General features: G+C 55.9%; 52 protein-coding genes and 1 riboswitch (1 of these 53 cut by a window edge). Of the genes, 39 read left to right on the top strand and 13 right to left on the bottom strand.

The window, feature by feature from the left end:
* The 3 genes from sdhA to AC50YL_RS14100 form a co-directional block, all read left to right on the top strand.
* Nucleotides 1–150 carry the 3' portion of a succinate dehydrogenase flavoprotein subunit gene (gene sdhA / locus AC50YL_RS14110; RefSeq protein ID WP_494832844.1) on the top strand. It extends 1,599 nt beyond the left edge of the window, so 150 of the gene's 1,749 nt are visible here — the last part of the coding sequence; the start codon falls outside the window, past its left edge; it ends in the stop codon at nucleotides 148–150.
* Nucleotides 151–164: 14 nt separating this feature from the next.
* Nucleotides 165–929, top strand: a complete 765-nt coding sequence (sdhB, locus tag AC50YL_RS14105; RefSeq protein WP_494832843.1) for a succinate dehydrogenase iron-sulfur subunit — start codon at nucleotides 165–167, stop codon at nucleotides 927–929.
* Nucleotides 930–1,689: 760 nt separating this feature from the next.
* Complete coding sequence (locus AC50YL_RS14100) at nucleotides 1,690–2,058, top strand: DoxX family protein (RefSeq protein ID WP_494832842.1); 369 nt, start codon at nucleotides 1,690–1,692, stop codon at nucleotides 2,056–2,058.
* A gap of 166 nt (nucleotides 2,059–2,224) precedes the next feature.
* On the opposite strand, the gene AC50YL_RS14095 is transcribed toward AC50YL_RS14100, so the two are convergent.
* Nucleotides 2,225–2,533 carry a winged helix-turn-helix transcriptional regulator gene (locus tag AC50YL_RS14095; RefSeq protein WP_328804003.1) on the bottom strand — a complete coding sequence of 103 codons (309 nt, stop codon included), beginning with the start codon at nucleotides 2,531–2,533 and terminating at the stop codon, nucleotides 2,225–2,227.
* 271 nt (nucleotides 2,534–2,804) lie between these two features.
* On the opposite strand from AC50YL_RS14095, the gene AC50YL_RS14090 reads away from it, so the two are divergent.
* Nucleotides 2,805–3,671, top strand: coding sequence for a DUF695 domain-containing protein (locus tag AC50YL_RS14090; protein WP_494832840.1), 867 nt, complete (start codon nucleotides 2,805–2,807; stop codon nucleotides 3,669–3,671).
* On the opposite strand, the gene AC50YL_RS14085 is transcribed toward AC50YL_RS14090, so the two are convergent.
* The 3 genes from AC50YL_RS14085 to AC50YL_RS14075 all read right to left on the bottom strand — a co-directional run bounded on the left by AC50YL_RS14085 (nucleotide 3,636) and on the right by AC50YL_RS14075 (nucleotide 6,435).
* Nucleotides 3,636–4,547, bottom strand: a complete 912-nt coding sequence (locus tag AC50YL_RS14085; protein WP_494832839.1) for an EamA family transporter — start codon at nucleotides 4,545–4,547, stop codon at nucleotides 3,636–3,638. The genes AC50YL_RS14090 and AC50YL_RS14085 overlap by 36 nt on opposite strands.
* A 164-nt stretch (nucleotides 4,548–4,711) precedes the next feature.
* On the bottom strand, nucleotides 4,712–5,521 hold the full coding sequence (locus AC50YL_RS14080) for a histidinol-phosphatase (RefSeq protein ID WP_494832837.1): 810 nt from the start codon (nucleotides 5,519–5,521) through the stop codon (nucleotides 4,712–4,714).
* An 11-nt stretch (nucleotides 5,522–5,532) separates the two neighbouring features.
* Complete coding sequence (locus AC50YL_RS14075) at nucleotides 5,533–6,435, bottom strand: LysR family transcriptional regulator (RefSeq protein WP_494832835.1); 903 nt, start codon at nucleotides 6,433–6,435, stop codon at nucleotides 5,533–5,535.
* A 185-nt stretch (nucleotides 6,436–6,620) separates the two neighbouring features.
* Here AC50YL_RS14075 and AC50YL_RS14070 point away from each other — a divergent pair, with 185 nt between their 5' ends.
* On the top strand, nucleotides 6,621–7,892 hold the full coding sequence (locus AC50YL_RS14070) for an MFS transporter (RefSeq protein ID WP_494832834.1): 1,272 nt from the start codon (nucleotides 6,621–6,623) through the stop codon (nucleotides 7,890–7,892).
* A 62-nt stretch (nucleotides 7,893–7,954) separates the two neighbouring features.
* Entirely contained in the window at nucleotides 7,955–8,608 is a 654-nt protein-coding gene (locus tag AC50YL_RS14065) for a metal-dependent hydrolase (RefSeq protein ID WP_494832832.1), read from the top strand.
* Between the two features lie 65 nt (nucleotides 8,609–8,673).
* On the opposite strand, the gene corA is transcribed toward AC50YL_RS14065, so the two are convergent.
* Nucleotides 8,674–9,609 (bottom strand): magnesium/cobalt transporter CorA, encoded by a 936-nt coding sequence (gene corA, locus AC50YL_RS14060; protein WP_494832830.1) that lies wholly within the window; start codon nucleotides 9,607–9,609, stop codon nucleotides 8,674–8,676.
* 504 nt (nucleotides 9,610–10,113) lie between these two features.
* Nucleotides 10,114–10,220, top strand: a riboswitch (SAM riboswitch).
* A gap of 90 nt (nucleotides 10,221–10,310) precedes the next feature.
* On the opposite strand from corA, the gene metA reads away from it, so the two are divergent.
* From metA to mqnC, 4 genes are all read left to right on the top strand, one after another.
* Nucleotides 10,311–11,228: a homoserine O-acetyltransferase MetA gene (gene metA, locus AC50YL_RS14055; RefSeq protein ID WP_494832828.1), complete on the top strand. Its 918-nt coding sequence runs from the start codon at nucleotides 10,311–10,313 to the stop codon at nucleotides 11,226–11,228.
* Between the two features lie 45 nt (nucleotides 11,229–11,273).
* Nucleotides 11,274–12,434, top strand: a complete 1,161-nt coding sequence (locus AC50YL_RS14050) for a PLP-dependent transferase (RefSeq protein WP_494832826.1) — start codon at nucleotides 11,274–11,276, stop codon at nucleotides 12,432–12,434.
* A 3-nt stretch (nucleotides 12,435–12,437) separates the two neighbouring features.
* The gene (locus AC50YL_RS14045) at nucleotides 12,438–13,622 is read left to right on the top strand and encodes a trans-sulfuration enzyme family protein (RefSeq protein WP_494832824.1); all 1,185 of its coding nucleotides are present in this window, start codon (nucleotides 12,438–12,440) and stop codon (nucleotides 13,620–13,622) included.
* Between the two features lie 172 nt (nucleotides 13,623–13,794).
* On the top strand, nucleotides 13,795–14,928 hold the full coding sequence (mqnC, locus tag AC50YL_RS14040; RefSeq protein WP_161744966.1) for a cyclic dehypoxanthinyl futalosine synthase: 1,134 nt from the start codon (nucleotides 13,795–13,797) through the stop codon (nucleotides 14,926–14,928).
* 158 nt (nucleotides 14,929–15,086) lie between these two features.
* On the opposite strand, the gene AC50YL_RS14035 is transcribed toward mqnC, so the two are convergent.
* Nucleotides 15,087–16,202 carry a GGDEF domain-containing protein gene (locus tag AC50YL_RS14035; RefSeq protein ID WP_494832822.1) on the bottom strand — a complete coding sequence of 372 codons (1,116 nt, stop codon included), beginning with the start codon at nucleotides 16,200–16,202 and terminating at the stop codon, nucleotides 15,087–15,089.
* Between the two features lie 557 nt (nucleotides 16,203–16,759).
* Between AC50YL_RS14035 and AC50YL_RS14030 the strand changes: the two genes are divergently transcribed.
* From AC50YL_RS14030 to AC50YL_RS14000, 7 genes are all read left to right on the top strand, one after another.
* The gene (locus AC50YL_RS14030) at nucleotides 16,760–17,749 is read left to right on the top strand and encodes a putative sporulation protein YtxC (protein ID WP_494832820.1); all 990 of its coding nucleotides are present in this window, start codon (nucleotides 16,760–16,762) and stop codon (nucleotides 17,747–17,749) included.
* A 393-nt stretch (nucleotides 17,750–18,142) separates the two neighbouring features.
* Entirely contained in the window at nucleotides 18,143–20,080 is a 1,938-nt protein-coding gene (gene thrS, locus AC50YL_RS14025; protein WP_494832818.1) for a threonine--tRNA ligase, read from the top strand.
* 110 nt (nucleotides 20,081–20,190) lie between these two features.
* A complete protein-coding gene (locus AC50YL_RS14020) occupies nucleotides 20,191–20,775 on the top strand; it encodes a 3D domain-containing protein (RefSeq protein ID WP_494833408.1) in 585 nt (194 codons plus the stop codon).
* Nucleotides 20,776–20,887: 112 nt separating this feature from the next.
* Nucleotides 20,888–21,406 (top strand): RNA polymerase sigma factor, encoded by a 519-nt coding sequence (locus AC50YL_RS14015; RefSeq protein ID WP_494832817.1) that lies wholly within the window; start codon nucleotides 20,888–20,890, stop codon nucleotides 21,404–21,406.
* Nucleotides 21,407–21,494: 88 nt separating this feature from the next.
* Nucleotides 21,495–21,623: a hypothetical protein gene (locus AC50YL_RS14010; protein ID WP_494832815.1), complete on the top strand. Its 129-nt coding sequence runs from the start codon at nucleotides 21,495–21,497 to the stop codon at nucleotides 21,621–21,623.
* Between the two features lie 120 nt (nucleotides 21,624–21,743).
* Entirely contained in the window at nucleotides 21,744–23,132 is a 1,389-nt protein-coding gene (locus AC50YL_RS14005; protein WP_494832813.1) for a methyl-accepting chemotaxis protein, read from the top strand.
* A 99-nt stretch (nucleotides 23,133–23,231) separates the two neighbouring features.
* Nucleotides 23,232–23,609, top strand: a complete 378-nt coding sequence (locus tag AC50YL_RS14000; RefSeq protein ID WP_494832811.1) for a hypothetical protein — start codon at nucleotides 23,232–23,234, stop codon at nucleotides 23,607–23,609.
* A 127-nt stretch (nucleotides 23,610–23,736) separates the two neighbouring features.
* Here the strand turns inward: AC50YL_RS14000 and AC50YL_RS13995 are convergent, their stop codons facing one another.
* Nucleotides 23,737–25,032, bottom strand: a complete 1,296-nt coding sequence (locus tag AC50YL_RS13995; protein ID WP_494832810.1) for an ammonium transporter — start codon at nucleotides 25,030–25,032, stop codon at nucleotides 23,737–23,739.
* A gap of 263 nt (nucleotides 25,033–25,295) precedes the next feature.
* Here AC50YL_RS13995 and liaF point away from each other — a divergent pair, with 263 nt between their 5' ends.
* The 12 genes from liaF (at nucleotide 25,296) to serC (ending at nucleotide 38,603) form a co-directional block, all read left to right on the top strand.
* Nucleotides 25,296–26,489: a cell wall-active antibiotics response protein LiaF gene (liaF, locus tag AC50YL_RS13990; RefSeq protein WP_494832808.1), complete on the top strand. Its 1,194-nt coding sequence runs from the start codon at nucleotides 25,296–25,298 to the stop codon at nucleotides 26,487–26,489.
* A 7-nt stretch (nucleotides 26,490–26,496) separates the two neighbouring features.
* A complete protein-coding gene (locus AC50YL_RS13985; protein ID WP_494832806.1) occupies nucleotides 26,497–27,543 on the top strand; it encodes a sensor histidine kinase in 1,047 nt (348 codons plus the stop codon).
* Nucleotides 27,530–28,195 (top strand): response regulator, encoded by a 666-nt coding sequence (locus tag AC50YL_RS13980; protein WP_494832804.1) that lies wholly within the window; start codon nucleotides 27,530–27,532, stop codon nucleotides 28,193–28,195. The genes AC50YL_RS13985 and AC50YL_RS13980 overlap by 14 nt, the downstream gene beginning before the upstream one ends.
* A 58-nt stretch (nucleotides 28,196–28,253) precedes the next feature.
* Nucleotides 28,254–28,667 carry a YugN family protein gene (locus AC50YL_RS13975; protein ID WP_494832802.1) on the top strand — a complete coding sequence of 138 codons (414 nt, stop codon included), beginning with the start codon at nucleotides 28,254–28,256 and terminating at the stop codon, nucleotides 28,665–28,667.
* A 169-nt stretch (nucleotides 28,668–28,836) separates the two neighbouring features.
* Complete coding sequence (locus AC50YL_RS13970; protein WP_494832800.1) at nucleotides 28,837–30,492, top strand: S1C family serine protease; 1,656 nt, start codon at nucleotides 28,837–28,839, stop codon at nucleotides 30,490–30,492.
* Between the two features lie 217 nt (nucleotides 30,493–30,709).
* Nucleotides 30,710–31,402, top strand: a complete 693-nt coding sequence (locus tag AC50YL_RS13965; RefSeq protein ID WP_494832798.1) for a response regulator transcription factor — start codon at nucleotides 30,710–30,712, stop codon at nucleotides 31,400–31,402.
* A 6-nt stretch (nucleotides 31,403–31,408) separates the two neighbouring features.
* The gene (locus AC50YL_RS13960; protein WP_494832796.1) at nucleotides 31,409–32,875 is read left to right on the top strand and encodes a sensor histidine kinase; all 1,467 of its coding nucleotides are present in this window, start codon (nucleotides 31,409–31,411) and stop codon (nucleotides 32,873–32,875) included.
* Between the two features lie 66 nt (nucleotides 32,876–32,941).
* Nucleotides 32,942–33,892, top strand: a complete 951-nt coding sequence (locus AC50YL_RS13955; RefSeq protein ID WP_494832794.1) for a 4-hydroxy-3-methylbut-2-enyl diphosphate reductase — start codon at nucleotides 32,942–32,944, stop codon at nucleotides 33,890–33,892.
* Nucleotides 33,893–33,909: 17 nt separating this feature from the next.
* A complete protein-coding gene (locus tag AC50YL_RS13950) occupies nucleotides 33,910–34,419 on the top strand; it encodes a DUF2062 domain-containing protein (protein WP_494832792.1) in 510 nt (169 codons plus the stop codon).
* A 135-nt stretch (nucleotides 34,420–34,554) separates the two neighbouring features.
* Nucleotides 34,555–35,616 (top strand): 3-deoxy-7-phosphoheptulonate synthase, encoded by a 1,062-nt coding sequence (gene aroF / locus AC50YL_RS13945; protein WP_494832790.1) that lies wholly within the window; start codon nucleotides 34,555–34,557, stop codon nucleotides 35,614–35,616.
* Nucleotides 35,617–35,885: 269 nt separating this feature from the next.
* Nucleotides 35,886–37,310: a type I glutamate--ammonia ligase gene (gene glnA / locus AC50YL_RS13940; RefSeq protein WP_494832788.1), complete on the top strand. Its 1,425-nt coding sequence runs from the start codon at nucleotides 35,886–35,888 to the stop codon at nucleotides 37,308–37,310.
* 204 nt (nucleotides 37,311–37,514) lie between these two features.
* A complete protein-coding gene (serC, locus tag AC50YL_RS13935; protein ID WP_494833407.1) occupies nucleotides 37,515–38,603 on the top strand; it encodes a 3-phosphoserine/phosphohydroxythreonine transaminase in 1,089 nt (362 codons plus the stop codon).
* Nucleotides 38,604–38,846: 243 nt separating this feature from the next.
* Here serC and AC50YL_RS13930 read toward each other — a convergent pair whose 3' ends face one another.
* A complete protein-coding gene (locus AC50YL_RS13930) occupies nucleotides 38,847–39,575 on the bottom strand; it encodes a response regulator transcription factor (RefSeq protein ID WP_161744934.1) in 729 nt (242 codons plus the stop codon).
* A 112-nt stretch (nucleotides 39,576–39,687) separates the two neighbouring features.
* Here AC50YL_RS13930 and trmL point away from each other — a divergent pair, with 112 nt between their 5' ends.
* From trmL to AC50YL_RS13915, 3 genes are all read left to right on the top strand, one after another.
* Nucleotides 39,688–40,152, top strand: coding sequence for a tRNA (uridine(34)/cytosine(34)/5-carboxymethylaminomethyluridine(34)-2'-O)-methyltransferase TrmL (gene trmL, locus AC50YL_RS13925; protein WP_494832785.1), 465 nt, complete (start codon nucleotides 39,688–39,690; stop codon nucleotides 40,150–40,152).
* 148 nt (nucleotides 40,153–40,300) lie between these two features.
* Nucleotides 40,301–40,549, top strand: coding sequence for an AbrB/MazE/SpoVT family DNA-binding domain-containing protein (locus AC50YL_RS13920; RefSeq protein WP_161744932.1), 249 nt, complete (start codon nucleotides 40,301–40,303; stop codon nucleotides 40,547–40,549).
* Between the two features lie 465 nt (nucleotides 40,550–41,014).
* Entirely contained in the window at nucleotides 41,015–42,211 is a 1,197-nt protein-coding gene (locus AC50YL_RS13915) for an aminotransferase-like domain-containing protein (protein ID WP_494832783.1), read from the top strand.
* Nucleotides 42,212–42,344: 133 nt separating this feature from the next.
* On the opposite strand, the gene AC50YL_RS13910 is transcribed toward AC50YL_RS13915, so the two are convergent.
* Nucleotides 42,345–42,665 carry a Rieske (2Fe-2S) protein gene (locus AC50YL_RS13910; RefSeq protein ID WP_494832781.1) on the bottom strand — a complete coding sequence of 107 codons (321 nt, stop codon included), beginning with the start codon at nucleotides 42,663–42,665 and terminating at the stop codon, nucleotides 42,345–42,347.
* 4 nt (nucleotides 42,666–42,669) lie between these two features.
* Nucleotides 42,670–43,431: a DUF2161 family putative PD-(D/E)XK-type phosphodiesterase gene (locus tag AC50YL_RS13905; protein ID WP_494832779.1), complete on the bottom strand. Its 762-nt coding sequence runs from the start codon at nucleotides 43,429–43,431 to the stop codon at nucleotides 42,670–42,672.
* A gap of 453 nt (nucleotides 43,432–43,884) precedes the next feature.
* Here AC50YL_RS13905 and AC50YL_RS13900 point away from each other — a divergent pair, with 453 nt between their 5' ends.
* From AC50YL_RS13900 to AC50YL_RS13880, 5 genes are all read left to right on the top strand, one after another.
* Nucleotides 43,885–45,780 carry a PrkA family serine protein kinase gene (locus AC50YL_RS13900; protein WP_161744928.1) on the top strand — a complete coding sequence of 632 codons (1,896 nt, stop codon included), beginning with the start codon at nucleotides 43,885–43,887 and terminating at the stop codon, nucleotides 45,778–45,780.
* A gap of 156 nt (nucleotides 45,781–45,936) precedes the next feature.
* Nucleotides 45,937–46,314 (top strand): LytTR family transcriptional regulator DNA-binding domain-containing protein, encoded by a 378-nt coding sequence (locus tag AC50YL_RS13895; protein WP_494832776.1) that lies wholly within the window; start codon nucleotides 45,937–45,939, stop codon nucleotides 46,312–46,314.
* Nucleotides 46,315–46,512: 198 nt separating this feature from the next.
* Nucleotides 46,513–47,973, top strand: a complete 1,461-nt coding sequence (locus AC50YL_RS13890) for a circularly permuted type 2 ATP-grasp protein (RefSeq protein WP_494832774.1) — start codon at nucleotides 46,513–46,515, stop codon at nucleotides 47,971–47,973.
* 25 nt (nucleotides 47,974–47,998) lie between these two features.
* Nucleotides 47,999–48,997: an alpha-E domain-containing protein gene (locus AC50YL_RS13885; protein ID WP_494832772.1), complete on the top strand. Its 999-nt coding sequence runs from the start codon at nucleotides 47,999–48,001 to the stop codon at nucleotides 48,995–48,997.
* Nucleotides 48,994–49,878 (top strand): transglutaminase family protein, encoded by an 885-nt coding sequence (locus AC50YL_RS13880; RefSeq protein WP_494832770.1) that lies wholly within the window; start codon nucleotides 48,994–48,996, stop codon nucleotides 49,876–49,878. The genes AC50YL_RS13885 and AC50YL_RS13880 overlap by 4 nt, the downstream gene beginning before the upstream one ends.
* Before the next feature lie 276 nt (nucleotides 49,879–50,154).
* Here the strand turns inward: AC50YL_RS13880 and AC50YL_RS13875 are convergent, their stop codons facing one another.
* Nucleotides 50,155–51,603: a SpoVR family protein gene (locus AC50YL_RS13875; protein ID WP_494832768.1), complete on the bottom strand. Its 1,449-nt coding sequence runs from the start codon at nucleotides 51,601–51,603 to the stop codon at nucleotides 50,155–50,157.
* A 202-nt stretch (nucleotides 51,604–51,805) separates the two neighbouring features.
* Between AC50YL_RS13875 and AC50YL_RS13870 the strand changes: the two genes are divergently transcribed.
* Nucleotides 51,806–53,062 (top strand): ATP-binding protein, encoded by a 1,257-nt coding sequence (locus AC50YL_RS13870; RefSeq protein WP_494832766.1) that lies wholly within the window; start codon nucleotides 51,806–51,808, stop codon nucleotides 53,060–53,062.
* A 99-nt stretch (nucleotides 53,063–53,161) separates the two neighbouring features.
* Here AC50YL_RS13870 and AC50YL_RS13865 read toward each other — a convergent pair whose 3' ends face one another.
* Nucleotides 53,162–55,018 carry an LTA synthase family protein gene (locus AC50YL_RS13865; protein WP_494832764.1) on the bottom strand — a complete coding sequence of 619 codons (1,857 nt, stop codon included), beginning with the start codon at nucleotides 55,016–55,018 and terminating at the stop codon, nucleotides 53,162–53,164.
* A gap of 163 nt (nucleotides 55,019–55,181) precedes the next feature.
* Here AC50YL_RS13865 and AC50YL_RS13860 point away from each other — a divergent pair, with 163 nt between their 5' ends.
* Nucleotides 55,182–56,423, top strand: coding sequence for an MFS transporter (locus tag AC50YL_RS13860; protein WP_494832763.1), 1,242 nt, complete (start codon nucleotides 55,182–55,184; stop codon nucleotides 56,421–56,423).
* 83 nt (nucleotides 56,424–56,506) lie between these two features.
* On the opposite strand, the gene yhbH is transcribed toward AC50YL_RS13860, so the two are convergent.
* Complete coding sequence (gene yhbH / locus AC50YL_RS13855) at nucleotides 56,507–57,664, bottom strand: sporulation protein YhbH (RefSeq protein WP_494832762.1); 1,158 nt, start codon at nucleotides 57,662–57,664, stop codon at nucleotides 56,507–56,509.
* Nucleotides 57,665–57,671 lie beyond the last annotated feature (7 nt).

Below are 57,671 nucleotides of genomic sequence, written 5' to 3'. Positions count from 1 at the left end.
AAACCGGAATTCCCGGAACGCAACGACGAGGAGTTCCTGAAGACGACCAAGGCCAAATGGACGGCCGAAGGCCCGCAAATCTCGTACGAGGAAGTCGACGTCTCGCTGATCACGCCGCGTAAACGCGACTACTCCAAAGACAAATCATAGGAAGGAGAATAACGATGGCGGAAACAGCAGTAGCAACTAAAACGGTTAAGCTGGTCATTACGCGTCAAGACGCTCCGGATTCCGCGCCGTATACGGAAGAATTCGAAGTTCCGTACCGCGCGAACATGAACGTAATCAGCGCCCTGATGGAAATTCAGCGTAACCCGAAGAAACGCGACGGGCAGAAAACGTCTCCGGTTTGTTGGGAATCCAACTGTCTGGAGGAGGTCTGCGGCGCTTGCTCCATGGTCATCAACGGCAAGCCGCGCCAAGCGTGCAGCTCGCTGATCGATCAATTGGAACAGCCGATTCGCTTGCAGCCGATGAGCACTTTCCCGATCGTGCGCGACTTGGTCATCAACCGCGAGCGCATGTTCAACGCCTTGAAGCGCGTCAAAGCCTGGATCCCGATCGACGGTACGTACGATCTCGGGCCCGGCCCGCGCATGGCGGAAACGAAGCGCCAATGGGCGTATGAGCTGTCGAAATGCATGACTTGCGGCGTCTGCCTGGAGTCGTGCCCGAACGTGAACGACCGCAACAGCTTCATCGGTCCGGCGGCGATCTCGCAAGTTCGCTTGTTCAATGCGCATCCGACGGGCGAAATGAACAAGGAAGAGCGTCTGGAAGCCTTGATGGAAGACGGCGGCATCGAAGGCTGCGGCAACTCGCAGAACTGCGTACGCTCATGCCCGAAAGGCATCCCGCTCACGACTTCGATCGCGGCGATCAACAAGGATACGACGAAGCATTTGTTCAAGAAATGGCTGGGCATGTAAGCTCACGTTTTGCGATGGGCGCTCTCGTGGTGCTCCGCACCAAAGTCGCGCCCATTCGCAAAACCTGCGCGGCAGGTTTTTAGATCTGAAGAAGCCGTTCCCGGGTACCTCGGGAACGGCTTCTTGTGTGCGGTCGCGTTGCTCCGCTTGTAGAGCGAGGGCTCCGGTTTTGCGATGGGCGCTCTCGTGGTGCTCCGCACCAAAATCGCGCCCATTCGCCAAACCTGCGCGGCAGGTTTTTAGATCTGAAGAAGCCGTTCCCGGGTACCTCGGGAACGGCTTCTTGTGTGCGGTCGCGTTGCTCCGCTTGTAGAGCGGGGGCTCCGGTTTTGCAATGGGCGCTCTCGTGGTGCTCCGCACCAAAGTCGCACCCATTCGCCAAACCTGCGCGGCAGGGTTTTAGATCTGAAGAAGCCGTTCCCGCGTAACTCGGGAACGGCTTCTTGTGTGCGGTCGCGTTGCTCCGCTTGTAGAGCGGGGGCTCCGGTTTTGCGATGGGCGCTCTCGTGGTGCTCCGCACCAAAATCGCGCCCATTCGCCAAACCTGCGCGGCAGGTTTTTTAGGGCGAATCTGAAGAAGCGGTTCCCGGGTATCTCGGGAACCGCTTCTTTTAGTAATCGAAAGGTCATTTAGAGCTAGGAAAGCCGCATGGTTTCGAAAATGCGCAATGGCTCCGAAAATGTGCCCTCTTCTCAAGAACGATCCCCTGGATTCATAATGAAGGGAGTAACGCATTAAAATCCTGGGGTGGTTCATGGCATGTCGATATTGAGCCTTGTTTTGCAGATTGTTTTGATGCTGGCTTTCCTCTTGGGCGGCAGCATGAACGTTGCGGGAGTCAAAGCGCAGATCGAAGCCTTTCGTCATTTGCGGCTGCCTCAGTGGTTCCGCGTCTTGACCGGTCTGTTTCAGTTGATCGGGGTTGCCGGTCTGGTGATAGGCTTCTGGAAGCCGGGGATCCTGGCATGGGTCGGAAGCTGGTTCGCCGTCATGATGCTAATCGCGGTAGTTGCGCATGTCCGGGTCAAGGATTCATTCGGCAAAGCGCTGCCCGCGCTCGTGCTCGCGATTATTGCGATCGTTCTTCTTGCCAACAATGCGGAAGGCTTCCGGCATCCGTTCTCGTAAGCAGCTCCTTCGACCTTGGTTGGATGAATGGACAGCAAAAAGCCTTCGCATCATACGCGAAGGCTTCTTTGCCGTAACAAGTTTTTGCTGTAATAACCATTGTCTACTTGACCGCGGATAATCGCGGGGACCGCTATGAAAGCAAAGCCGCGTCACGTTCGGCGGCTTAGCACCAGTGTTCGCCCCAATCTTGAATGGATCGGATAACGGGCTCCAGTCCTCGCCCTTTCTCGGTCAATTCGTATTCGATCCGGACGGGCATCTCCGGATAGACGCTCCGTTTGATGATGTCGGCATGTTCCAATTCCTTCATCCGGTCCGTAAGCATTTTGTCGCTCATTTCCGGAATCTGCTCTTTGATTTCCTTGAACCGTTTCGGTCCGCCCAACAGAACGCGTATAATCAAGCCGGTCCATTTTTTTCCGAGCATCTCGGTTGCGCATTCATATTTTGGGCACATTTTGGATAAATCCACGTTATCACCCCTCTTTGCTGCCTCTATTGTAACACAGGAGGTTTTGTAAAGGGAATGGATAATGGGCCTCCATCGAAGAAATACTTTTTATTTTTCGCCAACTATATTAAAGTAAGTACCTTGCTCGATCATCGATTTTGAAACTAGTGCTCATGAACTACGCGCGCTATGCCGAAATATTTTCTAGTACGCGGTGGAAGTCGGACTGCTATAATAGTGGGAAACAGTACGAGCTAAGGAAGCCGTTTATAGGACGGTATTGAGGTGCGCAATGACAGACAATTGGGGATTTTACGAACGTCGCGCAGGCAACGAGCAGATGCGGGTTCTTGTGAATATTGGGTATAAAGGCACGGCGCCGCTGGCGGATTATTCGGAGCTGCTGTCCGTGACCGTCAATCTGTATCCGGTTCGCGAGCGAAGCCGCAATAACAAGCAGGTTATCGTCCAGCTGGAAGAGCTGGAATCGAAGCTGGAACATTGGCTGAAACGCACTTCGGACGCGGTGTATATCGGACGCATCAACGCGGCGACGAGGCTGGAGTTCTACTATTATTTGGCCGGGGGGAAGCTGGGCGGGGAGACGCTCCGCGCGTGGTTGGACGAACAGTGGCCGCATCGGGCGCAGTCGTACATCAAGCCGGACCCGGATTGGGAATTTTACCGGTTCCTGCTGCCGGATTCGCTCGAAGAGCTGTTCGTCCACAACGCGCAGATGATCTACGCGCTGATCCATAAAGGCGACAAAATCGCGGAGCCGCGCAACGTCTATCATTGGCTGCTATTCCGCGCGGACGAGGACCGCATCTCGATGGAGGCGCAGTTGCAGGAGCAGGGGTACGTCATCGAGAAGGACAAGGAAAGCCAACCGGAGCAGGAGTACCCGTATCCGCTCGTCATCAGCAAGTACGAGGACGTTCGGCTGGATACGATCAACGCCCGCGTGCGCGAGCTGCACCGGCTGTTGGACGGCAGGGACGGCAGGTACGATGGCTGGGGTTCGGCGATGAGGCTGTCGGCCGCGAACCGGTTTCGCCGCTATATGAGACGCGGCAAGGATTCGGCGTATTCGACGTTGCGAAAGGTCTTCTCGCGGGGACAATCACAATCGAATCAGAATCAGCCCGGCAAACGTTAAGACGAAGGCCGACCACTGCAGCGCGTTTAGGCGTTCGCGGTATAAGACGATGGCTCCCGCGGCGACGACAAGGCTGTTCGCGGCAAAGATCGGTCCGGCGATACTGGCTTGTCCCGTTTGCAAGGCTACGGCATACAGCTGCAATCCGGCGTAAGAGAAGAGGCCGGCGATCAGTCCCCACTTCAATCCGACGGCGTTCGCTCGGCGGCTGCGACCGAGCGGTCCGGTATCCAGGCTGAATCTGCCTAACTTGCCAAGCGATCGGACCTGTGCCCGTTCCCGCGCCGCAACCCAGACGAATCCGGCCAAGGAGAGCAGGTATGCAACGAACAACACCGGCGTTCCGCCGAGCCCCAGTTCTTCGGTAACCTTCAGCCCTCCGTTGCGCAGCGCGAACAGCAGGATGCTAAGGCCGACGTACAGGTGCCACTTGGGCCGAATCGCCGTTTTCTTTCCGCCGAACTTGACCGTGATCAGCACGACCGCCATGAGCAGCAGCAGCACGCCCGCCAGCTCGAAGCCCGTCAACGCTTCGTCGTAGACGAAGGTGCCGAGCGCGATGACCAAGACGATGTTCATGTTCGTGAGCGGCGAGGTGAGGCTTGCCGGTCCGCACGCCAAGGCCTTCATGAACAAGGCGTTGCCAAGCGCCGATCCGGCGCCGATCAATAATCCCGCGATCCATATCCGCGGGTCGTTCAACGCGCCTCGGAGCGCATCTTCGACCAAGCCATGCACGCCGAAGCCGGCCGTGCCGGACAAATAAAGTCCCAGAAACAAATAGGCGGACGAACCGCCCTGCATCTGGGACACCTTCATCCACCAGCCCGCAAGACCGAAGAGCAAAGCGCTGCTGACGGCTGCCGCAAACCACATGAGGATTCACCTTTCTGCCGGGCGCGCGAAAATTTGTCATACAACTGCAATGTTCCTGTTATCGTCCCTTTACATTCGTGGGGTAAGATACTGACCAAGACCCCCTTTTGATTATATATGTGTTTGGACCTGCGGTGTGCAGGTCCACTTTTTTTTGTCCGGCCTTATAACGGGACGACGACAGGCTGCTTGTTCTTGTAGTACTGCCAATGTTTGAAGCCGATTTCCTTCAAGCGTTTCGCGACATTCTCCCAATCTTCGCCGACGCGTCTCGGCTTGTGCGCGTCGGAACCGAAGGTTACCGCAACGCCGTAGTGGCAAGCCCGCTCCAATATCGCATCCGACGGATACCAGCCGCCGACGTCCTTCGTGCCCCCGGACGTGTTGATCTCGATGGAGGCCTTGCTTTCGGCGATCAGGCGAAGCGCTTCATCGATGGCGTCGTCCGCAAGAATGTCCGAGAATGCCGGGTAATAGCCCTTCATGGCGTCGATATGACCGAGCACCTGGAACATGCCGCTCCGCGCGGATTCGCCGATCAACTTATAATAATGGCGTTTTTCTTCGATCTTGCTCTCCTCCGACAAGCCGTTCCAGCGGTTGCGGTTGAAGATGCTGACGCCGCGCGACTGATGCACGGAGCCGATGATGTAATCGAACGGATATTTGGCATAGGTGTCCCGATAGAGCGCCGCATGCTCGGGGAAAAAGTCCGATTCGACGCCGAGCAGGACGTCGATCCTGCCCTCGTACTTGGCTTTCAGCCGCAGCACTTCGTCGATGTAGTGCGCGAATTCGCTCTTGGCCATCGCGATGCCGGGATTCAGATGATCGCGGTCGCTCGCGAAGAAAGGGGAATGGTCGGATATGCCGATGACGCCGAGACCGGCCTTCAGCGCGGCTTTGATGTAATCTTCAATGTTGTCGTCCGCGTGTCCGCACCGGAAATGATGTGTATGTAAGTCGAATTTCATGAGATCCTCTCCTATTCGCTGCTGATGAATTGATCCTCGGGCATGCCTTTCAAATCGCTCAGAAATTGCTGCATGGCGGAGTTGATGTATCTCCCCGACTTATAGACGAGTCCGACGGGATGACTCATGTCCAGCTCGCCGACTTTGATGCGCTTCAGCGTGCCGAGGCGAACCTCGTTGGCGATGGACAGCTTGGAGACGACCGCGGCGCCGAGATTGATTTCCACCATTCGTTTGACTTCCTCGCTGCTGGACAGCTCCATGACGATATTCGGCTGGAGGTTGTATTTCCGGAAGATCTGATCCAGGAACCGGCGTCCCAGCGTATCGGGCGACAGCATGATCATCGGGATGTCCTTCAGCGATTCCACCGTAGTATGCTTCAAATCGCTCATGGGATGCTCCGGCGCGACGACCAGCTCGTACGTATCGTAATAGAGAATCGAGGTTTCCACGTTCGGATTGCGCTCGTTCAGGTACGTGATGCCGATATCGACGCTGCCATTCTCCACGCTAGTCATCACGCCCGAAGAAGGCATGGAATGAATGGTCGTTTTGATGAGCGGAAATTGGTTTTGAAAATAAGACAGGACGCGCGGCAGAATTTGAATGGCGATCGAGGAGGTGGTGCCGAGCACGATATGCCCCTGCGGCGTTTGGTTGAGATCGGACAGCTTCTGCTTGAGCTCCTCGACGATGGCGAGAATCCGCTCGGCATGATCCAGAAAGACTTGTCCGCGGTCCGTTAACGTCACGGGCTGATTCCGATCGATTAGCACCGCCTTGAACTCGTCTTCGAGACTTTTGACCTGAGCGGATACGGCCGGCTGCGTCAGGTTGAGCAGTTCACCCGCTTTGCGGAAGCTCATCGTCCGGGAAATCGTCAATAACGTTTCAAGCTGGTTTATGTTCACGGAATCCCTCCCTATCCATCAAAGATTTTTATCACAATACCATCCTATTATAAGTGATAAATGACGGAACAGCAAAGCGCGGTAGGGCCGGGACGGCTTAACAATACTTTTAAAAGGAATCCCGGGACCTTCGTCGAATGGTCTGGGTAGATAATGAGACAAAAGCGCTAAAAGGAGAGAAACGCATGAACCCGAAGGCAGTCAGAAGCTGGATTATGTACGATTGGGCGAACTCCGCATTCGCGACGACGATCATGGCTGCGGTCATGCCGGTGTTTTACAAAGAAGTGGCCGGCAAGGGGTTAGCGGGAAATACCGCGGAATCGTATTGGGGGTACACGCAGACGATCGCGATGTTGTTCGTTGCCGTGCTTTGTCCGATTTTGGGCGCGGTGGCGGACCATACGGGATCGAAGGTGCGTTTCTTATCGGTTTTCATGTTTCTTGGCGCGGCGGCGTGCATCGGCATGGCCTTCATCGGCGAGAACGGCTGGCTGCTCGCTTCGATATTGGTCATCATCGGCACGATCGGGTTTGCCGCTTCCAATACGTTTTACGACGCGCTGCTGCCCGAAGTCTCGACGCCGGACACGATGAACGCGGTCAGCAACAAAGGATACGCCATGGGCTATTTGGGCGGCGGGTTGCTGCTATTGGTTAATCTTGTTATGATTACTTCATTTGGAACGTTCGGCTTTCGGGATTCGACGGACGCTTCGCAAACCGTCTTCGCGATGGTCGGCGTCTGGTGGATCGTCTTCTCGCTGCCGATCATGCGGAACGTCAAGGAAAAGGCAAGGGACACGGCTTCCGGTTTCGGAGAAACGCTGAAGAACGGGTTTCGGCGGGTGAGAGGAACGTTCGCCACCTTGAAGCATTATCCGGAGCTGCTGAAATACATGGCTTCGTTCTGGTTCTTCAACGACGGGATCAACACCGTCATCGTCATGGCGACCATTTACGGCAGCGGCATCGGGATCGAAACGAACGACCTGATCGCGGCACTGCTCATCACCCAGTTCGTCGGCTATCCGAGCACGTTGTTATTCATCAAGTTCGCCTCGCGGATCGGGATCAAGAGATCGATCTACAGCTCGCTGTTCGTCTATATACTGATCGTGATTTTAGGGTTCTTCATGACGAACGCCTTGCATTTCTACCTGTTGGCCGGATTGGTAGGTTTAGTCCAGGGCGGCAGCCAGGCGACGGCAAGATCGTTGTACGCCGAGCTCGTTCCCCCGTCGCGGACGGCGGAGTTTTTCGGCTTCTTGAGCCTATCCAGCAAATTCGCTTCCGTCGCGGGGCCGTTCGTATTCGCGGTCGTCGGCTCGATAACCGGCTCAAGCCGCTACGGAATCCTGGCCTTGCTGGCATTCTTTATTATCGGAATCGCGATTCTCGTCTATGTGGACGTGGAGAAGGGGCGCAAGGAAGCGCTCGCGGGTGAAGCAGTTTAACGGGCTATTTCACTTATGTGTAACGCGCGCATCGGAGTCAGTCACCAAGAGAGGGGAAACACATGAAAGGAACGAGTCATTTGGCGATCGGAACCGCGATCGGCGTTGCCGCGGCGGCGAGCCATCCGTTCACGGCGAAGCATGCCGCGCTGTATGTCGCGGTGGCGGCATTCTCGGCGCTCGCCGCCGACCTGGACGGCACGAACATGCTGAGCGGCAAGCTGAACCGCACGGCGAAATGGATTCACGCGCTGCTGCTATGGGGCGGCATCGCGCTCAGCGGCACGACCGTGTATGAATACGCGGCGAAAAGTATCCTGCACATCGAATGGGCGGTCGCGGCAGGAGCCGTACTGCTGCTCGGCCTGGTGCTCAGCAACGGGGCGATCCGCAACGCGCTCGTCAGCGCGATCGGCGCGGCGCTGCTCTACGGCGGCTTTGCGGGCGGGATGGGCTGGCTGATCGGCCTCGGCGTCTACGTGGCCTGGGTACCGTGGTTGAATCACCGGGGGCTCAGCCATACGGTCTGGGCCGCTGCCGGGTGGTGGGCGATCGGACATGGGCTGGAAGGGCAGATCGGCTTGGACGGCATCGCCCAGACGGCGTTATGGGGCTATTTGTCGCATTTACTCGCGGATACGTTGACGCCGAGCGGCGTCAAATGGCTGTATCCGCTGACCAAGCAAACGTTCAAGCTGCCGCTCGGCAAGCTGTAGGCAAGGCGGATACGAATAAAGCTCCCCAAGGACCGATGAAGTCCGAGGAGAGCTTTTGTTGTTTGTCAGAGCCATTCTTTCTTGCGGAAAATAAAGAACATGCCGAACCCCAGCAGAAGCATGAATGTTAATAGGACGTAAGAGCCGCCGTGCATATGAAGCCCGGGAATAAAATCGAAGTTCATTCCGTAGATGCCGGTGATGAAGGTAAGGGGCATGAAGATCGTCGTCAGCGCCGTGAACACGCGCATGATTTCATTGGCGCGGTTGGCGAGGCTCGACTGGTACGCCTCCCGCAAGTTGCCCATGAGGTCGCGGTACGTCTCGAACGTCTCGGAGATTTTCACGGCGTTCTCGTAGATATCGCTGAAGTATTTTTGGAGCTGGTCGTCGATCAGCTTCAGATCTTTTTTGTTGAGCGTCGCGATGAGCTCCTTCTGCGGACCGAGCACTTTCTTCAGCCACAGGATCTCGCTTCGCAGACCGATGATTTCGTTCAGATGCGATTTCTTCGTGTGCATGAGTATGGCTTCTTCGAGGCTTTCGATGCGCACCTCGATCCGGTCGCCGACGAGGAAATAATTGTCCACGACGATATCGACGAGATGATAGAGGAAATGATCGGGACGGCTGACCTGCTCCTCCAGAAGAATCGGTTTCAGCGTGCGCAGCTCGTTGATTTTTTGTTTCGTTACGGTGATGATATAATGGCGTCCCAGAAAAATGTTCAAGGCCCGCAGGAAAATTTCTTCGTCGTCGAACCGGATGCTATTGATAACCAAAAAATAATGGCCTTCGTGAATTTCGATTTTCGGCCGCTGCTCCTCTTCGCTCAGGCAGTCCTCGACCGCCAGTTCATGGAGCGAGAATAACGGCTGCAGTACCGTAAGATCGTCGACGTCCGCGTCGATCCAATAAAAGCCTTCCGCGGGCGGAATCGTTGCGGTGGTGATGTCCTCGATCGGTTTGAATACGCCTTGCGTCACGTGACGGATTTTCATCCGCGCTCCTCCTCTCTTGCCCTAGTTGATCGTTTCCCGGATGCCGGCATGAGGGAGGGAGCATGTGCGAATACGCCTCTCGGGCCGTTATTCGCCGTTTCGCCGCGCGTTCGCGGAGTCGTTTGACGAATAAGGTCGGGTCAGCGCAAGCGGACAGACTGGGATTCCGACATACCGGTTATCGATGCGGAAACACGCATTCTCGCTGCGGACATTCGCATGCCGAATGCGGTCGCTCGCAGGCCTCGGGTCGCCTTCCATATTCGTAAACACTCCTTTATAAGTTCAATTTTATGCGATTTCACGCATAATCCTTGTCTAGTATACTCCGACAACGACTTTCCATACAAGAAGAAAAGCAGCGGGTTTCCGCATGTAATACCATATGCGGGGAAAAGCCTATGGTTACGCGTTATTTGGCGCCTGAAGCGGGAATGCTTGACGGAATCGGCGGAATGATTTAAAGTATTCCCATAGCATGATTCCTAATTAAATAAGCAAGCTTTCTTATCAAGAGCAGGCGGAGGGACTAGCCCGATGAAGCCCGGCAACCGGCGTGAAAACGCACGGTGCTAATTCTTGCGGAAACGTAGGTTTCTGAGAGATGAGAGGCGCATGAACGATACTGTTATGCCCCTCTCTGCGGAGAGGGGCTGTTTTCGTTGCGCTCCTCAGGAAAAAAACGACAGGAGTGAATAGACATGCCGATCAAAATACCCGATCAATTGCCCGCGAAAGATATTCTCACGGAGGAGAACATCTTCGTCATGGACGAGAGCGTCGCCTATCATCAGGATATCCGCCCTTTGCGGATCGCGATTCTTAACCTGATGCCGACCAAGGAAGTTACGGAGACCCAGCTGCTGAGGCTGATCGGCAATACGCCGCTTCAGGTGGAGGTCGTGCTGATCCATCCGAAGACGCACACGTCCAAGAACACGTCGGCGCAGCATCTGGAGTCGTTCTATAAAACGTTCGACGATATCAAGCACGAGTACTACGACGGCATGATCGTGACGGGAGCTCCCGTAGAAACGCTTCCTTTTGAAGAAGTGAACTATTGGGAAGAACTGAAGGATATCATGGATTGGTCGACGCGCAAGGTCACCTCGACGTTTCATATCTGTTGGGCCGCCCAGGCCGGACTTTACCATCATTACGGCATTCCGAAGCACGATCTGCAGGAGAAGATGTTCGGCGTCTTCCCGCATCAGGTGGAGAAACGCAGCGTGCCGCTCATGAGAGGCTTCGACGAACAATTCCTCGTGCCGCAGTCGCGCCACACGGAAGTGCGCCGCGAGGACATCGAAGCAGTCGGCGACTTGGACATTCTGTCGTATTCGCCGGATGCCGGCGTGTACATCGTCGCTTCCCGCAACGGCAGGCAGATCTTTGTGACGGGGCATTCCGAGTACGATCCCGCCTCGCTCAAGTCGGAATACGACCGCGACCAGGCGAAGGGCATGGACATCGACATTCCCAAGAACTATTATCCGAACGACGATCCGTCGAAACAGCCGCTATCGACTTGGCGCGCGCACGCGAACCTGCTGTACTCGAACTGGCTGAACTATTACGTGTACCAGCAGACGCCTTACGATCTAGGGGCAGGCATTTAAGAGGCAGGCGATCACCATTATTATAGAAGAGGGAGACTGCAGCACATGAAAATCGAAAGCCGCTTGGCGCAAATTGGATCCATTAAAGAGCCCGTTACCGGGGCCGTAAGCTTCCCTGTATATCAATCGACCGCGTTCCGTCATCCGCGACTGGGAGAGAGCACCGGATTCGATTACGCCCGCACGAAAAGCCCTACGCGCACAGTGCTCGAAGACGCAGCGGCGGAGCTGGAGTCCGGCGACGCCGGTTTTGCCTGCAGCAGCGGCATGGCTGCCTTGACGACGATTTTCTCCCTGTTCAGCCAAGGGGATCATCTCCTCGTGTCCCTCGATCTGTACGGCGGTACATACCGCTTGCTCGAGCGGATCATGAGCCGCTTCGGCGTAACGGCTTCCTACGTGGATACCAACGACGTCGATGCGCTGAACACGCTCTGTACGCCCGTGACGAAAGCGATCCTGATCGAAACGCCGACCAATCCGCTGATGATGATCACGGATTTGGAGCGCGTCTGCGCGTGGGCGAAGTCCAAAAACCTGCTGTCGATCGTGGACAACACGCTGCTGACGCCGTTCTTTCAGCGCCCGATCGAGCTTGGGGCCGATATCGTCGTGCACAGCGCGACCAAATACCTCGGCGGCCACAACGACGTGCTTGCCGGCTTGATCGTCACCAAAGGCAAAGAGCTCTCCGAGCAGATGGCTTTCCTGCACAACTCCCTCGGCGCCGTGCTCGGTCCGCAGGATTCCTGGCTGCTGATGCGCGGCATGAAGACGTTGGCCCTGCGCATGGAGCGCCACCAATCCAACGCGACCGCGATCGCCAACTGGCTGCTCGCGCACGAGGCCGTCGATGAAGTCTACTATCCCGCGCTCCCGCATCATCCCGGCCATGAGGTGCAGAACCGCATCTCGTCGGGCAATACCGGCATCTTCTCGTTCCGCTTGAAGAACGCGGCTTACGTCGAGCCGATCCTGCGTCATATCCAGCTGATCGCGTTCGCCGAAAGCCTGGGCGGCGTCGAGTCGCTGATGACGTACCCCGCCGTGCAGACGCATGCCGATATTCCGCTGGCGATCCGCGAACGGATCGGCGTGGACGACCGCCTGCTTCGCTTCTCCGTCGGCATCGAGCACCAAGACGACTTGATCGCGGACCTGGCGCAGGCGTTCGAAGCGGCCAAACGCGAAATCGGGGAGGCGTAGACAATGTCGGAGCAGCAATCCAACGCTAACAACAACGAGAAAAAGCCCGAAACGAAGTTCGCGACGAAGCTGATCCATTTCGGTTCCGAGATCGACGAGCATACCGGGGCTTCCAGCGTGCCGATCTATCAAGCGTCGACGTTTCACCATCACGATATTTTCAATCCGCCCGTCCACGATTACAGCCGGTCCGGCAATCCGACGCGCCAGGCGCTCGAAGACTATATCGCGCTGCTTGAGGGCGGCGTTCGCGGATTCGCGTTCGCGTCCGGCATGGCCGCGATCTCGACGGCGTTTCTGCTGTTCTCGACCGGCGACCACGTCATCGTCACCGAGGACGTTTACGGCGGCACGTACCGGCTGCTGACGACCGTCCTAAGCCGGCTCGGCATCGATTCGACATTCGTGGACATGACGGATTTCGAAGCGGTGAAAGCGGCGCTGAAGCCGAACACGAAAGCGGTGTTCATGGAAACGCCGTCCAATCCGACGCTCAAAATTACCGACATCGCCGAGATCGCCGCTTGGGCGAAGACGCATGAACTCGTCACGCTGCTCGACAATACCTTCATGACGCCGTACCATCAACGTCCGATCGAGCTCGGGGTCGACATCGTGCTGCACAGCGCGACGAAATTCCTCGGCGGGCACAGCGACGTGCTGGCCGGATTGGCCGTCGTGGCGAACGAAAGCCTCGGACGCCGTCTGAAGCAGCTGCAGAACGGCCTGGGTACCGTGCTCGGTTCCCAGGAATCATGGCTGCTGATGCGCGGCATGAAGACGCTGAAGGCCCGGATGGAGCAGAGCGAGCATAGCGCGCGCAAGCTGGCGGAATGGCTGAACGGCCATGCGGCCGTGTCGCGCGTGTATTACCCGGGCTTGGCGGATCACCCGCGCCGCGCCGTTCACGAGAAGCAGTCGAAAGGCTACGGCGCGGTCGTGTCCTTCGACATCGGCGACGGCGATCGCGCGAAAGCCGTCCTGAGCCGGGTGAAACTCCCGCTCGTGGCGGTAAGCCTAGGCGCGGTCGAGAGCATCTTGTCTTATCCGGCCATGATGTCCCACGCCGCCATGCCGCCTGAAGTGCGGCAAGAACGCGGCATCTCGGACGGGCTGCTGCGCTATTCCGTCGGCCTGGAAGACATCGACGATCTGATCGCGGATTTGGATCAGGCGTTGAATGGTTAATTAGCCCCAAATAAAGCAATACGCGGCTGTCCGGGGGGACTAGCCGCGTTTTTCGTGGGTTGGCGGAGGTTTGCTTATCCGCATGCCATATGACGGCCATTCGCGTTTATGGTAGTATAAATTGAAGCCTGCCGGTGTAACGGAAATGTTGACAGAGAAGGAGGTCTCCGCATTGCAGATCATCGATCGCATTTTAGATAAAGCATTGCAAGGAGAACGAATCGGATTGGAAGAATGCGTGACGCTGTTCGAATCCGATGAAATCGAGAAAATGGGCCATGTCGCCAATCAGTTGATGATGAGGCGCCATCCGGATCCGATTACGACGTTCGTGATCGGACGAAATATCAACTATACGAACGTGTGCGACGTGTACTGCCGGTTCTGCGCGTTTTACCGCGCGCCCGGTTCGAAGGAAGGCTACGTGCTTTCGGACGAGACGATCCTGCAGAAGATTCAGGAAACGATCGACGTAAACGGGACTGAAATTCTGATGCAGGGCGGCGTCAACCCCGATCTGCCGTTCTCGTATTATTTGGACTTGTTGCGTAAAATCAAACAGCATTACCCGACGATTACGATGCATTCCTTCTCGCCCGCGGAGATCCAGAAGATGGTCACCTTGTCGGGGCTGTCGCTGGAGCAGGTGCTTCGCGAGCTGAACCAGGCGGGACTCGACTCTTTGCCGGGCGGCGGCGGCGAAATTCTGGACGACCGAACGAGAAAGAAAATCAGCCGTCTGAAGGGGTCATGGACGGACTGGATGGACGTCATGCGGACCGGACATAAACTCGGCATGAATTCGACGGCGACGATGGTCATCGGCTTCGGAGAAGAAATGGAAGAGCGCGCGCTTCATCTGCTTCGCGTCCGCGACGCGCAGGACGATTGCATCGCGAACGGTTACGATTCCAAAGGGTTCCTGGCGTTCATTCCTTGGACGTTCCAGCCGGAGAACACGAACATGAAGCGGGAGAAGGCTACGCCTGAGGAATACTTGAAGACGCTGGCGATCAGCCGCATCACGCTCGACAACATCGACAATTTCCAGTCCTCGTGGGTAACGATGGGGCCGGAGATCGGCAAACTGACGCTCTCCTACGGCTGCAACGATTTCGGCAGCACGATGATCGAAGAGAACGTCGTCTCGGCAGCCGGCACGACCCATAAGGTCAACATCGGCTCGACGCTGCAGATCATCCGCGAAGCGGGCAAAATCCCGGCGCAGCGGAATACGCGTTACGAGATCCTGAAGGTATACGAAGGATCCGAACAAGCGCAGAACGATTTTATCATGCAGAACTAACTAACGGCATAGCAGGGTATGAAAAAAGCTTCCTCATCAGCGAATTTGGTTTCGCTGGGTGGAAGCTTTTTTGCGTTTAAGGCGGTATGCGGCATCTATTGCGTTAAGGGCTTATGTTGCGTTTCAGGTTTGTTTCTGAGGCGGAATGCCGCTCGCCGTTAGGCCAGTTGGCTTTGACTGTCGTGCGGATCGGAAGCGACGATCGTACGATTTTTGCCGGTGTTCTTCGCCTTGTACAGGGCGGCATCGACCCGGTTGAAGAAATGCTCTTTGCCTTCGCCCGTCGAATATTCCGCGAAGCCGACGCTGACGGTGACGGGTTTGCCGTTCAAGCTGCTGTGCGTGACTTTGGCAATCTCCTCGCGCATTCGTTCCACGATGGCATGGGCTTCGCCATGCGGCTTGTCCGTGTACAGAACGGCGAATTCTTCTCCTCCATATCGGGCGACGAAATCATTCGTGCCGGCGTTGGCCCGGATGATATCGGCGACGGATTTCAGCACGGCGTCCCCGGCGCGGTGGCCGTACGTATCGTTCACTTGCTTGAAATTGTCGATGTCTACGATGGCTAGCTGCAAGGGCAGGTGATTGCGTTCGTTCTGGTCGATCAGCCGTTCGAAATACTCATGGAACGTTATGTGGTTGTACAGGTCGGTCAATGCGTCGGTCTTGGCCAGCTTGTCCATCCAGATCGTCTTCACGAGCAGCTGCTGGTGCGACTCGAAGTAGGATTTCAGATGCTCGAGCAGCTCTCTTCCGCGGCTGAGAATCCCCCATGCCACCAGCGAGTACACGCTGAACATGACCGTAATCGTAGTTAGGCCGGCGAGCGTCATGTTCTCGTTGACGAGATCGTTGGTCCAATACAGCAGGTACAGCGCGCAGAGCGTATTAATCAAAGCAAACGCCAGTTTTTTGAGCTGAAAGTAAAAGATGGACACCATGACGGGCAGGAAAAGCGCGAGCAGCAAGTAGTTCAGGGAGTTGTGGATATACACGATGATAAAGGAAAGCACGGTGGAGATGAAGATGAGGATATAGTCCTGGTATTTGCCCTTCAGAAAACGCAGCATGGACTCGGCAAACAGGATCGTGACCAGCTGCAGCGCGGACGGTTTGATCATGTACTGGCGGATAAATTGGCCGGGAGGTTCCTCCGTAATGGTCAAGTAAAGGCATTCCAATACGATCGTGAGCACCAAAATGAACCAGAACCCGTTGAGCAGCATACGGTTCCAGCGATATCTATTATAGTTAATCGACTCATTGTCCAATGCATTCACTCCGTATAAGAAGGGCTCTGTTTAGGCTCAATATACCACAATTCACCTGTCATTCCAATCCCCGCACAAGGCAGCCAGTGCATACATCGTATATATGCTTTCCCTGAACCATATACTGTTATGGAAGCCCGACATCGTGTTTATATCCCGCGAATCGATGGTTCGTCCGGCAAAAACCGGCGGCGCTTCACGCTTGAAACAGCCGGCAAAGCCCGCTTTCAGATTCCGAATATTACATGCGGGCAGTTGAATCGGCTCCATCAATTAAAACAATTCTGACCCTGAAATATCGCGGCTTTGCATTCGCAAAAACTTAAGCTTATGCTTTCGAAGCAGTTTTTGCTTCGAATGGCCGAAGAGAACGCGGCCCTCAAGCTCGCAAAAACTTAAGCGTATGCTTTCGAAGCAGTTTTTGCTTCGAATGGCCGAAGAGAACGCGGCCCTCAAGCTCGCAAAAACTTAAGCGTATGCTTTCGAAGCAGTTTTTGCTTCGAATGGCCGAAGAGAACGCGGCCCTCAAGCTCGCAAAAACTTTTAGGAGTGAGCCTATGGAACTTTTCACTGTTTCTTTGCACTCGGCTTCTCATGAAGCGATCGATCGCCTTCATCGCTATTTGAGCGAAGAATTCGTCGATTTACATAGCGAAGACCTTTCGGATGCGGCCGGCTTTACGCGACCGGCTTACGAAGGCATGCAAATCACGTGCGTCGCAAGCATGCCGCGGTTCCAGCTGGAGACGGACGGACCGCCGCTTTACCGCAAGTCGGCCGTGGCGTTCGCCCGGTATATCCTGAGCGAGTTGGAGCCGATGCTGTTAAAGGCGATCATCCGGAAGCAATTCCATTACGAGGAATCTTCGGAGATCGAGGCTTTATCGCGGTATTGCCACAATATTCTGTACGGCTCTGCCGTCGCCGCGCCTCAGGAGGAGGATAATGCGGCGGAGATGCGACATTCGGATATGGAGCGCCGCATGGGGAAGGTCGCCGACGAGCTCGAGCAATTTCTTTCAAGCAATACGCGGCTTCATTTGGATGGATTCGTTTCGTTCCGCTTGGCCGCGTATTGGCAGGAACTCAAGGACGTCGTAGCTTACGCCGTCGACGAATACGTGATGGATAAACAATACCAGGAGTTTATCTCGCTGCTCAAATACTTCGTGCGGATGCAGGAAGTGAAGCTCCCCATTGTCCATGTCTTGCACAAGGGCGGAAGCGAATTCGTGCTCTACGACCAGGAATTTCAGCTGCTCGATACGGTGCCGGCAGACCGCATCGTGGCGGAAATGCTGGAATCCGAAATGAATATGGAGGATATGATCGTCAGCACCCTGATCACGGTGTCCCCTCAGCAGATCGTCATTCATACGAGGCAGCCGGAACTCCCGGTGATGCGGACGCTGGAGACGATCTTCGAGCACCGCGTCAGACTGTGCTGCTCGTGCGGCCAATGCGGTCACCATTTCGATGAATCGGGCAAAGCCATCCCCGCGGCCGATACGACGCCAGGGAAACGGATTCGCAACGTGATCCCGTAAACGGGGTTTGCTCGGGGAATCAGGCTTGACCCGCGAGGCGCAGCGTTTTATAATTATAGCTATCCAAAAGCATTGACAAAGATATGTATCCCCGCCCTCGCACGACCCAGAGAGAGGAAACCCGGCTGAAATTTCCTCGCGCTGCAGCGGCGATATACCCCTTTGTAGCTGTGAGGTTGAAACCAAGCATCCGCTTGGCGGTAAGCCGCATCGGTTCGTTCCCGTTACGGAACGTCTACAAGGATCGGCCTCGCTTTTGAAGCGTTCGCCGGTTGAACTAGGGTGGAACCACGGGTCATCAACAAGCACTCGTCCCTTCGCGGGATGCGTGCTTTTTTATTTGGGCGCGCGCCGCAGCCAACATCACTTTTCAGTTCGGGAGGAACGAAGACCATGGCAATTCAAGTGAAGCTGCCGGACGGCGCCGTCCGGGAATACGAGCAAGGCGCAACGATTGAAGACGTGGCGGGGTCCATCAGCACGGGACTTCGGAAGAACGCGGTGGCGGGCAAAATCGACGGCAAGACGGTCGATCTCTATACGCCGATCGAGAGCGATGCGGCGGTGGAAATCCTGACGCTGGATTCCGCCGACGGGGTGGAAGTGTACCGTCACAGCACGGCGCATTTGATGGCGCAGGCGATCAAGCGGCTGTACCCGGAACGCAATGTGAAGCTCGGCATCGGTCCGGTCATCGAAGACGGTTTCTATTACGACATCGACATGGACGAGACGCTGACCGCCGAGGATCTCGAGAAAATCGAGAAAGAGATGGAGCGCATCGTAAAGGAGGACCTGCCGATTCGCCGGCGCGTCGTCAGCCGCGATGAAGCGATCGCGATCTTCACGGAAATCAACGATCCGCTGAAACTGGAACTGATTCGCGACCTGCCGCAGGACGTGCAGCTTACGATTTACGACCAAGGCGAATTCTTCGATCTCTGCCGCGGACCTCATCTGCCGTCCACCGGCCGCATCAAGGCGTTCAAGCTGCTGAGCATCGCTGGCGCTTACTGGCGCGGCGATTCCAAGAATAAAATGCTGCAGCGCATCTACGGCACGGCGTTTCCGAAGAAAGCGCAGCTCGACGAGCATCTGCATTTCCTGGAGGAAGCGAAGAAACGCGATCACCGCAAACTCGGCCGCGAGCTGAAGATGTTCACGTTTTCCCGCGAAGTCGGCCAAGGCCTGCCGCTCTGGCTGCCGAACGGCGCGCGCGTGCGCAGAACGATGGAACGCTACATCGTGGATCTGGAAGAGCGTCTGGGCTACCAGCACGTCTACACGCCGGTGCTGGCGAACGTGGAATTGTACAAAACGAGCGGCCACTGGGAGCATTACAGCGAAGACATGTTCCCGAAGATGATCATGGACAACGAGGAGCTCGTGCTTCGTCCGATGAACTGCCCGCATCATATGATGGTGTTCAAGAGCGAGATGCGCTCGTACCGCGACTTGCCGGTCCGCGTCGCCGAGCTCGGCACGATGCACCGCTACGAGATGTCCGGCGCCTTGACGGGCTTGCACCGCGTACGCGCGATGACGCTGAACGATGCGCACATCTTCTGCCGTCCGGACCAAATCAAGGACGAATTCGCGCGCGTCGTCAATCTCATCCGCCAAGTGTACGAGGATTTCGGCATCAAGGAATACCGGTTCCGCTTGTCGTACCGCGATCCGCAGGATACGGAAAAATATTTCCAAAACGACGAGATGTGGGAGATGTCGCAGCGCATGCTGCGCGAGGTCGTCGAGGAATTGGAGCTGCCGTTCTTCGAAGCCGAAGGCGAAGCGGCCTTCTACGGTCCGAAGCTCGACGTGCAGATCAAGACGGCGCTCGGCAAAGAAGAAACGCTCTCCACCGCGCAGCTGGACTTCCTGCTGCCAGAGCGCTTCGAGTTGGAATACGTCGGCGACGACGGCAAGAAGCACCGTCCGGTCGTCATTCACCGCGGCATCATCAGTACGATGGAGCGCATGATGGCGTTCCTGCTGGAGAATTTCGCGGGCGCGCTGCCGCTCTGGCTGTCGCCGGTGCAAGCCAAAATCATTCCGGTATCGACGGCCTACGAAGGCTATGCGCGCGCGCTCGAGGAGAAGCTCCAATTGGCCGGCATCCGCGTCGAGAACGATCTGCGCAACGAGAAGCTCGGCTACAAGATCCGCGAGGCTCAGCTCGAGAAGGCGCCGTACATGCTCGTCGTCGGCGAGAGCGAAGCGAATTCGGAAACCGTCTCCGTGCGGAAACGCGGCGAAGGCGATCTCGGCTCCAAGCCGGTGGCGGAACTGATCGCGCTGCTGCAGGATGAAATCGCGACGAAACATCTATAAAAAGCGAATAAACTAACGATTCCATCGTCCGGTAAGGCGTCGCGAAACGCCGCATAAAGCTTGTCGTCATTGGGTATCCTTCGTGATAAGGAGGCTTACAAACCCAAATGATGACAAGCTTTTTATCGTTTCATCGCCTTATATCGGCCGCAATCGCCGCAGTACTCTTGCTGCTCGGCCTCGTCTTCGATCAGGAATGCACGGCAGCCGTTACGGCCCAAGTGCAGCCGCCGAAGGAAAAGCGCGAAGTCCGGGAGACGGTCGTAACCGCAGTTATGACCAAGAACCTTCATCATATGCAAGTCGTGGCAACGGGATATACGGCCGGAGTGGAATCAACCGGCAAGAAGCCGGGCCACCCGCAGTACGGCATTACGTATTCCGGCGTCAAAGTCCGACGGGATTTCGTCTCCACGATCGCGGCGGATCCGAAAGTGTTTCCGATCGGAACCGTCCTTTACGTACCGGGCTACGGCTACGGCATCGTGGCGGATACGGGGTCCGCGATTAAAGGAAAAAAAATCGACCTGTATTTCGAAACAAGGAAGCAGGTCTTCAAGCAGTGGGGAAAACGCAAGGTGACCGTCTACGTGCTAAAACGGGGAAACGGCAAGCTGACCGAAGCCAGGGTGGCCGAGCTGAATCAGGCGGTGATCGCGGAGAAGACGCTGCCTCGGGCCTTGCTGGAGTCCTAGAAACCGAATCGGGAATGTTCGACGATTGCCGTTGAACATTCTCTTTTTTTTACAGATTTGCTGTGCTACAATTAATGTAAACGTTATCATGGATAACTGGGGGCGGTTATTAGTGAACGGCGATCTAGGTCCAATCGATGAAGCCGGCCGGGAAGAATCGCTGAAATTCGACTTGGTTGAAGATAAGCTGCTGCAATTGTACAATGAAATGATCTCGGTTGCGCTGGTGAAAGTGTACAACAAATCGGATGCCCAGGATGCCGTGCAAGAGGCATGGGTCCGCATATTGACCAATCGTCATTCCCTCCGGGAACAGGACAAGCTTCACGCTTGGGCCAAAGTCATCACGGCCAATATCGCCAACGACATCAACAAGCAATCCAAGCGGGTGTTCCCGGCTGGCGATCTTGGCGCGGAAACGCGGCGTTTCCGCGACGAGTACGAGATTATGCTGGAAATCAACGAGCTGCTGGACGCGCTGCATCCGAGAACCCGCGCGCTGCTGTTGTACAAGTTTTACTACGGGTACCGGGATCAGGAGATCGCAGCCGCTATGCAGGAACCGGTCGGTACGATCAAAGCCCGCCTTCACCGCACCAAACGCCGGCTCAAGCAATGGATGTTCAACTGACGAATTCCCCGCTTATTTTTCGCTCCCCCGCTTACATAAACGACTTGCGGCCCTGCCATACTAAGTGATGTACGGGAGGTGAGCAGCAATGGCGAAAAACAAAAACAACAAAATGAACGCGTCCACGCAGTCCAAATTCAACGCTGAATTTGCATCCGAAAATGCAACGGCAGCTAACGCATCGACAAAAACCGCTTCGCAAAAAGCGGAAAAATAACATAGCCGCCAAACGGCTTAAAAGAGGGACCCTGAAGCGGTCCCTCTTTTCTTTTGTCGAACGATGTCCTATACTATTAGTTAATTCTGACAATTATTTGTCGTTAAGGTGGTAGTTGCGATGCAGGCGCTGCGGCGGTTTAGGGCACGGGACACTTCGGATAAGCAAGCCGAGAAGGAAAACAACGGCATTTTTGCCCAATTAATTAATGAATCCCAGGTCATCTCGGATCAGTTGACCGCAGCGGTGGAAGAAGTCAATCAAACGATCGGACAACTGACCGACATCGCGGATCGATCGGCCATGACGGAAAGCGGCTTGCGCGAATGCAGCGGGCGGGCCATGCAACGTATCGGGGAAACCTTCTCGACGCTGCAGGAAGTGGCGGTATCCGCCGAGCAGATCAGCGATACGGCCAAGCAGTTGGATTCGGAGAGCAAGGAAACGAAGGAAATCGTGCTCGACGTATGCCGGTCGCTGACGAATACCGACAAGGTCATGAACGACCTTCAGCAGCATAACGGGACGATGGATGCGAGCATTCGCGATCTGATCGAACAGACGTCGAAGATTAACGAAATCAACGATTTTATTCAAGAAATCGTATCGCAGACCTCGCTTCTGGCGCTGAACGCCTCGATCGAAGCCGCGCATGCCGGCGAATACGGACGGGGGTTCGCGGTCGTCGCGCAGCAGATCAAGAAGCTTGCCGAGCAAAGCCACGAGGCGGTTCGGCGCTCCAGCGGATTGGTGGAAGAGATCGATCGCGGCGTCCGGCAGGTCGTGGCTTCGGTCGATGCCGAGCGATCCGCGGTGGAGCAGGGCATCGCGGAGATGGCGCAGACCAAGGATCGGATGGACCTGATATTCACCCGCATCGACGAAGTCGATAAGCTGGTCAGCCAAAGCAGCGAAGCGAGCCAACGGCAGACGCTGAGCATGACCACGACGACGGAAATGCTGAAGGATGTCGTGGGTGCCGTCGATCAAACGCTGGGCAGCGTGGACGAGACGCTTGTTTTGAACCGACAACAGCGTCAGCAGATCAAGAAGCTGGACCGCGTCAGCGCGAATTTGCGCAAATCGTCCGCCGAGTTCACGAACGCCATCGCCCATGCGGGCGGGCAGCGCGAAACGAAGCGGATCGATCTCGACGTCGGCGGGATGCTGGCGAAGCTGGAACGACTGGCAGCCGACGGGGCGATTGCCGCGCTTGACGAAGCGGCGCATCGCGAAAGCTTGATCAAGCTATTGAATGCCCTGCCCGAGTTCGAGGCGGTCTGGTCGAACCGCGACGACGGCTCGTTTATATTTTCGCAGCCGGAGGCGGGCTTGCTGAACGCCAAGGGGCGGGACTGGTGGAAAGGCGCGATGGAAGGCCGCTCTTTTACTTCGGCCGTCTACATATCCGCGATTACCAAGAAACCGTGCATGACGATCTCGGTTCCGATCCGTTCGGCTTACGGCCAATTGATCGGTGTGATGGGAGCTGACATCGGCGTCAAATAATTGCCATTAATTTCGTTCATATAATGGTTTTCAAACGGATAATGATCATGTAAAATAGTGGTGTAACCATTCATGACATGCAAGGATAGAGGGGTTATCATGACAGATCCAATTTCCTACATCCCGCCTTCCCGTTTGAGACATCGCAAGGCCGCCGAAGTTATTCCGTTCCTGAGCACGTATATCGCCAAGCGAGAGCAGGAGATCGCGGAAATCGAGCAGATGGTGGAGCGTTACGAGAAACGCCGTCTGCAAGAAGAACGCACGTACCAGTCCATGTCGACGCTTCGGCGTATGATCTCCGGCAAGAAACCGGCGCATCATCTGGCTGTCGAATATATTCACTACGTGAAGCGGCCGATGGAGAAAGTGCGTTCGCTCCGGCTTGAGATCGACCAAGCGCGCGCGATCCTGAATACATCCGATCCTTCCGAGATCATCGCGGTTTCGAGCGAGCTTGCGGAAGAATTGAACTAATGCATAACCGCCCGGCGCAGAGGGCGGTTTTTTTGTGCGTTCATGCGAGTATCGGGAAGACGAACGAATAAAGCGCCGCCTTTCCGCGGACGAGTGATCCGTGCGGAAGGGCGGCGCCGGTTGGCGGTCATCCTCTTGTTTTCAATTGATCGACGTCGAGAAAGTCGTGATCCTGATTGTAGGCGGGCACGCCGTGAATGCCGACGTCGAGTCCGATCAGTTCCTCGTCTTTCGAGACGCGAACCGGCATGATCCGTTTGATGAGCAGGAACGAGATCCAGGTCAGCCCGAAGCCCCAGACGCATACGATAACGAGACCGAACGCCTGCACGCCGAGCAAATTCCATCCGCCGCCGTAGAACAAGCCGGCGTATTCCTGGCCGACGCCTTTGGTCATCGACGGCATTGCGAACAATCCGACGGCCAGCGTGCCGAGCGATCCGCTCACACCGTGAACGGCGAAGGCGCCGACAGGATCATCGATGCCTTTGTTCTCGAGCATCTCCGTGACGAGTACCATGGCGATGCCGCAGACGAGCCCGATGAGCATGGCTGCCGCGTCGGAGACGAACGCGCAGCCGGCGGTAATGCCGACGAGTCCGGCCAAGGAGCCGTTGATGACCATCGGCGGGTCCGCCTTCTTGTAGCGGAACATCGTGAACAGGATGCAGCCCGCGCCGCCGGCGGCAGCCGAAAGCATGGTCGTGACGGCGATATGGCCGATCGAGCCGTTGGTAGCGCTCAGCGTGCTGCCCGAATTGAAGCCGAACCAGCCGAACCAGAGAATGAACGCGCCGACGGAAGCAAGCGGCAAATTCGACGGAGGCACGATATTGCTTTTGCCTTCGGGCGTGAATTTCCCGATCCGAGGGCCGATGAAGACGGCGGCCGCGAGCGCCGCGAAGCCGCCCAGCGCATGGATGACGGCGGATCCGGCGAAGTCGATCATGCCGAGCTTGCCGAGCCAGCCGCCGACGCCCCACACCCAGTGGCCCGCGATCGGATAGATCAGCCCGGTCATGGCGATGGCATATAAGATGTAAGCCCTGAAATGGATGCGTTCCGCGACCGCCCCCGAGACGATGGAGATGACCGCGATGACGAACGCGCATTGGAACAGCCAATACGTTTCGTGCGAGATATTAAGCTGGATATGCGATAGATCGCCCCTCAGCATAAACCCGGTCGAGCCGATCCATCCGCCGGAGTCCTTGCCGTACATCAGACCGAAACCGACAAAATAAAAGACGAGTGCGCCAAACGTGATATCGACAAACACCTTCATTATAATGCTGACCGCGTTCTTCTGTCTGACGAAGCCCGCTTCGAGCAGCGCGAAGCCGCCTTCCATGAGCAGTATCATCGCGGCCGTCAACACGACCCACACGGTATTCAGCCCCGTGGATAGCGTCGCTACATCCATTATTTCCATCCCCCATCATGTTTTATATGTAAGGTTTCATAACTAATTCGTAGTCCGACACTCATTATATAAGTGCCGCGTCATTAATGTCAACGAGCGAAGTGACAAGAACTGACATTGAAATGTAAGCGCTCTAAGCGGAGGGTCTCATCTCCGTCTCGAGACGTAGCCGGCTTCAATCGGCAGACCCTTTTATGGCGCTTGCGCCTTCAGTTATACTTGGAGTACAAACCTTGCACAATATCTGGGAGCTGGTGGCGTCAATGAACGGTAATTTTATCAATCGATTAATGTGGGGCCTCTTGATTATCGTAGTCGGCGTGGGGCTCATGTTAAGGCAGGGCGGTTACGTCGATTTCGACATCGGCGCGATCTTCTCCGTCTTCTGGCCTGTCATTCTGATGTTTCTGGGCGTACAGGGCCTGCTGCAGCGGATGGCTTACGGCCGCGGGAATGCCTTTGGTTCGGGCGTTCTGATCGTAATCGGATTCTTGTTTCTCGGCCGAAATCTCGACTTGTTCGTGTGGTCGATCGGCGACGTGCTCAAATTCGCGGGTCCGCTCGTTCTCATCATTTTCGGTCTCTCGATGATTTTTAAACCCAAATCGCGGCGGAGCGGCGAAGAGCGGAGAATCGGCGACGAGATGAAGAACGAATGGAAAGCGTACACGTACGAGCCGTCGGACGAAAAGCCGGTACCTCCCGCGCCGCCGCTTCATCCGGATCCGACCAAGCGGCCGCTTGGCGGCGAGGATGCGCTTGAAGCCGAGGTCGAAGCCGAGGTCGAAGCCGAGCTCGAAGCCGAGATCGGCCGGCCGGAAGAGCAGCGCCCTCCGATCTCGGGTCCTGGCCCCGAGCAAGGAGCGCGTCAAGCGCCGCCCCGCTACCGGGAATCCGCCGGCGGGGATCCGCGCGGCCGTCATGAACGTCATCACGCCGATCGGCGCGCGGAACGCTGGGAGCGGCACGCGATTCACGCGGCGAAAGTCCGCGAGCGGATCGAGCGCAGGGCGTACAGGCATTATCATCGCCATGCGCACCGCAAGGACCGCGTGGAGTGGTGGAACCACGATCCTAACGTGCAGACGCGTTCGGGCTTCATCGGCGACATCTACCTCGGTCACGATTATTGGGAGCTCAAGCCGATGAACATCTCTCATTTTATCGGGGACACGGTGCTGGATTTGACGAAAGCGCAAATATTGCCCGGCGAGACGGTGATCAACATCTCGTCCTTTATCGGGGACGTGAAGATCTATCTCCCGAACGACTACGAAATCGGCGTTCAAGTGGTCTCCAGCGCATTCGTCGGCGACGTCGCGGTGCTGGAGCAGAAGGAAGGCGGCATTTTCAAGAACATCGACGTGGAGACGCCGTTCTTCCAGGATACGGACAAAAAAATCAGGCTGCGCGTCAGTACGTTCATCGGCGATGTGCGGGTCACGAAGGTAGGCTGATCCGCATATGATGGTTCGTTTGTTTCGCAACAGCAAATGGGATATGATCCTTCTTTTTATATCTTCCTCTGCTGTGTCGGTTCTGATCTGGGAAGTCGGCTGCGACATGCTGCCGGAACGGAAGCTGCAGGACGATTGGTGGATCGGGATCGTCGCGCTGTTCCTGCTCGTCAGCGCGGGCTTCGGTTATTGGGCCGCGAAGCGGATTCAGCGCCAGATCGATATGATGGTCATCGGGCTCAAGCAGGCCGCGCACGGAAATTACGGCACGCGGCTTCCGGAAGAAGGCGCGTTCACGCCTGCCTTCCGGGAGTTCAACGACATGCTGGAATCGCTAGACGAGCGGACCCAGTGGATCCAGCGGTCCGGCGAGGAGCAGGTGATGCGCGAAGCGGCTTCCAACGAAGCGGCCGTGCTGGAAGAACGCCGCCGGCTGGCGCGGGATCTGCACGACACGGTCAGTCAGCAGCTATTCGCCATCCATATGTCCGCTTCATCGCTACCCAAGCTGCTTGAGCTGAATCCCGATCGCGCGAGCGACGTCATGGATCAGCTCATCTCCATGTCATCCATGGCGCAGAAGCAGATGCGGGGCTTCATCGCGCAGCTGCGCCCGATGGAGCTGGAAGGCAAGTCGCTTCAGGAGGCGCTGGACAAATGGTTTCCGGACTATTGCCGCCAGAACGGCCTGCAGGGCGTATTGGAGTGGCGGGTGAAAGAGAAGCTCTCGGATGCGAAGGAACATCAATTATTTCTCATTATTCAGGAAGCGATGGCCAACATCGTCAAGCATGCGGGCGCGGAGACGGCGCTGCTCACGGTTGCCGAGACGGAGCGGCAAATCGTCATGACGCTTCAGGATGACGGGGCCGGATTCAGGGCCGACCAGGTGAAACGCGGATCGTACGGCCTTTCCACGATGCGGGAGCGGGCCGGCAAGCTTGGCGGCGACGCGTCGATCATCAGCAAGCCGGGAAGCGGAACGAGAGTCAGGGTCACGCTGCCGAACTACGTGAACAAAAAAGGAGCCGATCGAAACGATGAACGCGAATGACGGATGGAAGATCATGATTGTCGACGACCATGATATGGTGCGTGCGGGCCTGCGCACGTACTTGATGCTGGAGCCGAAATTCGAAGTCATCGCGGAAGCCGCGAACGGCAAGGAAGCCATCGACATGCTGCGCGCCGGCATACCGGGCGGACCGCCGCAGCTGATGCTGATGGATCTGATGATGCCGGTCATGGACGGGGTCGAAGCGACGAGGATCCTGATGAAAGAATTTCCGGAGCTTAAGATCGTCATGCTGACGAGCTTTCTGGAGGACGAGAAGGTCGTCGCCGCCGTCGAGGCGGGCGCGGTCAGCTATGTGCTCAAAACCGTCTCCGCCGAGGAATTGATATACGCGCTGAGCGGCGCGGGCAAGGGCATGCCGGTCATGACCCACGACGTCTCCCAGGCGCTGACGAGAGGGCTGCGCCAACGGAGCGCCCAAGGAGCCGACGAAGGCTTGACGGAACGGGAGAAAGAAGTGCTGCTGTTGATCGCGGAGGGCATGTCGAATAAGGAAATCGCCGAGGAGCTTCATATCAGCATCAAGACCGTCAAGACCCATGTCAGCAACCTGCTGATGAAATGCGAGCTCGAGGATCGTACGCAGCTGGCCGTATTCGCCCATCGAAAAGGATGGGTAAAGACGGGATAAATGTCAGACGGACCGGGAACCTTATCGGTATACTAAGGCCAAGAGGAGAATGCCCGTAATGATCCCCCTTGAATCGAAGCTGGAATCGAGCGAGAAAGAGTTTACCGAAGTGAAGAGCATGCTGGAAGAGCAGCAGTTCGCGCTGGGCGGAGATTGGAATTACGACCACGGTTATTTCGACCGCTACTTGGACGAGGAGCACATGGTCTGGCTGCGGATGCCTTTCAGCGTCATCAACGGCAGTATCGACGACACGACGCAGGACTTGGATGCCAAGATCATGCTGGGCCAGCCGTTCGTTCTGAAGCATATCTACAACGACGGGCTCGACAAGGAAGCGCATATGAAGACGATCGGGAGCTTGATGGATCAGTTTCAGGAGCCGGTCGATGCCGATGCCGAAGTGGAATCCAAATGGGTGAACCAGGCGAAAAAGGTGCTCGTCGAGGTAGAGGAGCGGCTGCTTCACTAGCGGCGCTGATAGAGGAACCGAGAAGCCGGGTAATGCTGCGTATGCGGCATCCCGGTTTTTTTATTTGGCATTATAACAATTTTAAGTTTGATTTAAGGTAGATTGTGCATGATAGAACTATAGAACGGCAGCAAGCAAGTCTCATGGGATACTTAAGGAGGAATTTACGATGGACGATCAGAACAAGAAAAACGACTACGACGATTTCTTTAAACCGGCGGGCAAAGGGAATGACGACGGGAACGACGGGAACGGCGAGTCCGCTAATAGAGCGCATGAAGAAAAACACGAAGACGGCGAAACGGGGAAATCGTCTTACTATTATTCTTACGGGCCTTTCAAGCCGGGCATGGGCGATTCCCCAGGGCAAGACGATCGGGCCGTCGATAACGGCTTCGAGCCGCGCCAAGGCGACGTGCCTCAAAGCGACCACAGTCATGTGGAAGTAACGCCGCCGACGCAGCTGAGAGCGTTCGCGCCGTCGCAGCCGGCCTCGCCGCGCAGCGGTTGGCAGGCGAAAGAATCGCGCCGCTCGCCGTTCAAAGCGATGTTCGCTTCGTTCCTGGTCGGGGTCGTGGTAGTCGGATCGCTAATGTTCGTCTCCGATAGGGAAAACTGGTTCACCTCGGAACAGGCGTTGTCGCAAACGTCTCCGAGCTCCGCGTCATCCGCGATCGGCAAGGCGGGAGACAGCGGCAGCGTCTCCGCGGCGGCCGACGTCGTCAGACCGAACAATATCGCGCAGCTGTTCGAGAAGGCGAGTCCGGCGGTCGTCAAAATCGAGACGTTCACGAAGCAGCAATCGGGCGGCGGCCAACAAGGCGGCAATTTCGATGACTTCTTCAGCCAGTTCTTCGGCGACGACGGCAGCGGCGGCCAAGGTCAAGACAACGGCCAGGACAACGGCAGCCAAGGCAGCGGAGAATTGACGCCGGAAGGCATCGGTACCGGATTCTTCTTCGATGCCAGCGGCTATATTCTTACGAATCAGCACGTCGTGGCCGACGCCGACGAGGTTCAAGTTACCGTGCAAGGCACCAGCAAGCCGTACGTGGCGAAGAAGCTTGGCTCCGACTACAACTTGGACCTTGCCGTCCTGAAAGTCGAAGGCTCGAATCCGTTCCCGACGCTTCCGATCGGCAGCTCGGATAAAATCAATATCGGCGACTGGGTCGTCGCGATCGGTAACCCTTACGGCTTCGACCATACCGTCACGGTTGGCGTGCTGAGCGCCAAAGAACGTCCGATTTCCATTCCGGATACCGAAGGCACCCGCGAATATCAGCATTTGCTGCAAACGGACGCCTCCATCAACCCCGGCAACTCCGGTGGCCCGCTGCTTAACCTGAACGGCGAAGTCGTCGGCATCAATACGGCGGTCAGCTCGCAAGCGCAAGGCATCGGATTCGCGATTCCGACCAGCACGATCACCGAGGTGCTGGATAATCTGAAGTCGAACACGGCCATTCCGAAGACGCCGGTACCGTTCATCGGCGCGACGCTCGCCCCGATCAACGACGCATTGGAGCAAGAGCTTGAACTGTCGAGCCAAAACGGTTCCGTCGTGTCCGATATCATCTACAAATCGCCGGCCTACATGGCGGACTTGAGACAATACGACGTCATTACGGGCATGGACGGCACGAAATACAATTCGCCGGATGACCTGATCGCCGTCATCAAGAAGAAATCGGTCGGCGATAACGTCACGCTGAACATCATCCGCAACGGTCAGAAGATGGATTTGAAGGTAACGATCGGCAACAAAAACGACTTTGATACGCAAACCAACCAACAACAGCAACAACAGCAGCAGCAACCATAATCTGAATTGCGACGCGAATAATTTGCAAGGGGAATAACGTTCGCCGATACGACCCATAACCGGGCACCTTCCAAGGGCGCAAGCAGTCTTATAGGCTGATCTTGCGCCTCTTTATTTGGAAATAATGGGAGGTGCGAGTTTCGTCCGGAATTGATCTTGCGTTATAATATAGGAAGTTTTATTCGATAAATTAGTTATCTGACGTTGGGGGATAGCCATGAGACCGCATATATTGGTAGTGGACGACGATGAGAAAATCACCTCTTTGCTCAGGCGCAGCCTGGCCTTCGAGGGATACGAGGTAGCGACGGCGAACAACGGTCTCGAGGGCTTGAAGCAGATGCTGTCCAGCGACCCGAGTCTGTTGATTCTGGACGTGATGATGCCGCAGGTGGACGGATGGGAAGTGTGCCGGCGGGTCCGGGAGGGCGGCAGCTCCGTTCCGATTTTGATGCTCACCGCGAAGGACGATATTCAAGACCGCGTTCGCGGGCTCGATCTGGGAGCCGACGACTATTTGGTGAAGCCGTTTGCGCTGGAAGAGCTGCTCGCTCGCGTCCGTGCGCTGCTTCGCCGCAAGCCGGATAAGCTGGAAGAGAGCTCGAGCCGGCTGCAATTCGAGGATTTAACGCTCGATCTGGATTCGCGGGAGGCGATCCGGAGCGGACGCAGGATCGACTTGACGGCGAAGGAATTCGATCTGCTCCAGCTGCTGATGCAGAATCCGCGCAGAGTGCTGACGCGCGATGCGATCATGGATAAGATTTGGGGATTCGATTACAGCGGGGAGTCCAACGTGCTCGAGGTATACATCGCCATGCTGCGCCAGAAGACGGAGGACGGCAGGAGTTCGCGGCTGATCCAGACGGTTCGCGGCACGGGTTACGTGCTCCGGGGAGAAGGGGGCTGACGAACGATGTCCATACGGCTGCGTTTGACGTTCTGGTATTCCGCGCTTCTTGCCGTAACGCTGTTGATTTTCAGCGTCTCCATTTATTTGTTCATCAATTACAATTCGTACCGCGACGCCAAGAACGAGATTCAGGAACAGCTGCGGAACATGAACATCGTCGGTTCCGTGGACTACTTCAACGGACTTAATTTGGATTTTGATAATCCGTTCGCCAGCAACGTCTACATCCAAGTGTATAATTTCACGAACGGCGCCGTCGTCCGTTCGGATAATTTGATGCGGGCCAACAAGCAATTCTCGGTGCCGGATCCGAAGAAGCCGATTCGGGAGGGTTACGTCACCCTCAAAGTGGACCAATACAAATTTTTAACGTACCAATATCCGCTGCATCTCAAACAAAACAATCAGCTCGTCGGCATATTGCAAATCGCCGTCTACACGGAACCGATCGACAACTATTTGCGCAACCTGCGGACCATCTTGATTTTCGCTTCTTTCGCCGTGATCGCGATTGCCTTCACGATCGGGCTCTTTCTGGCGCGCCAGGCGCTAAGGCCGATCGAGAACGTTATTCGGGCGACCCGCAGCATCGAGAACGAATCCGATCTCAGCATGCGCATCCCGAGGATCGGGCCCAACGACGAGCTCGGGCGTCTGACCGATACGGTGAACGGCATGCTCGGCAGGATCGAAACGACCTATAACGAGCTTGACGAAGCGTACAAGGCGCAGCGCCGGTTCGTATCGGACGCTTCCCACGAGCTCAGGACGCCGCTTACGACCATTCGCGGCAACATTGAATTGCTCGAACGGATGTGGCCGCCTGCGTTGGAATCCGGGATTGCGGCGGACGGCACGAAGTCCGCCGACGATCATCGCATGACGATGACCCGGGAAGCGATGCACGATATCGCCGGCGAAGCCAAGCGAATGTCCAACCTCGTCAACGACCTGCTGGCGCTGGCTCGCGCCGATGCCGGATACGAGATGGAGAAGACGGTGCAGCCGCTGCTCCCGCTTGTCGAAGACGTCGCGCGCCGGGCGCAGCTGCTTCCGAGAAACGCGGATTGGAAAATCGGGAACCTAAGCGCCCTTCATAACGTACAAGTAGAAGCGCACGCTGATTTCTTGCGTCAGCTGCTGTTCATCTTCGTGGAAAATGCGTTCAAGTACACGCCCAGCGGCTATGTCGAGATGAGGGCGGTGCGCTCGCAGGATCAGGCCGGAATTATCATTAAGGACACGGGGATCGGCATGAATCATGAGGAAGTTCCGCATATCTTCGAGCGCTTTTACCGGGCCGACGAATCCAGGGGAGAGACGAGCGGAACGGGTCTCGGGTTGTCGATCGCGAAATGGATCATCGACGAACACGGCGGGTCCGTCGAGGTTTCGACACGCGAAGGAGAAGGAACGACGTTTACCGTGTGGCTTCCGATTGCTTTCCACGACAGATCGAATGAAGTATAATGAAGGAACTAGGTATCATGACCTCGTTAATCGTTGGTTTCGCAGGAAAGCAGGTGCTGGTTTTCGATGGAAATTGTAAAAATATCGCCGCGCGGCTATTGCTACGGCGTCGTGGATGCAATGGTCTTGGCGTTGCAAACGGCCCGCAACTTGGATTTGCCGCGGCCGATCTATATTTTGGGCATGATTGTTCATAATAGTCATGTAACGGAAGCATTCAAGCAGGAGGGCGTCATTACGCTCGACGGCGAGAACCGTCTCGAGATCTTGGAACAAATTTCGAGCGGAACCGTCATCTTTACCGCGCACGGCGTGTCGCCGGAAGTCCGCAAGCGCGCGAAGGAAAGAGGACTTACGGTCGTCGACGCGACGTGCCCCGACGTGACGAAGACGCATGACTTGATCCGCGAGAAAGTGGCGGAGGGGTACGAAGTCATCTATATCGGCAAGAAGGGACATCCGGAGCCGGAAGGCGCGATCGGCATCGCGCCCGAGCATGTGCACTTGATCGAGCGAGAGGCGGAGATCGAGTCGCTGGCGCTTCGATCGGACCGTATCATCATTACGAATCAGACGACGATGTCCCAATGGGATATTCGTCTCTTGATCAGCAAGCTGCTCGAAGCCTTTCCCGCCGCCGAGATTCATAATGAAATTTGCCTGGCTACGCAGGTTAGGCAGGAAGCGGTCGCCGAGCAGGCGAAGGAAGCGGAGCTTTGCATCGTCGTCGGCGATCCTCGAAGCAACAATTCCAATCGGCTGGCTCAGGTATCGGAAGAAATCGCCGGGGTTCCCGCCTACCGCGTCGCGGACGTGTCCGAGATCGACAGGCGGTGGCTGTCCGGCAAGAAGCGCGTCGCCGTGACTTCGGGAGCGTCCACGCCGACCCCGCTGACGAAGGAAGTCATCGCGTATCTGGAACAATATGAAGACAAGAACCCTGAAACTTGGGAGATTCGGCGCACGGTCAATATGAATAAATTGCTTCCGGCCATGCGCGTGAAATCGTCCCAGTAGTGAAAGGAGCGCATGTTATGGCAGCATCAAGAAAACCGCGCTCGATCCAACGTTGGCTAAAATATAAATACACGCAGCTAATGCGGGCTCCAGGGGGACCCGCAATGGTAGCACTCGGATTTTCAATCGGCATTTTCGTTGAAATGTTCACGCTCCCGACCTACGGGCTTGCGTTTTTCTTGATATTTCCGCTCATTTATTGGATGCGGGCCAGCTTGGCGGGCGCTTTGGTCGGATTTGTTTTCGGTAAAATCATCTTCATCCCGGTAGCGTTCGTCAACAGCATGGTCGGAGGCTTGGTGCTGCCGAAGCATATCAAGTTCGAGATTCCGATCATTCCCGACTGGCTCAACCATATTTTGCTGGTGAACTTGAAGCTGATCGCGGGCGGGATTATTGACGGGTTTCTGCTAGGAGCGATCTTTTACTTCCCCGTCAGGATCGCTATCAAGTACGTGGCGGATAAACGCAAAGAGAAACGCAAACTGCGCCGTACCGCGCTCGAAGCCAAGCCGGTAACCGAATAAACGCCAGCCGGTCTCTTGACGAGGCCGGTTTTTTCTTGTATATTTACTTTAGCGATTAAAAGCTTAAAAGCCAAAAAGCGTCGAAGCTTAAAAGCGTATACGCGTCTAAGCGCGATAGAGAGGGAGCGTTATCCTATGATCGTAATTACGAAGAACAACGAACCGGAAGAGAGAATCCTGGAAATAGTCCAACATATCGAGCGGGCGGGCGTGCAGGCGCATGTGTCGCGGGGAACGGACCGTACGGTCATCGGCATCATCGGCAAGGCGGAGCCTACGCTCGCGGAACATCTGCGTCAAATGAAGGGCGTCGAGAACGTCATCAAAATCTCGAAATCCTACAAGCTCGCGAGCCGCGATTTCCATCCCGACGATACGATCATCGATATCAAAGGCGTCAAGATCGGCGGAGATAACCTGACGATCATGGGCGGCCCTTGCGCCGTGGAGACACCGGAGCAGATCGACGAGATCGCCCGTCTCGTCAAGGCAGCCGGCGGCCAGGTTCTTCGCGGAGGGGCTTTCAAGCCGCGCACGGGCCCTTACAGCTTTCAGGGCATCGGCGTAGAAGGGCTGGCGATGATGGCGGAAGCGGGCAGGAAGCACGGCCTGCTTACGATTACCGAAGTCATGACGCCGGAATACGTGGACGTTTGCTGCGAGTACGCCGATATTCTTCAAGTCGGCACGCGCAATATGCAAAACTTCGACTTGCTTCGCAAGCTCGGAACGGTCAAAACGCCGGTGCTGCTCAAACGCGGATTCAGCGCGACGTACGATGAATTTCTGAATGCCGCCGAATACATCCTTGCGGGCGGAAATCCGAACGTTATGCTTTGCGAGCGCGGAATCCGAACATTCGAGACTTACACGCGCAATACGCTGGATTTGGCTGCCATTCCGGTGCTCCAAGGGCTGAGCCATCTGCCGGTCATCTCGGACCCGAGCCACGGCACGGGGCGCCGCGAGCTGGTGGAACCGATGTCCAAAGCTTCCGTTGCCGCAGGAGCGAACGGGCTGATTATCGAGATGCATACCGACCCCGACAACTCCATGACGGGAGACGGCGTTCAATCCCTGTTCCCGGATCAATTCGCGAAGCTTCTGAAGGAGCTGGAGCAGCTTGGCAACCTCGTCGGCAGGCGGTTCGATACGCCGAAGGAACCCGCGGAATATTTTACGACATGGATCAAATAAAAGGCGCGCAAGCGGCGTCGTTATAGGAAACGCGAAGTCGAAATGCCTCTCCCGAGGGGCGTTTCGGCTTTCTTTTTTACCCGGTTTTCGCGGCCGAAATGATAAATGAAAATTATGTGAAGTTAGCTTACAATAGGGTCAAAAAATACCTAACATAGCTATTGACGAAGATTGGCCTTAATTCTATAATAACGTCATAGTTTCAGTGCAGAAGTTGAACAATTAATGTCCTACACATCGCAAATGTTCGGAAATGGAGGAAATACCTAATGTCAGTTCAAAACGTTTTGGACACGATTAAAGAAAACAATATCATGTTTGTCGATTTCCGCTTCGTGGATCTGTCCGGCCACGCGCACCACATCACGCTTCCTGCGACGGAAGTGGATGCCGATACGTTTGTTAACGGCGTAGCTTTCGACGGTTCGTCGATCCCGGGTTTCCGCGGTATCGAAGAGTCCGACATGGTTATGATGCCGGACACGGATTCCAGCTTCATCGATGCTTTCACCGATCACCCAACATTGAATATTATGTGCAACATTTACACGCCTGATGGCGAGCGCTACGAGCGCGATCCGCGCGGCATCGCGCAAAAAGCGGAAGAATATCTGCAAACGACAGGCGTGGGTACGGCAGCTTTCTTCGCGCCTGAATCGGAATTCTTCATTTTCGACGATGTTCGCTACGAGAGCAAAATGAACACTTCCTTCTACTCCGTTGATTCCGCCGAAGCGGGCTGGAACACGGCTAAAACGGAAGAGGGCGGAAACCTTGGTTACAAAGTCCCTGTCAAAGGCGGCTATGTACCGGTTGCTCCGGTCGATTCCCAACAAGACATCCGCAGCGAAATGGTTCGTTTGATGCAAGAATCCGGCCTTCGCGTCGAGCGTCATCACCACGAGGTTGCAACTGCCGGCCAAGCCGAAATCAACTTCCGTTTCGACACGCTGACGAAAACTGCCGATAACCTTCTGAAATATAAATACATCATCAACAACGTTGCCCGCCAATGGGGCAAAGTCGCAACCTTCATGCCTAAACCGCTTTTCGGCGACAATGGCAGCGGGATGCACGTGCACAGCTCGATCTTCAACGGCGATTCCCCGTTGTTCTACGAGAAAGGCGCTTACGCCAACCTGAGCCCGCTGGCACTGAACTACATCGGGGGTATCCTGCATCACGCTCCGGCGCTGATCGCGATCACGAACCCTTCGACGAACTCGTTCAAACGTCTGGTTCCAGGCTACGAAGCACCGGTTAACCTCGTATTCTCGAAAGGCAATCGTTCCGCTGCAATCCGTATTCCGGTTGCTGCCGTAACGCCGAAAGGCTGCCGCATCGAGTTCCGTACGCCGGATTCCACGGCTAACCCTTACCTGGCATTCGCAGCGATGCTGCTTGCAGGTCTGGACGGCATCAAACGCAAACTGGATCCGATCGCGCTTGGTTATGGACCGTTCGACAAAAACATCTATGAGCTGTCCGACGAAGACAAGAAGGAAATTCGTTCGGTACCAGGTTCCCTGGACGAAGCGCTTGACGCTCTGGAAGCCGATTCCGAGTTCTTGACCGAAGGCGGCGTATTCACGCAAGACTTCATCGATAACTATGTAGCATTCAAACGCTCCGAAGCAAAAGCTGTCGCAATCCGCGTTCATCCGCACGAGTACAGCCTGTACTTCGACTGCTAATTTGCTCTCATACACGATTTCTTGGCGAGTCCTCCCCGGAGGGCTCGCTTTTCGTTTGGACGATGGAAATGAAAATCCGGGAAAGTGGCTAAATCCGAATATTGTTCATGCATAATTTCGTTTTTGTTCGACTTTATGACTTGATGCCAAGCCGCAAAATTGCTATCATACTCATAAGCAAATCGAAGAGTGGAGTGAGTGTCAGTGACGAATCGCGCGTACAACTTTAATGCCGGACCGGCGGCGCTGCCGTTGGAAGTGCTGCAGCAAGCGCAAGAGGAATTTATCGATTATGCGGGGACGGGCATGTCCATCATGGAAATGTCGCACCGAAGCAGCGTTTTCGAGGGCGTCAATGACGGAGCCCAGTCGCTGCTGCGCGAATTATACGGCATTCCGAGCCATTATAAAATCTTATTCCTGCAAGGCGGAGCGAGCACGCAATTCGCGATGATTCCGATGAATTTGCTGACGGCGGGCAAGACGGCCGCGTTCGTGCATACGGGGAGTTGGGCGGAAAAGGCCATCAAAGAAGCGAAATTGTTCGGCGATACGGCAATCGCGGCGACGTCGGAAGCCGACAAATTCAACCGCATCCCGCAGCTGAGCGAGATTCGGGTTCCCGATAACGCAGCTTACCTGCACATCACGTCCAACGAAACGATCGAGGGCACGCAATATGCCGCATATCCGGCAACCGCAGACGTAACGCTGATCGGCGATTTGTCCAGCGATATCTTGAGCCGTCCCGTCGATGTGAGCCAATTCGGCATGATTTACGCAGGCGCGCAAAAAAACCTGGGACCTTCGGGCGTGACTATCGTCATCGTTCGCGAGGATCTTGTCGAATCCAGTCCCAAGACGCTCCCGACCATGCTTCGTTACGACACGCACGTCAAAAACAACTCCCTGTACAACACGCCGCCTTCTTTCTCCGTTTACCTGGTCGGCCTGATGCTCAAGTGGGTGCAAGCGAAGGGCGGCGTCGCTGCGATGGAGCAGCTTAACCGCGATAAAACGAAGCTGATCTACGATGCGATCGACCAAAGCGGCGGTTTCTATCGCGGCTTCGCGGACCTGGGCAGCCGTTCCCTGATGAACCTTACGTTCCGTCTCGGCACGGAAGAGCTGGAGAAGCAGTTCGTCAAGGAATCCGAGCAGCAGGGCTTCGTCGGGCTGAAAGGACATCGCAGCGTGGGCGGTCTGCGCGCTTCAACCTATAATGCCGTGCCGCTGGAGAGCTGCAAAGCGCTGGCGGAATTCATGGCGGATTTCCGGAAGCGCAACGAATAAAGAGGATTGAGCATGACGAAAGGCTCGGCGCCTCCGGCCGGTTGGATCTCCAATCGCTGTTGCAGTCGGAAATTTTGATTGAACGTATAGAGGTGTATTTCCGACTGCAAAGGCGACCACTTCGTTTTTCCGATTCCAACCGACCTCCGTCCGCCCTTTCTTCGTCATGCTGCATAAAAGGAAAAAGAAGACCGCCGGTCCTCAATTGGACGGCGGTCTTCTGATTGGAACACGGAGTGAAGCTTAGGCCAGCGAAGAATCGGCCGTGCCCGTGGCGCTTCCCGGTCCGGAGAGTTTGTAACCGACGTTGCGGACGGTCATGATATACTCCGGGGTACGGGCGTTCTTCTCGATCTTATCGCGCAGATGGCTGATATGGACGTCGACGATCCGCGTATCGCCCAGGAAATGATAATCCCAAACACCGTGCAGCAGCTGTTGGCGGCTAAGCACTTTGCCGCGGTGACGGCAGAGGAAGAGCAGCAGCTCGAACTCTTTCGGCGTCAGCTCGACCGGCTTTCCTTCGATTTGCACCTCGCGCTGCTCGGCCAACACGGACATGCGTCCGATTTCATGGACGACCGTTTCGCGTGCGCCAGGCAAAGCCTGGGTTCTGCGGAAGATCGCTTGAATCCGGGAGAGCAGCTCCTGCGGAGAGAAGGGTTTGGTCATATAATCGTCAGCGCCGTTGTCGAGACCGGCAATTTTGTCTGTAACGTCCTGCAGGGCGGTTAACATGATGATAGGAACGGCATTGTTTTGTTTGCGGAGTTCCCGGCACACTTGGATGCCATCCATTTTGGGAAGCATGAGATCGAGAACGATGAGATCGGGACGAAACGGCTTCAAGAGGTCGAATACGGCCTCCCCATCTTGGACGCAGCGGACTTCGTAGCCGGCTAGCTTCAAATTAAATTCCAGCAGCATGGAGATGGAAGGCTCGTCATCGACGATTAATATTTTCTTCTTCATCGTTTATGATCTCCTTTTCGTGCAATGATAGTTCTATTGTAAAGGTCGAATTTTCACAAAAGATTAAAAGAGCGTAAAAGCTATGTAAAATATAGTGAGGTGTTTCCAAGCAATGGCATTTCATATCGTACTCGTCGAACCGGAAATTCCTGCCAATACGGGCAATATCGCGCGTACCTGCGCCGCGACCGGGACGATTCTGCATTTGGTGCGTCCGCTCGGGTTTCGAACCGACGACAAGACGCTGAAACGGGCCGGCCTTGATTATTGGTACGCGGTGGACGTCCGTTACCACGATTCCTTCGAAGAGCTGCAGGCGTTGTTTCCGGACGCGAGGTTCTTCTGCGCCAGCACCAGAAGTTCCAAGGTTTATGCGGAACAGAGCTATCGCGACGGGGATTTCTTCGTTTTCGGCAAAGAGACGAAAGGGCTGCCGCAGTCCATTCTGGACGCGTACCCGGACACCTGCATTCGCGTGCCGATGACAGATAAAGTCAGGTCGCTTAACTTGTCGAACTCGGTTGCGATTGTCGTTTTTGAAGCATTTCGCCAGCTGGGGTTCCCGGGATTGGACTAAACCCGCGTTATTTTCGGCCGGAATTTGCAGGATATTAAGCAAATATAAAAATTTGCAGGAATTGATCCGTTACTATCGAACCTATGTAGGATGCAAAACTGTCATCACATGATAGCTTACAAATTGCGACTACAGGAGATGTGTAATTGTGAAACCGGCTGGCGTTGTGCGTAAAGTGGACCAACTCGGGCGCATTGTGCTGCCCAAATCCCTTCGAAAGAGATATCAGATGAACGAGGGCGATCCTGTGGAAATATTAGTTCAGGGAGATCATATCATCTTGGAGCGCTACCGTCCGCGCTGCGTATTCTGCGGCGTGCTGGAGGATGTTCGGGAGTTTAAAGAACGTTATTTGTGCGGCAAATGCATGTCCGACATGGCGCAACTGCGGCGCTAACCGCAGAAATGCGCGGTCGAATTAAAAAGAAGCTTTCGGCAGCTGTTGGTCACAGCCGCTGAAAGCTTCTTTTTAATGGAAACGGACTCTTACAAGCCCTTGGTCTTGTCGTCGTTGTAGGACGCCGTCAACATTGCGACCAAGAACAAAACGGAGACGGTAAGGACGATCAGAAAGTTAATTGTCATTCCTCATACCCCCTAAGGTGCCGGTAATACGGCTTGTCGCTTCGCAAGCACTCCCCTCATTATACCCAACGGACCGCAAAAAGAAAACGATCGAAGATGTGAACAAGTTGTTACGAATTCCTCATGCGGGTTATGTCTGAACCGGCATTGCGCATACGGGGGTTAATCGCCGAATCGCCAATAATGCAGCGCTTTTAAGTGCAGTTTTGCCGCGGACGGGTAGCACCTGCTTCCGATGCTGCGTAAACTGTGGCAACAGGGATTGGGAGGGACGGCGATGATGAAGAATCGGTTAGCGCGCCGTGCGGCGCGACGCGGCGAGGCATCGTTGACGGATATGTTGGCTGTATCCGGGCAAACGATTTCGTTTGCCGGCGATTTGCCGGCTGATGGCGGGATATCGCCGGCGGCGATCGAGCAGGCGCGCGAACGGGCATCAGACGGCGGGGATGCCAGGCTGCTGTCCGTACCGGCGCAAGGACTACAGGCGCTCCGCGAGCAGCTTGCCAAGCGCTTGGCCGGAAAAGGCATCCAAGCGGACCCGGCCGAAATCCTGCTGACGGCCAACCCGGAACGGACCGTACGAATCATCATCGATGCGCTGCTGGTACCGGGGGATTCGGCGCTTGTCCAAACGCCGTCGCACCCGGCTATCTTGCGGGCTTTGAGAACGAACGGCATTCAAATCCTTCAAGCCGCATGCGATCGGGAAGGGATGCTCATTGCCGAAGCGGAGCGGCTTATCGAGGAGCATCGGCCGAAATTGATCTATGCGATGCCCGCCTTGGGAAACCCGTCGTCGACGGCATGGAGCGCTTCCCGCCGCGAAGCGCTGCTGGCAGTAAGCCGGCGTCATGGAATCGCCATTTTGGCAGATGATTCCTACGGCGATCTTCTGTATAAGGAGTCCGATTCGCCGCCCTCGTTGTACGCGTTGGATCGGGAGAGCGGCGGAAGCAGCGTGATCTGCGCGAGCACGTTTGCCGCTGCCCTGTCGCCGCAACTGCGGACGGGATGGGCTGTCGCCGGGACCGGCGTAATCGCCAAACTGCTCGATGCCGGGCTAGAGGCGAAGGCAACTCCCGAAGTTGCGCGCGATCAGGAGACATTGCTCCAGCTCCTGCTCCATCATGATATAGAAGACGATCTGCGCAAGATTAGCATGTCCTATATGGAACGAATGAATCAGCTGCAGGCGTTGCTCCGAAAGCACGACTGGGCCGACATCGCTTGGGAGGAGCCTAGCGGCGGCCTGTTTCTTTGGCTGACGCTGCCGGAAGGACTTGATGCCGAGGCATTGCTTCGCTGCGCATCGGCGAAAGGCGTGACGTTCGATCCCGGCGCTTCGTTCTATGCCGCCGATGCGCCGCGAAATCGGATACGGCTAAGCGTCGCGCAGACGTCCGGCAAACGGCTGGAGGAAGGCATTGACCGTTTGGCCGAAGCCATAGACGAGTTTCTAGCCCGTGCGTAATGCGCGCAATGCGTCATGTCCCGATGATAAATTACCGAACGAAGCAAAAGAACCTCCATCTTCCGCCTGTAAGCGGCGGGACTGGAGGTTCTTTACTGCGCAGTTTTTCGTTACGCTGTTTTTCTTAGGCGATTCAGGCTTTGATCACAAACTGACCGTCCTGAATATCAAGCGGCGCGCAGTCCAGCTGTTCACCGGGAATGTTCGTCGATTCGCCCGTGGCGAGGTCGAAGCACCAGTAATGCAGCGGACAGATCAGCTCGTTCAAATGAGGACGGACCATGCCGCCGGCATGCGGGCAGATCGCCGAGATCAGGTTATACCGCTGAGGCTCCTCGCCGTTGCGCGGCGCTTCTACGATATAATGCGGTTGGTTGTCCACCTTCACCTGCGCGGGAAAGGTTTCGAAATCGGCTACGCTGCCGATGATTTTGATCGCATCTTGCTCGCTCATCGCTTTATTCTCCTTTATAAATGAGTTCGTCTTCGGCTGTCCGCCGGGCGGCGACGCGCTTCTGCTGCCAAGCGGCCAGAATGTCCGCGTTCTGCTTCACGGCTTCTTCGCCCTCGGGCCTTAACCGGTATACGCCGCGTTCCACCCGCTGAAACCAGCCGTAGTAATCTTTTTGCAGGAAATGCGCGGCTCGCGCGACCTCGGTATGTTCGGCGGCGGCCCGCGGTGATAAGCTCCCATGTAGGCTGAGCGCCCAAGCGATCCGCAAGGCCTTCTCGCGATAAGCGGTTACAAGCTTGCGGTTGTTGCTGCCGCCCGTATTGTAATCGCCGGTTCGCTCGCGGAATTCGGTGATCAGGCGCGCTTGCCGGGCGCGCCGTTGTCCGCGCATCGGCGGATCGCCGGGGCGGCAGAGCATTTCCAGCACCGGCGGCTTCGTCTTGAAGAAGGTGACGGTCATGAATCCGATTCCGAGCATCCGGCAGAGCTCGGTCAAATCGCCGAAGCGCTGATTATGGGCGCCGGCTTTCTTGCGGTTGCGTTCGACCGCCAGAATGACGCTGCCGTTCAGCCGCAGCCGCTCGATTCCTTGCAGAAGCAGCGCGAGATTGAACGTTTTCTTCATTTCCACCAGGATCGTATCCTCCGTAGCGGGATGGATGGCGACGAGATCGCAGTGCATGATTTCGCTCTTCACTTCATAGCCCTGCGCTTCGAAATACGATTTGATCGGCTTGTACAGCTCCGTTTCATGTTTGACGGCCAAGTCCCGTCCCCCTTTCGCGCGGAGATTCTTTGGCGATTATAACATATTCGGGCATGTCCCTCAGCTATATTCGGGCGTTACACGGGGTGTCATACATTTTTCCGGCCGCGAACGGGGAATCCGGTCGATTTTTCTTGGCGTTCGACACGGCCGCGGAAGGCTTGGTCATCCGTTGGATTCATTGGGCGCACGGTAGATTCGGCGCCGGATCCGTCCTTGTTTCCAGGCTCGGCGGATGTGGCGATTTTGTAAAAGGAGCCCGCTTCCGCGGCGGATTTTGTAGAAAACTTGTTTAAATTATTGGGCAACTTCCCTTAAGAAAGCGCATAGGATTGTATTACTTCAATAAAAAATGCCGGGCAGCTTTAGAAGGTGGGACCGATTCACGAACCCCCCGCGACCCGCATGATACTGGCGATGAGTAACACCGGGATGGACGAGAGGAGGTACGGCATGGATATTTTGAAACGGATTTCGGAGTACAAGGCGGAAAGTGAGAAGCTGGCTTGGCAGGGCTCCTTCAAGGATTACATCGAGATGCTGAAGCAAGATCCAACTCCAGCCATGACTGCGCATGCTCGTGTCTATGAAATGATTGAGTCGTTTGGGGTGGTGGAAGACGGTTCAAACAAGAAATACAAGTTTTTCGAACAAGAAATATTCGGCTTGGATCGTGCCGTTGAGAAACTGGTAGAGGAATATTTCCATTCGTCGGCGCGGAGGCTCGATGTACGGAAACGGATATTGCTGCTCATGGGTCCGGTCAGCGGCGGGAAATCCACGATCGTGACGATGCTCAAGCGGGGATTGGAACAATTCTCGCGTACCGCGAAAGGCTCGGTTTACGCCATCAAAGGCTGTCCGATGCACGAGGATCCGCTTCACCTGATTCCGAACGAGCTGCGTCCGGAAGCCGAGCGGGAGCTTGGCGTCCGCATCGAGGGCAATCTGTGCCCTTCCTGCCAAATGCGCCTCAAGACGGAATTCGGCGGGGAAATCGAAAACGTGCAGGTCGAGCGCGTACTGATCTCGGAGGAAAACCGCGTCGGCATCGGCACGTTCAGTCCGTCCGATCCGAAATCGCAGGATATCGCCGATTTGACGGGAAGCATCGATTTCTCGACGATCACGGAATTCGGATCCGAATCCGATCCGCGCGCGTATCGTTTCGACGGCGAGCTCAACAAAGCGAACCGCGGCTTGATGGAATTCCAGGAAATGCTCAAATGCGACGAGAAGTTCCTGTGGAACCTGCTCTCGCTGACGCAGGAAGGCAATTTCAAGGCAGGGCGTTTCGCGCTGATCTCGGCGGATGAGCTCATCATCGCGCATACGAACGAAACGGAGTACAAATCGTTCATCGCCAACAAGAAAAACGAGGCGCTTCAGTCCCGGATGATCGTCATGCCGATTCCTTACAATCTCAAGGTGTCCGAGGAAGAGAAAATCTACAATAAACTGATCGGCCAAAGCGACATGAAGCATATCCATATCGCGCCGCATTCCTTGCGGTCGGCCGCGATCTTCTCGATTCTGACCCGTCTCAAGGAAACGAAAAAACAAGGCATGGACCTGGTCAAGAAGATGCGCATGTACGACGGCGAGGAAGTGGAAGGCTACAAGGAAGCCGACCTCAAGGAAATGCAGAGCGAGTACATCGAAGAAGGCATGTCCGGCATCGATCCGCGCTATGTCATCAACCGGATATCCAGCGCCCTGATCAAGCAGGACCTGCAGTGCATCAACGCCCTCGACGTGCTGCGCGCGCTCAAAGACGGGCTCGATCAGCATCCTTCCATCACGAAGGAGGAACGCGAGCGCTACCTGAACTTCATCTCGGTGGCGAGAAAAGAATACGACGGCCTGGCGAAGAAGGAGATTCAGAAAGCATTCGTCTATTCCTTCGAGGAGTCGGCCAGGACGCTGTTCGAGAACTACCTCGACAACATCGAATCCTACTGCAACTGGGCCAAAATCAAGGATCCGCTGACCGGCGAAGAGATGGATCCCGACGAGCGCCTCATGCGGTCCATCGAGGAACAGATCGGCGTCTCCGAGAATGCGAAGAAAGCGTTCCGGGAAGAGATCCTGATCCGCATCTCGTCGTATTCGCGCAAAGGCAAAAAGTTCGATTATTACAGCCATGAACGTCTGCGCGAAGCGATCGAGAAGAAGCTGTTTACGGACTTGAAGGATATCGTCAAAATCACGACGTCCACCAAGACGCCGGACGAGAAGCAGCTGAAACGGATCAACGAGGTTTCGAAGCGGCTGATCGACGAGCATGGCTACTGCCCGGTATGCTCCAACGAGCTGCTTCGTTATGTAGGAAGTCTGCTTAACCGGTAGGAGCGGCATGAAGGAAAAAGTGATCCCGCGGCATGCGACATTCGCATGCCGCTTTCATTTATGCGGCTGCATGAGCCCGAAGCTTTCTCCCCTGCCGGAGGGAAATGTGCTAGAATGGGAACATAAGTTCCTATATTGTCGAAGGAGTGTTTGAATATGAAGCTGTTTCTGCTGAACGAGAACGGGGAATCGGTGTGGGTGGCCATCGCGGAGATTTGCTTGATCTCGCCGACGTCGAACGGGCCGGCGTTCACCGCGAAGGACGGAGCCGTTTACCGCTATCCGGATACGATGGCGCAACTGGTTCGGCATTTCGCCGATTACGGTTTCGAGCGGGTGGACCGGAACGCGATCGCGAATCTGGACGCGGCCGAGTGGTACGACCCCGTGCAGCGCAAGGTGTATTTCCAACTGCCCGAGGAGGATGGCGCGGAGTCGCTGTATGCCACGGTTTCGGTTGCGAACGCGGCTAAGGTGAAGCATATGATCGTTCGGGAAAGCAGCGGAATGTATTCGGCGCATCCGGCCGCGTAACGCTGCATAAGATAGGTAGGCGAAGTCCCTGAAGAGATGGGAAAACCATCTCTATTTTTGTGTAAGGAAAGTTGACATAAACAGCGAGAGTGAGTATGATTTAACTAGCGATAATCCAGGTTTTTCAGGCAAGACAACCTCGAATATTGTTGAAAACTGACGCAATATTGACAACTGATGGTTTTGGAGGCGGTATTCATGTCGATGGCGATGCAATCGCAATTCCATTCTTACGATTCACAATCGTTTTACGATGAAATGTTCGATAAGGAGCTGGCCGTACGCGCGCATTACGAAGGCGTCCATCGAACGTTCGCCCGCATGAAACCGTCGGAGCTCGCAGCCAGGCATGCCGCGATCCAGCAGCGCATGCTCGAGGAAGGCATCACGTTTACCCTGTATGCCCAGAATCAAAGCGAGCCTTTGGAAAGAACAATCCCTTTCGACTACATTCCCCGAATCATCCCCAAGCATGAATGGGAGAACGTCGAACGAGGCATGAAGCAGCGCGTGCAAGCGCTGAATGCCTTTCTTCGCGATATTTATCACGAGCAAGCGATCGTTCACGACGGCATTATTCCACGGGCGATGATTATCGGGAACAAATATTTCCGGCCGGAGATGGCCGGGCTTCACGTGCCGCAGAACGTCTATATGACGACGTCGGGCATAGATTTAATTAGAGACGAGAAAGGCCGTTATTACGTGCTCGAGGACAATCTGCGGACCCCGTCCGGATTTTCCTACCTGTACAAAGGGAGAAGCCTGATGACCGAGCTGTTCTCCGAATTGTACTTGTCGAGCGCCGTAGCGGATATCGAACGCAGCTTGAATGTTTTCCTCGGTTCGCTCCGCAGTCTGGCTCCATCCGGGAAACGCAATCCGCTTATCGTGCTCCTTACTCCGGGAGCTTACAATTCCGCTTATTTCGAACATGCTTTCCTTGCGCAGCAAATGGGCATCCACTTGGTGGAAGGACGGGATCTGGTCTACAAGGACCACAAAATATACTTGCGCGACCTGAGCGGGCTGCGTCAAGTCGATGTCATTTACCGGCGCCTGGACGACGATTATTTGGATCCGCTCGCGTTCCAGTCCGATTCGCTGCTCGGCGTGCCGGGTCTGATGAACGCGTACCGTGCGGGAAATATCGCCATTGCCAATGCCCCGGGAACAGGAGTCGCGGACGATAAAGCAATTTATGCGTACGTGCCGGAAATGATTCGTTATTATTTGAACGAAGAGCCGATCCTGCATAACGTGCCGACGTACGTGCTCTCGCGCAAGGAGGACCGCGAATTCGCCCTGGAACATCTGGATCAGCTCGTCGTGAAAGAAACGTCCCTCTCCGGCGGATACGGCATGCTGATCGGTCCCGCGGCTTCGCAGAAGGAGATCAATATATTCGCGGACGCGATTCGCCGCGATCCGAGCCGGTATATCGCCCAGACGACGATGAAGCTGTCGCGGGCCCCGGTTATGCTTGGCGGAACGATGCAGCCGCGGCATATCGACCTGCGGGTGTTCGTGCTGATGGGCGGCGCGCAGATGCATGTCATTCCCGGCGGCTTGACGCGCGTCGCGCTTCAGGAGGGCTCGCTCGTCGTGAACTCCTCGCAGGGCGGCGGCGTGAAGGATACATGGGTGCTCAGTCGTTAACGAAATAATAACGGAGGGATGAACGATGCTCAACCGGAATGCGGAAGCTTTGTTTTGGATTGGCCGGTACATGGAGCGTGCGGAGAATCACGCGCGGCTGATCGATGTTCATTTTCACCTGCAGTCCGAAGATAACCAATCGTTCCCTCGCGACGAGGAGGGCCAGCCGCAGGCCTTGTGCAAATGGGGGAGGATCGTCGACGCGCTCGGCAGCCGCGCGGCTTACGAGCAGCAATACGGCGCTTATAACGAGCAGGATGTCGTGCACTACATCACGCTCGACCGCGACAACGCGAATTCGCTCGTGACCTGCATCAATCATGCCCGGGATAACGTCAGAACGCTGAGAGAGAAGCTGCCGAGCGAGCTGTGGGACGTCACGAACGGATTTTACTTGTGGCTTCGCGAGAAGCAGGCCGGGGACTTGACCCGCGAATCCCCGCATCAGTTTTTCGGACGGATCAAGGAATGGACGGCGATGTTCCACGGCATCACGCAGTCCGTCATGCCGCGCGAGAACGAGTGGCACTTCATCGAATGCGGACGTTACCTGGAACGCACGGAGAATACGCTGCGGATCATGCAGTCCGCGGTCGCGGCGAAGTCCACGGCGGGGCCGGAAGAAGTGGACGGCAGCGGGCTTTATCCCTATCTGCAGGCGGTATTGCGCTCCGTGAGCGGATATCAGGCCTTCCGGCGACACTATGCGGACGGGGTATCCGCGGAGGCGATTACCGAGTTTCTCATCTTGAACGAGTCCTTCCCGCGCTCCGTGCATTTCTCGCTTCAGGAATTGGACGAGAATTTGCGCGGGATCGAGCTGCAGGAAAAGCAGTTGCGCGCCGCGCATGACCGGATCATCCGCCAGGTCGTGAAGCTGAAGGCGGAGCTCGCTTGCCTGGAGCGGGAAGACCTGCAGCTGGACCGCGAAAGCGCGGTCACCGGTCATTTGCTGCAGGCGGCCGGCCAGCTGGGCGCGGCGTTCGCGCTCACCTTTTTTCGCATCGGGGAGGCCAGCGCATGAAGCTGCATATCTCGCATACGACGCAGTACGCGTACAAGGAGTCGGTCACGGACAGTGTCAATGAGCTGCGGCTCACGCCGTTTACGAACGAGCAGCAATCCTGCTACACGCATTCGATATCCGTAGAGCCCAATGCGTCGCTGTTCAGTTATGACGATTATTTCGGCAATCGCGTGCACGTGTTTTCGGTCAACGGCCAGCATCGCAAGCTGACGATCCGCACGCAGATGACGGTGGTTACCCGGGAAGCCATCAAGCCTCCGCTCGGCAAGGAAGGGATGCCGCCGAAGGAAGCGTGGGAATGGTTGGCGAGCGACAAGTCGGCCAACCGATTCGCGGAGTATTTGCTCCCCACCGACTATACGGGGATTACGCCCGAGGTTGCCGCGTTCGCGAATGCCACGATTCAAAGTTCGTCCGGAGGAGAGCGGCCTGGCGTGTACAGCTGGCTCCTGGCCTTGTCGAATAAAATCCGGAGCGAATTCATCTATGATACCGGCGCGACGAACGTCCATACGATCGCCGGCGATCTGCTTCGCAAGCGCCGCGGGGTTTGCCAGGATTTCGCCCATCTCATGATCGCCTCCTGCCGGTCGAAAGGCGTACCGGCGCGATACGTGAGCGGCTATCATTTCGTCGGCGACCTGCAGGGCGGGAGCGCGGACTTCGAGCAGGCGTCCCATGCCTGGATCGAGGCGTACGTGCCGGGACTGGGCTGGTGCGGATTCGATCCGACGAACGACGCCTTGGTCGGGGAGCGCTACGTGAAGCTAGGCCACGGCAGGGACTACAAGGATATCGTGCCGGTCAAGGGCGTCTATATGGGGACGAGCGAAGCCGACCTGGAAGTGACGGTCGACGTGAAGCGGGTCGATGATTGACCGAAGGGCTTGTCATGATGCTGGGACAAGCCCTGCAGGCGGGATGCCTTTGCCGGCAGGGAGGATGCCGGCAGGGGCGTCTTTGCTGTGTTTGCAGGTTTAATGCCTGTCGCCGGCTTGAACCCTGTACCGCAGACGCCATAGGCACGGTTGTTTGTCACGATCCGCATGGTTTGTTTGAGGTGCCGCATTATTTCGATCCGAACATTAATAAGAACGCCTGCCCAAGCATCAGTCTGGGCGGGCGTTCTCGCGTTCAATAGGTACCGGTCGGCATCAAATGAACTTTCGGCTCGTCTTCTTCCCGTCGCAGCTGAACACGATCCTTTTGTCCTCGACGATCGTTTCCAGATGGACCGATTTGCCCCACAACTGGACGACGTGAGGGAGCGTCTTCTCGACGTATTTCAAATCCAGCTCGACGCCTTCGTATTTGTGGAAGAGGAACAGTTCTCCGACGCGGTTGAAGTCGCCGTCGACGACGACGAGGGTAGGAAAGCCGCCGTTGACGCGCGAGACGACGAGCTGGTCCCGGACGGACTCCCACGCCTTTTCGGTGATTTTCCATTCCGCGCCCTTCTTCTCGAAGACGTACAGATCCAGGTCGCCGACGAGCTTCTTCGTCAAGTAATTGCGCAGGAAGGAGATATCGGAATCGAACTCCCGCACCTCGAACATTTTCTCCCTTCCGAGCCCGGGCTTGCGGCCGAACCGGTCCTGTTCTTCCTTGGTCGGGTTATCCCAGCGGCGCTCGATATCCTCGAAGATTTTCAAGCCCAGGTAATACGGATTGAGAGAGTGTCGCGACGGCTGGACGACCGACGAATTGAGATGGGCGAATTCGATCGTTTCCTCGCTCGTGAGGTCCAGCTCCCGGATGATGCGCTGATGCCAATACGACGCCCAGCCTTCGTTCATGATCTTGGTCTCGATCTGCGGCCAGAAGTACAGCATCTCGTCGCGCAGCATGGACATGATGTCGCGCTGCCAGTCCTGCAGATTCGGGGAGTATTCCTCGATGAACCAGATGAGATCCTTCTCCGGTTGGGGCGGGAATTTCTTCGTGTCCGCGGTCGCCTTCACGGCAGCCTCGGCATCCGCCCGCTGCTCATCCTCGTCGAGACCCCACAGGTCGTCGTATTGGGAGACATGCTTCGGCTTCTCGGTCTTATTCTGCTTGTTCAGCAGCTCGATGTACTGGGCTTTGTCCAGTTTATAAGGCCGGATGATCGTCGTATCGACATGCTCCTGAATGGCGAGCACGGCGTCGATGAATTTCTCCACCGCCTCGGTGCCGTGTTCCATTTCGTATTGGCTGACCCGCTCCGCGGTCGCCGACATGCTCTCGACCATATTGCGGTTCGTCATGCTGAAGCGGGCGTTGTTTTTGAAAAAGTCGCAGTGGGCCAGGACGTGGGCGACGATGAGTTTATTTTGGATAAGCGAGTTGCCGTCCAGCAGGAAGGCATAGCACGGATTGGAGTTGATGACGAGCTCGTAAATTTTACTGAGCCCGAAATCGTACTGCATTTTCATTTTATTAAACGTCTTGCCGAAGCTCCAATGGCTGAACCGCGTCGGCATGCCGTAGGCACCGAAGGTATAAATAATGTCCGCCGGACAAATCTCGTACCGCATCGGATAGAAATCCAGACCGAATCCTTTCGCGATTTCGGTTATTTCGTCTATGGCTCGTTCGAGCGCTTTGACCTCATCCTGGTGCAAGCTCGCTTCCCCCTCGCAACGCGAATTGTGTTCCATAGCTATATCTATGGGCAGCCTCGGAACGATATGTCCCGTGCCCGGGAAAGCGCCAAAATTGTTTGGTCTCCGCGCCGCGGCCTATGGTATAGTTAGTAGGTAAAAATAGGCAATTATCGCATTGAAAGCGGATACGTTGCCAGTCAGGGAGTCGGATCCTACGGTTATGTCCTCTATTTTCGTTCACGAGTTTCATGAACTGCTCTACATATTGGGTTCGGGGCTGCTTTACTTTATCGCCATCCCGAAAGCCGCCGTTTCGTCGATGCAGCGAAAGCTGCTGTATCTGGCGGTTCTCGCGGTGTTCTCGTCCTGTTACCTGTGCATCGAATCCATCGACCCCTGGGTGTTCGCGCTTCACTTGATGCCGATCTCCATCCTGTTGGCTTCGTTGTTCGAGGGAATGCTGGCGGGAATCGCCACGTGGGGGGCGTTCGTCTGCGGCGGCATTGCGTTCGTCGGCACGGACTGGGCGGCCAATCTGGCCGGCAATAGCCTGCTTCTGCTGCTCGGACTGGCCTTCCACTACAGGTGCTTGAGACGAAGCACGCTGGGGTTCATTATGTTGAACGGACTGGTGTACATCGCGCTCTATGCGGTGCTCTATATAGCCATTGCCGGGTTGCGCGGAGAGGCCGTCAATCCGGAGACGGTCGGCACGATCCTGCTGGGCACGTTTCCGTCGGCCGCGCTCGTGATCGTGACCTATTACCGGGTGAGGAACCAGGAGAATTTGCAGGAGGAACTGTATAACGCGGAGAAATACCAAATGATCGGCCAGCTTGCCGCTTCGATCTCCCACGAGGTGCGCAATCCGCTGACGATGACGAGCGGGTTTTTGCAAATGATGGCCAAGCCGAGCATCAATCCGGAGACATTGGAGCGCTATCGGAAACACGCGATGGAGGGCATCGATCATGCGACGTCCATCATTACGGATTATTTGAACTACGCCAAGCCGACGGTGGAAGAAGCGAGACCCCTCGACGTCAAAGCGGAGATCGAGGCGTTGGTGCCGTGGATATCGTCCATGGCCGTCATGGCCGGGATCGAGATCCGGATCAAGCATGATCACGAGGTTCCGATCTTTATATTAGGCGAGCCGAAGAAATTCCAGCAGTGCTTGCTTAACATTATGAAAAACGCGATCGAAGCGATGCCCGGCGGAGGAATGCTGACCGTCAAGACGAAGGTGGACAACGATCAAGTATGCATTACGATCGCGGATACCGGCGTAGGCATGAACAAACTGCAGCTAAAGCGGATCGGCACGCCGTTCTTCACGACGAAAGAGAAGGGGACCGGTCTCGGCTTGATGGTCGTCGTCAGCCTCATCAATGTCATGGGCGGCCAGATCGCGTTCAACAGCAAGCGCGGGCAGGGCACGGTATGCGAGATTCGCTACAGCCTCTGCAACGTCTGAACGGGCGTCCTCCGACGCGGCGGACGGTTGTTGCGAAAATAGCAAAATCAAAAATCCCCCAGCCGAATATCCGGCTGGGGGATTTTAGTTCAAGCCTTATTATGGATTCACCGGCGGCAATTGCGTGACGTAGCTGTCGGATAGCTGAAGCAGCTTGAGCGCCCGATTATACTGATCTTCGGTCGTCGGCACGGCCGACTGCGCATTGCCGTGCAGCGGATGGTTGGTCCCGTCCTTGAACGAGGTGCCGGGGACGAACATTTCGTTATCCGTAATCAGCGAACCCGAAGGCAAATAATAACGTTCGGGCAAAATATTCGACGGCTGATTGAGCAGGTCCTGTCCGAAGTGAATATGGTCTTGCAGCGAGATGCCAAGAAGGTTCGCGACGGTCGGCATAATATCGGATTGGCCGCCGGTTTGTTTGAGCTCCATCGGCGTCGTGACGCCGGGCGAAGAGATGATGAGCGGAATATTGATCATATCCGTATTCCCGTATTCGCGACCGTAAATTTCTTTCATCAGCTTCTTCTCGTCGGTGTTCAGCGAGTAGATCGGGAGACCGAGATGATCGCCGTAAATGACGAACACGCTGTTATCCCATATGCCGCGTTTCTTCAGATCGTCGATGAACAGACCCAACGAATAATCGGCGTAGTTCTGCGCGCGGATGTAATCGCCGACGAACGTGCCGTCGTAGCGGGCCGGCAGCTTGATCTTGTATTTACGCTCCGGAATCGTAAACGGATGGTGGGACGACATAGTGATCAGCTGCGAGTAGAAAGGTCCGGATTCCTGCATCTCGTCCAGCTTTTCGGCCGTCTTCCGGTACAACACTTCGTCGGACGGACCGAAGAAGACCGTGTCGTCTTGGCCAAAGAAGTTCTGGTCGTAATACTTCTCGAATCCAATGGCTTTATACAAGTCGGCCCGGTTCCAGAATTCCACGAAATTCGTATGGAACGTCGCGGTTTGATAGCCGCTCGCCTGCAGCAGCTTGGGCAGGCTCGGCAGCGCCCGATCGGTATAGACGACGGAAGCGGCTCCCGTGGGCGGCGTATAGAAGGACGTATTCACGACGAACTCGGCGTCGGACGTGTTGCCTTGTCCGACCTGCTGATAGAAGTTCGAGAAATAAATATGGTCCTTGGCCAGCTTGTTCATGTTCGGCGTTACTTCCTGCCCGTCGATCTTCAGGCCGATCAGAAAATTTTGGAACGCTTCCATTTGGACGATGATCAGATTCTTGCCCTTCGCTGCCTGCCAATATTTCGGCGAGGCCGGCTCTTGAATGCCTTTCTGCTCATCGATCGCGGCCTGCGTGATCTCGCTCATCGGTACCGTCGGCTGCTTCGGATCGGAGAAGAGCGTGTACAGCTCGTAATTGAGGATGCCCATGTCTTCGGCTTTCACGATCTCGTTCATGCTCGCCCGGTTCGGCAAAATATTGAAAAGGCAGAGAGCCAGCGAGACGATGAAGACGACGGAAACGATCGCGCGGTTGATCGGAAGCTGGCTGAGCCGTTTCCAATTGACGGCGTGCTTGCGCCGCAGCAGCAGGTAGATGAAGACGATAATATCCAAGAAAATAAACAAATAATAGGGATCGAGAAGCGAGAACACGCTGCTTTTCACGGCGGTCACTTGATTGACTTGCTCGAGCGCGTGATACGTGACGATTATGCCGAAATACTTGTAATACATGATAACGGCGAAGAAAATCGCGGTTAAGAGCAGGTTTACCGTCACGTAGTAAACGAGCTTGCGCTTCGACGCAAACCATTCGATCAGGCAGAACAGCAGCCAGAAGAACGGCATTTCGGTTACGAGCAGCGTCCAGGACGGACCCCCGTCGAAAATAACGAAGTAAGCAAGCATGCTTTTAATGACCAATAGGAGGGTGAAAAAGATGAACGGCTTGACCTCGAATAACCGTCGGAATGACCATGCGGGCATGAAAATATCCTTCCTTTCAAAACGCGTACTGCAATTCTCATAACGTTCATTATGCTCCCAATCATAAGGATTTGTCAAAATGGCAATGAAGCGAAATACTGGCGTCATCCCATGGTATACTGGGTCTAAAACGAAGTGTACCCGGAGAGGATTGCCGACCGTCATGATCGCATTCAAAACCAAGCTGGATTCCGTCAAGCTGAGCCTCGGGCCTCGAGCGTGGCATAATTTCCGTATTGATGTAGGCGCTTCCGTATTATTCAGCTTCTTCAATGTCGTGTTCAACCAGTTTTATCTCCCGATGGCCATTCAGCAGGGTGCGTCCAATCTGCAGGTCGGCATCATTTCGGCTGCGCCGGCGGTCGGACTGCTGTTCTCGCCGCTGTGGGCCGCAATCATCGAACGGTCGGATCCGAAGCCGTACGTGGTCATTCCGAACCTCATCGCGCGGGCGCTGATCGTGCTGCCGGCGTTCTTCGGCGTGCCGCTCGTCTACGTCGCCGCCGCGCTTTGCTTTCAGATGCTGATGGGCATCCAATCGCCAGGCTACGCCGCGCTCGTCATTCGCATGTATCCGCCGGAGCATCGGGGGAAGCTGATGGGCAATACCCGGGTTTTCATGGGAGGGCTGATGGTTCCCGTGGCGTTCGTCATCGGCAAATGGACCGACGCGACGGGTCCGACGGGTCCGCTGCTGTTCGCCGCGGCGACCGGCGTGCTGTCCATCCTCGTATTCTCGCGGGTCAAGGCGCGGAAAGCCGCGCCGCCGAAGCTGCTCGGCGCCAAACGATTCAATCTCGGCGAGCAGCTGCAGCTCGTCAAGCAAAACAAGGAGATCGCCGTCTTCTTCCTTGCCTGCACGTTCACCGGCTTCGGCAATCTCGTGGCGGTACCGCTTTACAATATCATGCAGGTCGACCGGCTCGAACTGTCCAATACGCAAATCGGCATCGCGCGCGCGACGTACTTCATCTGTCTGCTCTCATCATACTACGTATGCGGCCGCGTCATCGACAAGCTGTCCGCGAAGCACACGGTCGCATTCGGGCTGGCGGCCTTCAGCATCGTGCCGTTCTGCTACGCGCTGCTCGGCAATTACGGCGCGGTGCTGATCGGAAGCGGCATCCAAGGCATCGGCGACGCGATATGGGACATCGGGTTCCTCGCGTACATGTTCCGGCTCGCGCCAGGCCGGGAAGCGGTCGTCGTCGGATTGCATTTCATGCTCTTCGGCATCCGGGGCACGATCGGCCCGCTGCTCAGCACGTACTTGTCCGACGCTGTACCGTTATCGTACCTGCTGTCCGGCGCGGGCTGCTTCGGGCTCGCCGGACTCGCGACGTTCATTGTCTACAATAGCGGCAAGCTCGGGTCAAGGGGAACGTCGAGGCAATTGGGGGGATAAAAGAAGCCTCCGCGGCTGACGGGGGAGATCCCGGCGCCGCGGAGGCTTTTTGATCGTTGTCATGATCTCTTGCTGCGTTCCCGTTATACGGCAAGCTCCCGTTTGCGGAAGAAGGATTTCAGCGCGTTGTAGACCTCGCCTTTTTCCTTGATGACGTAGTGCATGAAGTTCGGCAAATTGATGTGCTTGTAGGCGGACATCAGCGTGCTCGAACGGTTGTATTGGTTGACCTCGCCGTAGCCGAACAGGTTGGCCCGCTTCAGCAGCTCGCCGATCAGCTTGACGCAGCGCTCGTTGTCGCTCGTCAGGTTGTCGCCGTCGGAGAAATGGAACGGGTAGATGTTGTACATGGAAGGCGGGAAGCGGTTGTCGATGATATCGATCGCCTTGATGTAGGCGGAGGAACAGATCGTGCCGCCGCTTTCGCCGCGGGTGAAGAACTCTTCCTCGGTCACTTCCTTCGCCTCGGTATGATGCGCGATGAAGACGATTTCCACATGCTCGTATTGATGGCGGAGGAAGCGGGTCATCCAGAAGAAGAAGCTGCGGGCCACGTATTTCTCGAAGCTCCCCATGCTTCCGCTCGTATCCATCATCGCGAGTATGACGGCATTGGATTGTGGCTTCACGATTTCTTCCCAGGTCTTATAACGAAGATCGTCGGGCGAGATCCCGTGAATGCCCGGCACGCCGCTTGTCGCGTTGCGCTTCAGATTCTCGAGAATGGTCCGCTTCTTGTCGATGTTCGACATGATGCCTTTCTTGCGGATATCGTTGAACCGGATTTCCTTGGTTTCCAGCTGATCGCGGTCCTTTTGCTTCAGGAAGGGCAGCTCCAGCTCCTCGAACAGCATCGTTTCGAGCTCCGCGAGGCTGATCTCGGCTTCGACGATATCGTCGCCGGGCTGATCGCCGGCGTTCTCGCCCTTGCCGCCCTTCTGCGAAGCGGGATCGACGCCGAGCACGTCCCCGACCTGGCTGTCGCCGTCGCCTTGGCCGACATGCTTGTTTTTATTGAAATTGTAGACGAAGCGGAATTCATCCAAGCTGCGGATCGGCACTTTGATGACCTGCTTGCCGTCCGACATGATAATGTTTTCCTCGGAGACGAGGTCCGGCAAATTTTGCTTGATCGCCTCGCGGACTTTCTGCTGGTGTCTGGCCTGATCCTGATGCCCTTTCCGGTGAAGCGACCAATCCTCACGCGACACGGTATACAGCGTTCCATTATTATCTGCCATGCGTAGA

The organism is Paenibacillus sp. J22P277 (assembly GCF_059383675.1).
The sequence above is the reverse complement of the archived record's forward strand: the minus strand, read 5'-3'. Positions and strand labels throughout refer to the sequence as shown.

Coding starts and splice junctions, on each gene's coding strand:
- AC50YL_RS13865 (WP_494832764.1), bottom strand. CDS start 55,018: ATGCCCGCATGGTCATTCCGACGGTTATTCGAGGTCAAGCCGTTCATC.
- yhbH (WP_494832762.1), bottom strand. CDS start 57,664: ATGGCAGATAATAATGGAACGCTGTATACCGTGTCGCGTGAGGATTGG.
- AC50YL_RS13975 (WP_494832802.1), top strand. CDS start 28,254: ATGATCCCCCTTGAATCGAAGCTGGAATCGAGCGAGAAAGAGTTTACC.
- AC50YL_RS14030 (WP_494832820.1), top strand. CDS start 16,760: ATGGAACTTTTCACTGTTTCTTTGCACTCGGCTTCTCATGAAGCGATC.
- AC50YL_RS13895 (WP_494832776.1), top strand. CDS start 45,937: ATGAAGCTGTTTCTGCTGAACGAGAACGGGGAATCGGTGTGGGTGGCC.
- AC50YL_RS14000 (WP_494832811.1), top strand. CDS start 23,232: ATGACAGATCCAATTTCCTACATCCCGCCTTCCCGTTTGAGACATCGC.
- AC50YL_RS13950 (WP_494832792.1), top strand. CDS start 33,910: ATGGCAGCATCAAGAAAACCGCGCTCGATCCAACGTTGGCTAAAATAT.
- AC50YL_RS13910 (WP_494832781.1), bottom strand. CDS start 42,665: ATGAGCGAGCAAGATGCGATCAAAATCATCGGCAGCGTAGCCGATTTC.
- AC50YL_RS13870 (WP_494832766.1), top strand. CDS start 51,806: ATGTCCTCTATTTTCGTTCACGAGTTTCATGAACTGCTCTACATATTG.
- glnA (WP_494832788.1), top strand. CDS start 35,886: ATGTCAGTTCAAAACGTTTTGGACACGATTAAAGAAAACAATATCATG.
- AC50YL_RS13890 (WP_494832774.1), top strand. CDS start 46,513: ATGTCGATGGCGATGCAATCGCAATTCCATTCTTACGATTCACAATCG.
- AC50YL_RS14090 (WP_494832840.1), top strand. CDS start 2,805: ATGACAGACAATTGGGGATTTTACGAACGTCGCGCAGGCAACGAGCAG.
- AC50YL_RS13860 (WP_494832763.1), top strand. CDS start 55,182: ATGATCGCATTCAAAACCAAGCTGGATTCCGTCAAGCTGAGCCTCGGG.
- AC50YL_RS14065 (WP_494832832.1), top strand. CDS start 7,955: ATGAAAGGAACGAGTCATTTGGCGATCGGAACCGCGATCGGCGTTGCC.
- AC50YL_RS13960 (WP_494832796.1), top strand. CDS start 31,409: ATGTCCATACGGCTGCGTTTGACGTTCTGGTATTCCGCGCTTCTTGCC.
- AC50YL_RS13995 (WP_494832810.1), bottom strand. CDS start 25,032: ATGGATGTAGCGACGCTATCCACGGGGCTGAATACCGTGTGGGTCGTG.
- AC50YL_RS13915 (WP_494832783.1), top strand. CDS start 41,015: ATGATGAAGAATCGGTTAGCGCGCCGTGCGGCGCGACGCGGCGAGGCA.
- AC50YL_RS14070 (WP_494832834.1), top strand. CDS start 6,621: ATGAACCCGAAGGCAGTCAGAAGCTGGATTATGTACGATTGGGCGAAC.
- AC50YL_RS14010 (WP_494832815.1), top strand. CDS start 21,495: ATGGCGAAAAACAAAAACAACAAAATGAACGCGTCCACGCAGTCCAAA.
- AC50YL_RS14020 (WP_494833408.1), top strand. CDS start 20,191: ATGACAAGCTTTTTATCGTTTCATCGCCTTATATCGGCCGCAATCGCC.
- AC50YL_RS13955 (WP_494832794.1), top strand. CDS start 32,942: ATGGAAATTGTAAAAATATCGCCGCGCGGCTATTGCTACGGCGTCGTG.
- AC50YL_RS14045 (WP_494832824.1), top strand. CDS start 12,438: ATGTCGGAGCAGCAATCCAACGCTAACAACAACGAGAAAAAGCCCGAA.
- AC50YL_RS13970 (WP_494832800.1), top strand. CDS start 28,837: ATGGACGATCAGAACAAGAAAAACGACTACGACGATTTCTTTAAACCG.
- sdhB (WP_494832843.1), top strand. CDS start 165: ATGGCGGAAACAGCAGTAGCAACTAAAACGGTTAAGCTGGTCATTACG.
- corA (WP_494832830.1), bottom strand. CDS start 9,609: ATGAAAATCCGTCACGTGACGCAAGGCGTATTCAAACCGATCGAGGAC.
- thrS (WP_494832818.1), top strand. CDS start 18,143: ATGGCAATTCAAGTGAAGCTGCCGGACGGCGCCGTCCGGGAATACGAG.
- AC50YL_RS14100 (WP_494832842.1), top strand. CDS start 1,690: ATGTCGATATTGAGCCTTGTTTTGCAGATTGTTTTGATGCTGGCTTTC.
- AC50YL_RS14050 (WP_494832826.1), top strand. CDS start 11,274: ATGAAAATCGAAAGCCGCTTGGCGCAAATTGGATCCATTAAAGAGCCC.
- metA (WP_494832828.1), top strand. CDS start 10,311: ATGCCGATCAAAATACCCGATCAATTGCCCGCGAAAGATATTCTCACG.
- AC50YL_RS13885 (WP_494832772.1), top strand. CDS start 47,999: ATGCTCAACCGGAATGCGGAAGCTTTGTTTTGGATTGGCCGGTACATG.
- trmL (WP_494832785.1), top strand. CDS start 39,688: ATGGCATTTCATATCGTACTCGTCGAACCGGAAATTCCTGCCAATACG.
- AC50YL_RS13880 (WP_494832770.1), top strand. CDS start 48,994: ATGAAGCTGCATATCTCGCATACGACGCAGTACGCGTACAAGGAGTCG.
- liaF (WP_494832808.1), top strand. CDS start 25,296: ATGAACGGTAATTTTATCAATCGATTAATGTGGGGCCTCTTGATTATC.
- AC50YL_RS13965 (WP_494832798.1), top strand. CDS start 30,710: ATGAGACCGCATATATTGGTAGTGGACGACGATGAGAAAATCACCTCT.
- AC50YL_RS14080 (WP_494832837.1), bottom strand. CDS start 5,521: ATGAAATTCGACTTACATACACATCATTTCCGGTGCGGACACGCGGAC.
- AC50YL_RS14085 (WP_494832839.1), bottom strand. CDS start 4,547: ATGTGGTTTGCGGCAGCCGTCAGCAGCGCTTTGCTCTTCGGTCTTGCG.
- AC50YL_RS13900 (WP_161744928.1), top strand. CDS start 43,885: ATGGATATTTTGAAACGGATTTCGGAGTACAAGGCGGAAAGTGAGAAG.
- AC50YL_RS14005 (WP_494832813.1), top strand. CDS start 21,744: ATGCAGGCGCTGCGGCGGTTTAGGGCACGGGACACTTCGGATAAGCAA.
- AC50YL_RS13980 (WP_494832804.1), top strand. CDS start 27,530: ATGAACGCGAATGACGGATGGAAGATCATGATTGTCGACGACCATGAT.
- aroF (WP_494832790.1), top strand. CDS start 34,555: ATGATCGTAATTACGAAGAACAACGAACCGGAAGAGAGAATCCTGGAA.
- AC50YL_RS13930 (WP_161744934.1), bottom strand. CDS start 39,575: ATGAAGAAGAAAATATTAATCGTCGATGACGAGCCTTCCATCTCCATG.
- AC50YL_RS13985 (WP_494832806.1), top strand. CDS start 26,497: ATGATGGTTCGTTTGTTTCGCAACAGCAAATGGGATATGATCCTTCTT.